The 57,671-nt window shown below is 69.2% G+C and carries 39 protein-coding genes and 3 pseudogenes (1 of these 42 running past the window's edge); 7 read left to right on the forward strand and 35 right to left on the reverse strand.

Annotated features, from left to right (window positions below; genetic code table 11):
• The 9 genes from AB8Z75_RS00005 to eccD form a co-directional block, all read right to left on the reverse strand.
• Positions 1-2,688: hypothetical protein (locus AB8Z75_RS00005; RefSeq protein ID WP_369199210.1), on the reverse strand; the 2,688-nt coding region annotated here is incomplete at its 3' end.
• Positions 2,689-2,838: 150 nt separating this feature from the next.
• Positions 2,839-3,207, reverse strand: coding sequence for a hypothetical protein (locus AB8Z75_RS00010; protein WP_369199211.1), 369 nt, complete (start codon positions 3,205-3,207; stop codon positions 2,839-2,841).
• Positions 3,208-3,226: 19 nt separating this feature from the next.
• A complete protein-coding gene (locus tag AB8Z75_RS00015; protein WP_369199212.1) occupies positions 3,227-3,682 on the reverse strand; it encodes a YbaB/EbfC family nucleoid-associated protein in 456 nt (151 codons plus the stop codon).
• Between the two features lie 131 nt (positions 3,683-3,813).
• Positions 3,814-7,035 carry an AAWKG family protein gene (locus AB8Z75_RS00020; protein WP_369199213.1) on the reverse strand — a complete coding sequence of 1,074 codons (3,222 nt, stop codon included), beginning with the start codon at positions 7,033-7,035 and terminating at the stop codon, positions 3,814-3,816.
• Positions 7,036-7,139: 104 nt separating this feature from the next.
• Positions 7,140-7,652, reverse strand: coding sequence for a type VII secretion system-associated protein (locus AB8Z75_RS00025; protein WP_369199214.1), 513 nt, complete (start codon positions 7,650-7,652; stop codon positions 7,140-7,142).
• A 96-nt stretch (positions 7,653-7,748) separates the two neighbouring features.
• The gene (locus tag AB8Z75_RS00030) at positions 7,749-8,069 is read right to left on the reverse strand and encodes a WXG100 family type VII secretion target (protein WP_369199215.1); all 321 of its coding nucleotides are present in this window, start codon (positions 8,067-8,069) and stop codon (positions 7,749-7,751) included.
• Between the two features lie 91 nt (positions 8,070-8,160).
• Entirely contained in the window at positions 8,161-8,511 is a 351-nt protein-coding gene (locus tag AB8Z75_RS00035) for a hypothetical protein (protein WP_369199216.1), read from the reverse strand.
• A gap of 274 nt (positions 8,512-8,785) precedes the next feature.
• The gene (gene eccB, locus AB8Z75_RS00040; protein ID WP_369199217.1) at positions 8,786-10,255 is read right to left on the reverse strand and encodes a type VII secretion protein EccB; all 1,470 of its coding nucleotides are present in this window, start codon (positions 10,253-10,255) and stop codon (positions 8,786-8,788) included.
• Between the two features lie 24 nt (positions 10,256-10,279).
• The gene (eccD, locus tag AB8Z75_RS00045; protein WP_369199218.1) at positions 10,280-11,680 is read right to left on the reverse strand and encodes a type VII secretion integral membrane protein EccD; all 1,401 of its coding nucleotides are present in this window, start codon (positions 11,678-11,680) and stop codon (positions 10,280-10,282) included.
• A gap of 295 nt (positions 11,681-11,975) precedes the next feature.
• On the opposite strand from eccD, the gene eccCa reads away from it, so the two are divergent.
• Positions 11,976-15,956, forward strand: coding sequence for a type VII secretion protein EccCa (gene eccCa / locus AB8Z75_RS00050; RefSeq protein ID WP_369199282.1), 3,981 nt, complete (start codon positions 11,976-11,978; stop codon positions 15,954-15,956).
• Between the two features lie 221 nt (positions 15,957-16,177).
• Here eccCa and AB8Z75_RS00055 read toward each other — a convergent pair whose 3' ends face one another.
• The gene (locus AB8Z75_RS00055; protein ID WP_369199219.1) at positions 16,178-17,392 is read right to left on the reverse strand and encodes a S8 family serine peptidase; all 1,215 of its coding nucleotides are present in this window, start codon (positions 17,390-17,392) and stop codon (positions 16,178-16,180) included.
• Between the two features lie 296 nt (positions 17,393-17,688).
• Between AB8Z75_RS00055 and AB8Z75_RS00060 the strand changes: the two genes are divergently transcribed.
• Positions 17,689-21,003, forward strand: a complete 3,315-nt coding sequence (locus AB8Z75_RS00060) for a right-handed parallel beta-helix repeat-containing protein (protein ID WP_369199220.1) — start codon at positions 17,689-17,691, stop codon at positions 21,001-21,003.
• A gap of 226 nt (positions 21,004-21,229) precedes the next feature.
• Here AB8Z75_RS00060 and AB8Z75_RS00065 read toward each other — a convergent pair whose 3' ends face one another.
• From AB8Z75_RS00065 to AB8Z75_RS00145, 17 genes are all read right to left on the reverse strand, one after another.
• Positions 21,230-21,943: a YkgJ family cysteine cluster protein gene (locus AB8Z75_RS00065; RefSeq protein WP_369199221.1), complete on the reverse strand. Its 714-nt coding sequence runs from the start codon at positions 21,941-21,943 to the stop codon at positions 21,230-21,232.
• A complete protein-coding gene (locus tag AB8Z75_RS00070) occupies positions 21,940-22,626 on the reverse strand; it encodes a hypothetical protein (RefSeq protein ID WP_369199222.1) in 687 nt (228 codons plus the stop codon). Before AB8Z75_RS00070 ends, AB8Z75_RS00065 begins: the two co-directional genes overlap by 4 nt.
• A gap of 346 nt (positions 22,627-22,972) precedes the next feature.
• Positions 22,973-23,344 (reverse strand): SDR family oxidoreductase, encoded by a 372-nt coding sequence (locus tag AB8Z75_RS00075; protein WP_369199223.1) that lies wholly within the window; start codon positions 23,342-23,344, stop codon positions 22,973-22,975.
• A gap of 699 nt (positions 23,345-24,043) precedes the next feature.
• Positions 24,044-24,856 carry a hypothetical protein gene (locus AB8Z75_RS00080; RefSeq protein WP_369199285.1) on the reverse strand — a complete coding sequence of 271 codons (813 nt, stop codon included), beginning with the start codon at positions 24,854-24,856 and terminating at the stop codon, positions 24,044-24,046.
• On the reverse strand, positions 24,853-26,097 hold the full coding sequence (locus AB8Z75_RS00085) for a glycosyltransferase family 4 protein (RefSeq protein WP_369199224.1): 1,245 nt from the start codon (positions 26,095-26,097) through the stop codon (positions 24,853-24,855). The genes AB8Z75_RS00080 and AB8Z75_RS00085 overlap by 4 nt, the downstream gene beginning before the upstream one ends.
• Positions 26,090-26,815 carry an HAD family hydrolase gene (locus tag AB8Z75_RS00090; protein WP_369199225.1) on the reverse strand — a complete coding sequence of 242 codons (726 nt, stop codon included), beginning with the start codon at positions 26,813-26,815 and terminating at the stop codon, positions 26,090-26,092. The genes AB8Z75_RS00085 and AB8Z75_RS00090 overlap by 8 nt, the downstream gene beginning before the upstream one ends.
• On the reverse strand, positions 26,812-27,696 hold the full coding sequence (locus AB8Z75_RS00095) for a glycosyltransferase family 2 protein (protein WP_369199226.1): 885 nt from the start codon (positions 27,694-27,696) through the stop codon (positions 26,812-26,814). Before AB8Z75_RS00095 ends, AB8Z75_RS00090 begins: the two co-directional genes overlap by 4 nt.
• A gap of 26 nt (positions 27,697-27,722) precedes the next feature.
• Entirely contained in the window at positions 27,723-28,460 is a 738-nt protein-coding gene (locus AB8Z75_RS00100; RefSeq protein WP_369199227.1) for an SDR family NAD(P)-dependent oxidoreductase, read from the reverse strand.
• Positions 28,457-29,602, reverse strand: coding sequence for a hypothetical protein (locus AB8Z75_RS00105; protein ID WP_369199228.1), 1,146 nt, complete (start codon positions 29,600-29,602; stop codon positions 28,457-28,459). Before AB8Z75_RS00105 ends, AB8Z75_RS00100 begins: the two co-directional genes overlap by 4 nt.
• 104 nt (positions 29,603-29,706) lie before the next feature.
• Complete coding sequence (locus tag AB8Z75_RS00110; protein ID WP_369199229.1) at positions 29,707-30,018, reverse strand: hypothetical protein; 312 nt, start codon at positions 30,016-30,018, stop codon at positions 29,707-29,709.
• Positions 30,019-30,028: 10 nt separating this feature from the next.
• Entirely contained in the window at positions 30,029-31,144 is a 1,116-nt protein-coding gene (locus AB8Z75_RS00115) for a hypothetical protein (protein WP_369199230.1), read from the reverse strand.
• Positions 31,145-31,272: 128 nt separating this feature from the next.
• Positions 31,273-32,721, reverse strand: a complete 1,449-nt coding sequence (locus AB8Z75_RS00120; protein WP_369199231.1) for an alkaline phosphatase family protein — start codon at positions 32,719-32,721, stop codon at positions 31,273-31,275.
• Positions 32,718-35,411, reverse strand: coding sequence for a pyridoxal-phosphate dependent enzyme (locus AB8Z75_RS00125; protein ID WP_369199283.1), 2,694 nt, complete (start codon positions 35,409-35,411; stop codon positions 32,718-32,720). Before AB8Z75_RS00125 ends, AB8Z75_RS00120 begins: the two co-directional genes overlap by 4 nt.
• 20 nt (positions 35,412-35,431) lie before the next feature.
• On the reverse strand, positions 35,432-36,304 hold the full coding sequence (locus AB8Z75_RS00130; RefSeq protein ID WP_369199232.1) for a hypothetical protein: 873 nt from the start codon (positions 36,302-36,304) through the stop codon (positions 35,432-35,434).
• A 294-nt stretch (positions 36,305-36,598) separates the two neighbouring features.
• Entirely contained in the window at positions 36,599-37,519 is a 921-nt protein-coding gene (locus tag AB8Z75_RS00135) for a phosphoribosyltransferase (RefSeq protein WP_369199233.1), read from the reverse strand.
• The gene (locus AB8Z75_RS00140) at positions 37,516-38,538 is read right to left on the reverse strand and encodes a GDP-mannose 4,6-dehydratase (protein WP_369199234.1); all 1,023 of its coding nucleotides are present in this window, start codon (positions 38,536-38,538) and stop codon (positions 37,516-37,518) included. Before AB8Z75_RS00140 ends, AB8Z75_RS00135 begins: the two co-directional genes overlap by 4 nt.
• A gap of 50 nt (positions 38,539-38,588) precedes the next feature.
• Positions 38,589-39,563, reverse strand: a complete 975-nt coding sequence (locus AB8Z75_RS00145; protein WP_369199235.1) for a UDP-glucuronic acid decarboxylase family protein — start codon at positions 39,561-39,563, stop codon at positions 38,589-38,591.
• Between the two features lie 167 nt (positions 39,564-39,730).
• Between AB8Z75_RS00145 and AB8Z75_RS00150 the strand changes: the two are divergent.
• Positions 39,731-40,389: pseudogene (locus AB8Z75_RS00150) on the forward strand (transposase family protein); the annotation flags it as partial.
• 114 nt (positions 40,390-40,503) lie between these two features.
• Here AB8Z75_RS00150 and valS read toward each other — a convergent pair.
• Complete coding sequence (gene valS, locus AB8Z75_RS00155) at positions 40,504-43,071, reverse strand: valine--tRNA ligase (protein ID WP_369199236.1); 2,568 nt, start codon at positions 43,069-43,071, stop codon at positions 40,504-40,506.
• 360 nt (positions 43,072-43,431) lie between these two features.
• On the opposite strand from valS, the gene galE reads away from it, so the two are divergent.
• Together galE and AB8Z75_RS00165 are read left to right on the forward strand one after the other, a co-directional pair.
• A complete protein-coding gene (galE, locus tag AB8Z75_RS00160) occupies positions 43,432-44,415 on the forward strand; it encodes a UDP-glucose 4-epimerase GalE (protein WP_369199237.1) in 984 nt (327 codons plus the stop codon).
• Positions 44,416-44,560: 145 nt separating this feature from the next.
• A complete protein-coding gene (locus tag AB8Z75_RS00165; protein WP_369199238.1) occupies positions 44,561-45,598 on the forward strand; it encodes a glycosyltransferase family 4 protein in 1,038 nt (345 codons plus the stop codon).
• Between the two features lie 146 nt (positions 45,599-45,744).
• Here the strand turns inward: AB8Z75_RS00165 and AB8Z75_RS00170 are convergent.
• A pseudogene (locus tag AB8Z75_RS00170) lies at positions 45,745-46,401 on the reverse strand (IS5/IS1182 family transposase); the annotation flags it as partial.
• Between the two features lie 66 nt (positions 46,402-46,467).
• Between AB8Z75_RS00170 and AB8Z75_RS00175 the strand changes: the two are divergent.
• Positions 46,468-46,581 (forward strand): annotated as a pseudogene (locus AB8Z75_RS00175) (transposase); the annotation flags it as partial.
• Here AB8Z75_RS00175 and AB8Z75_RS00180 read toward each other — a convergent pair.
• The 5 genes from AB8Z75_RS00180 to AB8Z75_RS00200 form a co-directional block, all read right to left on the reverse strand.
• Positions 46,557-46,925, reverse strand: a complete 369-nt coding sequence (locus tag AB8Z75_RS00180; RefSeq protein ID WP_369199239.1) for a transposase — start codon at positions 46,923-46,925, stop codon at positions 46,557-46,559. The pseudogene AB8Z75_RS00175 and the gene AB8Z75_RS00180 sit on opposite strands and share 25 nt — an antisense overlap.
• Before the next feature lie 592 nt (positions 46,926-47,517).
• Entirely contained in the window at positions 47,518-50,286 is a 2,769-nt protein-coding gene (locus tag AB8Z75_RS00185) for a DUF3962 domain-containing protein (RefSeq protein ID WP_369199240.1), read from the reverse strand.
• 31 nt (positions 50,287-50,317) lie between these two features.
• Positions 50,318-53,827: a hypothetical protein gene (locus AB8Z75_RS00190; protein WP_369199241.1), complete on the reverse strand. Its 3,510-nt coding sequence runs from the start codon at positions 53,825-53,827 to the stop codon at positions 50,318-50,320.
• Entirely contained in the window at positions 53,820-54,965 is a 1,146-nt protein-coding gene (locus tag AB8Z75_RS00195; protein ID WP_369199242.1) for a hypothetical protein, read from the reverse strand. Before AB8Z75_RS00195 ends, AB8Z75_RS00190 begins: the two co-directional genes overlap by 8 nt.
• Positions 54,962-56,233: a PD-(D/E)XK nuclease family protein gene (locus tag AB8Z75_RS00200; protein ID WP_369199243.1), complete on the reverse strand. Its 1,272-nt coding sequence runs from the start codon at positions 56,231-56,233 to the stop codon at positions 54,962-54,964. Before AB8Z75_RS00200 ends, AB8Z75_RS00195 begins: the two co-directional genes overlap by 4 nt.
• A 330-nt stretch (positions 56,234-56,563) precedes the next feature.
• Between AB8Z75_RS00200 and AB8Z75_RS00205 the strand changes: the two genes are divergently transcribed.
• Complete coding sequence (locus AB8Z75_RS00205) at positions 56,564-57,466, forward strand: serine/threonine protein kinase (RefSeq protein ID WP_369199244.1); 903 nt, start codon at positions 56,564-56,566, stop codon at positions 57,464-57,466.
• A gap of 30 nt (positions 57,467-57,496) precedes the next feature.
• On the opposite strand, the gene AB8Z75_RS00210 is transcribed toward AB8Z75_RS00205, so the two are convergent.
• Positions 57,497-57,671, reverse strand: partial view of a tetratricopeptide repeat protein gene (locus AB8Z75_RS00210; protein ID WP_369199245.1) — the 3' end only. It continues 2,585 nt past the right edge of the window; 175 of the gene's 2,760 nt are visible here — the last part of the coding sequence; its start codon lies beyond the right edge, outside the window; it ends in the stop codon at positions 57,497-57,499.

A 57,671-nucleotide genomic window follows, 5' to 3' on the forward strand; every position in this document is an offset into this window, starting at 1 on the left:
GGCCGGAACCGGCGGGGTGGCCGGGGCCGGCGGCTCGGTGGCCGTCGTGGCACGGACGGGAGCGACAGGGCGGAGGCCGAGCGAGGCGCGGAGCGTGTTGGCGAGCGTGACGCCCGAGGACGTGTCCGGCGCGTGCGCCAGCAGGTGGTCGGCGACCTGCCGGACGGCGTCCCGGTAGGGGGCCTCGGCATGCCGGGAGTCGGCCAGGACGGGTGCCGGCGCCGGCGGCAGCACCAGGGCGACGGCCGTGTCCCAGGCGCGGTCCACGTCGGCCTGGGTGGGCTGCGGCGGCGCGCCCTCGGGCGCGGTCTCGTCCGCCGTGGTGGGCCGCGGCGCCGTCGCCGGGCGGGGATCGGCGTCCAGGGCCGCGGCCCTGAAGTCCGCGTACGCCGCGTCCCACAGCCGCAGCGACGCGTTGGCCGCCACGGTCTCCAGCGCCGTCGGCCAAGGGCTGGGCTGCGCCATCAGCAGGCGCGCCTGGTCGACCGGGTCCAGCGCGGCGACGGACAGGAGAGCCCCGTCGCGCGCCGCCGCGCGCTGCTCGGGGCTCAGTGTCAGGCCCGCGTCGCGCACGGCGGCCGGGGTGATGACGGCGTCCGGGCCGTGCAGCTCGGCCAGGTCCTGGGCCAGGGTGCCCGGCAGGTCCGCTGCGGTGAGCTGGCGGGCGATCCACTCGCGCTGGATGCCGTCCCGGTGGACCGGGGGCGGAGTGTGGCCGGGAGCGTGCGGGTCCGCGGCGTGCGGGCTGACGCCGAGGTCGCGCAGCCGGGCCGTGGCGTCGAGCAGGTTGCCGTGCGCCTGCTGGGCCCGGGCCTGGGCCTCGGCGAGCACGGTGGTGGTGCCGGTGGTGCCCGTGTCGTCCGCCAGCTCGTCGACGGTGCGGGTGGCATCGGCGTACGTGGTGAGTGCGTCCTCGTACGCGGTGCGGGCCTGGCCGATGTCCGTCTGACGCTGGTCGCCAGGGGTGTTGGCCACGGGGGCGTGCGGCGTGCCCTGGGTGGCGTCGTCTTCCGGCGATTCCGGCGCGCCGTTGTGCTGTGCGGCATCGGACTGCTCGGTGTCGGACTGCTCGGTGTCGGTGAGTTCCGCGTCCTCCTGCGAGACGGTCGGCACCGAGGAAGGGCTCTGCCCGCCCGGGTTGTTGAGGCCGCCCGGGTTGTTGAGGCCGCCGGGGTTGTTGAGGCCGCCGGGGTGGGGCAGGGACCCCGGGGACTTCAGGCCGTCCGTCCCGGTGCCCGAGACCGCGGGGGGCACCGTCTTCGGCGTCAGCGGGAGATCACCGGCCGACTCGTCCGGCAGCGTGAGGTCCGCTTCGTTCAGGTCCCACGCGTCGTCCTGCGTCCCGGGCGCGTTCAGGGAGTCCGCGTCCTTGAGGTAGTCCGGGGACTTGAGGTGGGTGGCCCCGCCGCCGGGCAGGGACGTGGCGTTCGGCGGCGTCGACGCGGACACGTCGGAGTCGTTGGAGAACAGGGAGCTGGTATCCGAGAGCGACTCGGTGTCGGAGCCGTCGAAGATACTCGGCGGCCGGGACGAGGTGTCCGAACCGTCCGCGTCGTAGGCGCTGTTGGCACCGCCCCCGTCGTAGACGCTGTCGGCACTGTCCGCGTCGTAGACGCTGTCGGCCGTGGAGCCGGGACCGCTGCTGGTGACGGGTGTCGGGGTGGGCGGCGGAGGAGAGACGGTCGGCGGAGGAGGAGAGAGGGACGGCGGCGGCACGGGCGAGTTGACCGCCGTCGGGGTCGGCGTGGCGGACGGCCCCGAGCCGCCCCCGGGGCCGTTGCCGGACTCCCTGTTGAGCCGATCGATCAGGATCTTGGTCGAGTTCACCTGGAACTCGGTGAAGATGTTGCCGTCGGGGAAGATCTTGGCGTGCAGGGCGATGGAAGCCTGCCCCGCGGGCGTGTGCATGAAGATCTCGGACACCCCGCTGAGGCCGGCTCCAGCCAGGTCCGTCCAGTCCCATTTCTGCAGCACGATCGCCACGGCGATGGTCTCACCGAAGCCCTCGGTCACGAACGCCGTGGGGACGTCGAACAGGGCGTTGTTCCGGTTCTGCTTGGTGAACGGCTTGTCGAAGCGGATCTCGAACTTGCCGAACACGTCCTTGCCGAAATTGTTCCTGAAGACGTTCGACAGGCTGTTCTTGAGGTTGAACGCCCATGTTCGGAAGTGTCCGATGAGGAAGCCGGCCAGCCCGCCGACCGCCGCCGAGATGCCGACCTGCCCCCAGTCGATGCCGCCGTCGGGCTGCTGCGTGGGCGGATTGATGGTCATCGACAGAAGCTGGGCGGCCAGGTTCTGCAGGGCCTCCTCCAACGCCTCGGAGAGCGACGGGAAAGCCTGGACATACCGCAGCAGCCGGTCGACCGCCATGAGGATCGCGAGCCTGGCCCGCATCCGGGCCAGGATCATCTCCGAGACCGAGGCCCCACCCGTGAAGGCGGCGACCGCAGCCAGGATCGCCAACTCCGCGATCAGGAAGAGCACTTCCATGATGATCTCGAAGTGGGACTGCTGGATCTGGATGGCGGCCTGGCCCCGGTCCTGGGCGTACCTGTCCAGCTGGTCGATGAACTTCTGCAGGGTGTCGTTGCCCTGGCGGTGCACCAGTCCGGACAGGGCCTGCTCGTAGGCGTCGGCGACGTTCGGCGGAAGGTACTGCTTGCCCTGCTGGATCGCGTCGAGCATCTCCTGGCGGAGGTCGCGCAGTCCTGCGGCGAGGTCGATGTAAGCATCACGACTATCCCACCCAAGACCCGCCTTCGCCTGCAGCGGCTTGGAGCCGAGCAGGACGAAGAGCATCTGGCTGACCTCTTCGGAATACTCGATGTCGAACATTCAGCGCTTCCCGCCACCACCGGTGCCGTAGTCGCCGGCGTTCTGCTGGGCGTCGTGGATCTGGTCCTGGACTTCGCTGTGGACACCTTCGATGCTGCCCATGCTCTTGCGCACCGCCGACTGGAGTCCGACCGTGAACATCTCCAGGGAGTCGACGAACTTCCTGCAACTCTCGATCTGCCGCTGGTCCTGGTCCTCGGTCTGGTCGTGGAAATCGTCATCGGTGCCGTTCCACCACCTGGTGGCCTCCACCGTGCGATCAAAATCGGCACGCAACCGCTTCGGCGCACCCGCCATCCCGTCGAGCTGCTGGAACGTCTGCTCCAGGCCGACGAGGTCCGCCTGGTAGTTGTTGTGGTAACCGCTCACTGTCCCTCCCCTTCCACGCTCAACCCGCGCTCTCGTCGTCCTCGGCGATCTCGTCACGCAAACGGTTCCGGCCCGGCCTGCTGGAGCCGGCCCGGCTCTCGCCGCTCAGCGCCGATCCGAAGATACGGTTCCAGTCGACGTCCACTCCCCGGCGGGCCGACCCCGCGGGGCCGGGCTGGGTGAAGGGCGCGAAGGTGTCCATCACCCGGTGCGCCATCTGCGCCCGCCCCTGTTGCACCGCCTCCATGATCGAGGCGGCCAGCTGGGGGCCCGTCATGCTCTGGTGCTTGTTGTCGAGGAGCTTCAGCCCGGTCAACTCGCCCTGCGCACCGACGGTGGCCTCCACCACACGGTCCTTGGACCGCACCGTCGCGGAGGCATGGCTGAGGTCCGCCTGCGCTCGCGCGACGGCGGCCTGTGTGGCCTCCAAGTCGGCCATGGCCTGGGCGATGCGCTCCTGCAATGGCTCGGACAACGTAACTCCTGTTCAGAGACGAATGACGATCATTCTGTCGTACAACGGGACGGGAAAGCCATTCCCGACCGGTCCTGACGCGGAAGAACACCTCCCGCTGCGGGAGCGGTTCGGCGGCGGGCCAGGCTGGCCTAGCGGCCGATCACCGCCGGCGACCCGCCCTCGTCGGTGCCCCAGACGTCGTCGTCCTCCGGCTCCCATACCTCGCGGTCACGGTCGCCGCTCTCGGTCTCCGTCTGTCCCGGCGCGCCTCCGCCGCCGCCCATCGGCGGCAGGTACGGGTTGGCGCCGCTGGTACTGACGGCCTGCCGCTCCTCGTACGAGCCCTTGCCGCGCGGGGCCGCGCCGGGGCGGCGGTTGCTGACCACGTCGCCGGTGTCGATGACGTTGCGGACGCGCTCCGAGGGGCCGTCGTTCCCCTTGCCGCCGCCCATACCGCCCATGCCGCCCATGCCACCCATCGGCATGCCGCCCATCGGCATGCCGCCGGAGCCCGTGCCCGGCATCGGACCGCTGTTCAGCGGCGTGCCGCGGCCCGAGCTCGCCTCGTCGCCCGAGCCACCGGACGCGCCGGCCAACGACGGCTCCTTGTACGGCGAGTCGTCGTACAACTCCTCCTCGTAGGAGGGGTCGCCGTAGTCGTAGGAGGGGGTGTTCAGGGAGCCGTTGGGGCCGCCGCCGTTCAGCTGGTGGGAGCCCGGATAGTCGGGGGAGGCGCTGTTGGGGTCGTTGAGGTAGCCCGTGGTCGTCGTGCCGTCCGGGTTGGTGATCGAGGTGGCGCCGGTGTCCGGGTCCACCCGCGAAATGCTGCCGTCGGGGTATTCGGTGACGACCTGGCCCTGCTGGTCCAGGTGGGTGGTGCTGCCGTCGGGGTTGGTCAGCGAGTCGCCCGCGTTGAGCGGGCCGGAGTACGAGCTGCCGTCCGGCCTGGTGACCGTGGACATCTGGGTGTGCGGGTCCACCACGGACGTGCTGCCGTCCGGGAACTCCGTCACGACCCGGCCTTGAGAGTCCAGGTGGGAGACGCTACCGCCGGGGTTGGTCAGCGAGTCGTTGCCGTTGACCGGCCCGGAGATGTCGGGGGATCCCTGCCCCAGATCGCCGCCGTTCAGCTGGTGGCTGAGCTGCCGCTGTTGTTTCTGGTACTCCTCCTGCTTCTGCTGGGCCTCCTCCTGCCTCTTCTCCTGCTCGGCGCGGATCTCCTCCTGCTTCTTCTCCTGCTCCTCGCGGATCTCCTCCTGCTTCTTCTCCGCCTCGTCCCGTTCGGCCTCCTGCTCGGCGCGGATCTGCTCCTGCTTCTTCTCCTGCTCCTCGCGGTACTCCTCCTGCTTGGCCTCCTGCTGGGCCCGCTCGGCCTTGGCCTCCTGCTCCTTCTGCTCCTGCTTGGCCTCCTGCTCCTTGCGGATCTCCTCCTGCTTCTTCTCCGCCTCGTCCCGTTCGGCCTTCTGCTCGGCGCGGATCTGCTCCTGCTTGGCTTCCTGATCCTTGCGGATCTGCTCCTGCTTGGCCTCGGCCTGCGCCTGCTTCTTCTCCTGCTCCTTCTCCCGCCTGTCCCGCTCGGCCTTCTGCTGATTCGCCTGCTGGATCTGGAAAGCGCGGGCCTCTTTCTGCGCCTGCTCCTGCTTCTGCTGGGCCTCCTCCTGTTTGGCCTCCTGGTCCTTGCGGATCTGCTCCTGTTTGGCCTCCTGATCCTTGCGGATCTGCTCCTGCTTGGCCTCCTGCTTGGCCTGCTCGGCCTCGGCCTCCTTCTTCTCCGCCTCGGCCTTGGCCTCCTGCTTGTCGCGGTACTCCTCGGCTTCCTTCTTCTCCGCCGCGGCCTTGGCCTCCGCCTCCGCCTTCTCCTTGGCCGCCTTGGCCTCGGCCTCCTTCTTCTCCTTCTCGTACTTGGCCTCCGCCTCGGCCTTCTCCTTGGCTGCCTTCTCCTCGGCCTCTTTCTTGTCCTTCTCGTACTTGGCGTCCGCCGCCGCCTTGTCCGCGGCTGCTTTCGCCTCGGCCTCCTTCTTGTCCTTCTCGTACTTGGCGTCCGCCGCCGCCTTGTCCGCAGCCGCCTTGTCCTCGGCGTCCTTCTTCTCCTTGGCGGCCTGGTCCTCCTTGAAGGACTCCTCGATCCCCCCGTCCCCCTTGGTGCTGATGGAACCGAGGTCGAAGTTCGACGCACCCCACTTGCTGGAGAGGTTCCTCAGCGCGGTCTGGGCGGGGATCTCCAGCTTTTGCTCGACGGAACGCTCCCACCGTGCGATCGCCTTCTCACTCACCTTTTTCCAGGTGGAGTACTCGGACAGATCGCCGTACGTTTCGCCGCTCGCGTCCGTGGCCTCCGAGGTGAAGAAACCGTTCGGGGTGTAGTCCCAGTGGCCCATGGCGTAGGGGCCGTAACCGGGGACGTAGTCGGCGTCGACCTGCGTGAGGTTGTTGTCCCAGGCCTTCGAGGCTATTTCCGACAGAAGGTCGACGAGCCACCGCAGCGGATTGCCCTCGTAGACGTTCCAGTACTCCCACTCGTGGTAGAGGTTCGTGGCCTCTGTCCGCAGAGCGGTGCCCGCTGCCCGGAGCTCCTTGCCGGGCTTCGACAAGCCGCCGTTCTCGACCCCCATGTCCTCGGCGTAGTTGTCGTACCGCCGCCGGAGTTCGTGGATGAGGTCCCAAAAGACACCGGCCGCCTGCCCCAGCCACGCGTCGTTCTGCTCGGTGCCCACGCGGTTCTGCCACTCGTCCATGGTGACTTTGCTGTCATGCACGAACTTGCCCACCCGGTCGAAGGCGTCGGCCACCATGTCGAACGACTGCAGGCGGACCGCATTTTTGATGTCGATGACATCCTCGCCGCCCCAGCTGAATCCGATGGTCCCGTTCTTGTTCTCCAACAGGGCTTTCAGCGCCCGTCCCGTCCCGTAGGAGTACTTGGTCAGTTTGAAGTTGTTCCAGACCACTCCGTTGTCGGTCGGCTTGAAGTGGCCGTCGTCCAGCTCTTGGCCGTAAGCGCTCTTGATCTCACCTCCCACGTGCTCGCCGCCCGCCGGCATGTCACCCGTGGAACCGATCAGGGTGATGCGCGCCTTGTAGTAGGTGACCCCCTCGCTCCCTCCCGAGGTGTAGAAGGGGATGACGAAGTCGGTGTTCTGGATGTCCCAGCCCGCGTTCTCCGACATCCAGTTGAAGTCGGAGGCGTCGATGGATTCGACGCTGGACTGCTTGGAGACCTCGACCCGCATCAGCTTGATGCCGTCGTTGCCGACGAGTTCTTCGAAGAGAGTGCCCCGCGGGTCCGCCTTGTACCCCGTGAACAGCTCGACGGCCTGCAACCAGTAGTCCGCGCCCGTGGTGTCCTTGTTCTCGGGTGTGTCTTCGGCCATGGCGGAACTCCATCAACGGGCGGGATCAGCGGGCAGGAAAGGTGGGCGAAGCGGGGTCAGCGGGCTGGGCGACGTCGCCCGTGTAACGGCAGGGACTGCGGGGGCTAGTCGTCGTCCTCGTCGCCGTCCTCGCCCCCGCCGCCGCCGTCGCCCTCGCTCGGCGTGGTGGTGAGGTCGGTTTCGACGTCCTCGTCCTCGAAGATGTCGTAGAGCTTCTGGCCCTCGATGGAGTCCAGGCTCTCGCCCTGGGTCTTGAACAGGGTGTCGATGGTCTCCTGCAGGGCGGAGTCGATGTCCTTGAAGAGCTCGGTGTGGCTGGTGATGATCCCCTGAAGGGTGTTCACCATGTCCACCACGGCCTTGTTCAACCGATCCCCGTTGCTGTCCGCGTCATCCGCGAGTTTGCCGATCGCGAGCGGGACCGGGGTACCGTAGGGAAGGCCGCCGATTGCCCCGTTGTCGCCTGTCAGGGACAACATGCTGGGAATCACCGGGTCTCCCGTGCTGTCCCCGGATATCGTCTTGAGGGCAGCCTGGAAGCCCGCTATGTCGTGGTTCTTGAAGTTCTGGAGCCACTCCTTGTTGAGCTGCGTCGGCGGCTGGTTGCCTTCGGCCATATCTTTGCCTCTTCCTCCGTCACGGTCCGGACGACGACAACAGGCGGCCGCCCCACGTGGTCCTCGCCGTGGAACGGCCGCCCGGGCAACGCCAGATCAGCCGATCTTGACGTCCTGCCAGCTCTGGGTCTGCTGGCGCTCGTTGTGTGTGTAGAGGTCGCGGATGTGGTTCAGCGTGCCCGCGTTGTCGTTGAGCCACTTGGCCATGTTGGTCACGGCCTGGTTCCACGCCGCCTGCTTCTCGTCGTAGACCTGGCGGTCGTCACCTTCCCAGGAATTCTTCAGCGCCTGGAGTTCGTCGTTCAGGCTGTTGATGATCTTCTCGATCTCGCGCGTCTGAAGGCGCATGTCCTCGACGGCGTTGTCGACGTGGGCATAGCTGACGTAGATATATCCGTCAGTGAGGTTGTCCGGCATCTGTGACCTCGTCTCGCTGCGTGGCTATCGGATGAAGGGCGTTTCGGTTCAAACAGCCGACGGCGGGCCGGAGCGGAGCCGGCCCGGGCGGTCACTGTCCGGCGGTGCTGCCCATGAGGCCGTCGAAGATGGTCTGCGACTGGGAGTACGCCTGGTTGATGGCCTCGTTCGAGGAACCCTGGGTCATGCCCTGAGCACGTAGCGTCTCGTTGAGCTGGTTGATCATGTCCTGGAGGTTCTTCGAGATGATTTCGGCGTGCTCGTCCCAGGAGTCCAACAGCTTCTGGAAAGCGCCACCGTCGCTGCCCTGGAGCGCCGAGATCATGGCGTGCTTGGTGTTCTCGACGTCCTGACGGCGACTCTGGACACCGGAGAAGGCCATCTCAAGGGCCTGGATGCCGTTCCGTGTCGCCTGTTCTTCTGCCCGCTGCATGCCCGCCATGGGCTTGCCCCTTTCCGGTGGATTCTCACCGCCAGGCCCGAGGCTCTGGCGCGGGTTGCTGCAACCGGATGCGGAAGCACCCTCATCCAGTTGGTTGGTCCTGACAAGGATGGTAGAAGGGCCGCAAAGAGTGAGCAACGCTCACCGGCGAGAAATGCCGTTATGCGCCCGAGTCTCCATCTCCACCTGCGTCTGCGCCACTTGACGTGCGGTGACACATTCTCAGGCTTTCCTCAAATGTCGATATACCGATGGTGAAGACGAGTTGGCGGCCTCATGGGTTGCCCGCCTTCTTGTTGTCCGTGTCACACGGCGGAGTCGTCGCCTGGGACCGGCCCGATGTCGCCGCCGAAGCCGTCAGGTCCGGCCCGGTGGGCAGCATCGACAACAGCGACGAAGGAAGCCGCTGCGCCTGGCTCGTGGTGTACCCCAGCGCCTTCAGCGCGTCGGCCGTCGGCACCCGGTACTTCACCCCGTTGTCCGTCACCAGGTACACCGTGCTGCCCACGTTGGAGCCGTCCGCGCCGAGGGCGTGGACCAGGGCGCCGCCGCCCGGCGGCACCACGATCCGGTCGGCCTTCACACAGGCCGGAGTCAGCCCTTCCGGGGCGGCCTGCGCGGCCCGGCCGATGTTTTCGACGTCCGCCAGGGACACGCTCACCCGGGTGCCGTCCTCGCCCGACCGGACACCGACGCACGGAGCCTCACCGGTGCCCGGATCGACCGCCTTCGGCGGACTCTCGGGCAGGTCCGTGCGCGTGTCCCCGCCCTCGGCGCCCGGCGCCAAGTGCCCGATCACCGCGTCGGCACCCAGCGGGACGGCGTTGACCCCGCCGCCTCCGTACGCCTTCTCCTTGGTCTCCGGGTTGCCGAGGAGCAGCGCGGCCACGGTGGCGTTGACCGGCGTCAGCCCCTCCTTGCGCAGCACGTAGTAGCGGGCTTCGCCGCCGGGCGCGGATGCCTGGAAGACCTGACCGATCCGGGTTTCGCCACCGCCCAGGGACGGTCCTGGGCTGCCGCGCCGCGGGATGTCGGGGGCGACGAGGTCGGGGCCTGAGGGCAGCGAGTTGAGCAGCGCCGCCGACACCCGCAGCGAGCTGCGGGAGCCGTAGCCGAGCGCTTCGCGGGCCCCGCTGTCCACATCCAGGCGCAACTTGCTGCCCTGCCACACCAGGTACTGGGCCTTGCCCGACCCGGTGACCAGCAGCCCCTCGGAGCCGCCGAGGCCCCTGCCCCCGATGTCCTTGCCGACGGCCAGCGCCGTGGCGGTTCGGCCGTCGCCCTGCGTCGAGCACACCTGCCACGGGTCGGAGGACAACGAGCCGCTGTCCGGCACGTTGTCAGGGGCCCCGACGATGCCCACGGGCGCGCCGTGCGCGGTGCCGCTGAGCGAGTTGCTGCCGACGGACGCGGTCTTCAGGTCGGCGCCGAGGAGCAGCCGCGCCGAGGTGTAGTTGCGCACCGGGCGCAGCCGTCCGCCGAGGTAGAGGTAGCGACCGCCGGTGTCCTTGTTGACCACCAGCGTGTTCTGCTCCCGCCAGGAGTCCTTCGTGCCCGGCTTGATCAGCCCGAAGACGAAGGCGCCCGCGCAGATCAGGAGGGCGATGACGATGCTGATGACGACCCCGCGGTTGGTTCTGCCCTGGGGGCTCTCGGGAGCGTCGGGGTCGGCACGCAGCATTCCCGAGGTGAGCCGCCCCATGACGAACATGTGCGCCTGGACCTGGTCGCGCTTGGACTGCACTGTGCGTTCCTCCGGTTCGGGCCGTCAGCCGTTCAGGCCGCGCAGGGCGCTGTAGACCCCGAGCACCCACAGGACCAGCGGCAGCAGGGCGAGCGCGGTCGCGGAGTGCAGGATCTCCGCCGCCCGGCCCCAGTACGGGACGAGGCGCCGGCCAGGCACGGTCCACGAGGCGATGGCGATGCCCGCTGTGGCCGCCAGCAGGCTCGCGACCAGCACCAGCCGGCTGTCCGGCCCATAGGCCACGGCCTGGAAGAGGACCAGCATCAGCAGGCCGCCCGCCCCGGGGGCGAAGAGCGAAAGCCGCTGCCAGACGTTCCCCAGTCCGCGTCCGTGCAGCAACAGCAGCAGCGCGAGCACGACGGCCGTGATGACCTCGGCGAGCCCCCCGTCGTGGGTGAGCAGCGCCAGGCAGACCGTGCACACGGCGCCCACCGCCCCGTACAGCGAGCTCATCCAGCCGTCGGCGAGCACCGCGCGGGCCGAGACCACGGAGGTGGGGTGCGGCTCGATGCCTTCCTGGAGCAGGTCGGCGTTGGTCGGCAGCGGAGGCATGCGCATCCCGGACATCCGGAAGGCCAGCGAGGGGACGAAGGCGCCGAGGAGGACGGCCAGCAGGGCGAGGATGCCCGCCACGTTGGACGGCCCCAGGTCGGTGAGGACCATCAGGGCCCCGGCGAGGGTCCCGAAGACCATGACCACGGCGAGACCGAGGAAGAGCGCCGCGAAGGACGCCACTGCGGCGAGGGCGACGATCGCGCCGCCCGCACCCGCTGCGCAGGCGGCCAGCAGTCGGGCGCCCAGCACCTCGTGGCTGTGCGGGCCGCCGAGGTCGCCGCCGGGCAGCAGCCAGCCGGCGAGGGCGAGATACGGGCCCACCATGACGCCGAGGGCCGCGCCGGCCCCGGCGTCGCCCACCGCGCGGCTGGCCGAGCCGGCCCCGGCGATCAGCAGCAGCCCGGCCGCGGCGGCACCGAGGGCACGCAGGCCGGTGGACCCGCCGGGCAGGGCGAGGACGACCGCTCCGGCCAGCAGCGCGGTGACGGCGAAGCCGATCAGCAGCCGGGCGCTGGCCCGCGGGCTCCAGCCGTGCGGTCGGTCTTGCATGGTGGTGGATATGCCGTCCACCAGGTCGTCGAGGTGAACCTCGGGGAGGGCGTCGATGCGCGGCCGGAGGTAGAGCGTCTCGCCGTCGCGCAGGTCGTAGGAGTCGAGGGTCCGCTCCTCGTCCATCGGCTCACCGCCGAGGCGTTGCAGTACCCAGCCGCCGTGGTCGATGCCCTCTTCCGCGAGGTTGTCGGCGCCGTAGCTGAGGACGGCGGGCAGCAGGTCGACCACCGGGACGTCGGAGGGGACCGCGAGGTCGATGGACTTGGCAGGCGCGCATATGGTCAGGCGGCACAGCCCTGCCACCTGGTTGTCAGTCATCGGGCTGGCTCACGCTTCTTCCGGGGGTCTGCGAGGGGGCTTCCCGGGGCTCCGTTGTGCCCGCACGGGTGCGGGTGGCGCTGGTGAGACGTCATCATAGAGGTGTGTCGTCACCGTCACCGAGGAGGGTGCACATGACGGGCTGACTCCGAGAACTGGTATACCAAGTATGCAGAGTTCACTCTGGTCGTCAGTGCGGACGCTGGTCGTCAGTGCCGACGCGCCGGAGCGCCCACGGACCGAGGGCGTTCTCCCACCGACGTTGTCCCGCCTGTGAGGAGACCTGGCGTTGAGCGTGGTCCTGTTTCGCCGTCCGGCGCGTCGGCGCGGCCCCGAGATGCCGGACGGCGAACTGCAGCTGCAGGAGCCGCCGACACTGCCCGAGGTGGTGCCGGACAGCTCCGCGATCTGGACCTACCTGCCCATGGCGCTGATGTCGGTGTCCATGATGCTGATGCTGATGAGACCGGGCATGGGCGGTGGCCGCGGCAGCCACTACATGTACCTGGCCATGGGCCTGATGGTGCTGTCCGCCGCGGCCATGATGCTGGGCCAGATGATGCGCAAGGCCAGCGAGCGCAAACAGCGGCTGAAGGGTGAGCGCCGCGACTACCTGCGCTACCTGACCCAGATCCGGCGCAAGGTCCGCGGCGCGGTGGTCGACCAGCAGAAGGCGCTGGCGTGGCGGCACCCGCCGCCCTCGGCCCTGTGGCAGCTCGCGGGCACCACGCGGCTGTGGGAACGCCGGCCCCAGGACACGGACTTCGGCGAGATACGGGTGGCCGTCGGGGAACAGAAACTGGGCCTGCGGCTGACACCCACGGCCACCACCCCGGTCGAGGACCTGGAACCGCTGTCGGCCCACGCCCTGCGCAGCTTCATCCGCGCCTACTCCACCGTGCCCGAACAGCCCATAGCCATCTACCTGCGGGCCTGGGCGCGGGTGCTCTTCCGGGGCGACGAGGACCGGATCCGCTCCCTGGCCCGCGCGATCGTGGCGCAACTCGTGACCTTCCACGCCCCCGACGACGTGTGGGTGGCGCTGTGCGTGTCCGACGAGCGGCGGGCCGACTGGGAGTGGGTGAAGTGGCTGCCGCACAACCTGCACCCGCAGGAGAACGACGGCGCCGGCCCTGCCCGGATGTTCGTCTCGGCCTTCAACGAGCTGGAGGACCTGCTCGGCGCCGAGTTCCTGGAGCGGCCGTCGTTCGATCCGGACGCCCCGCCCGGACGTGACGAGCCGTACACCGTCATCGTGCTCGACGGGGGCTCCGTGCCCGCCCGCCACCGGCTGGACGGGGCGGGCTTCCGCAACGCCGTCGTACTGGACCTCACCGGCGGGCTGAGCTGGCGTCCTGGACGGGTCACGCTCCGGTTCGACGTCAGCGAGGACTCCTTCGAACTGGTCCGTACCGACCGCGAGCGCAAGGAGCAGACCACCCACCTCGGCCGCCCCGACCCCATGGGGACGATCAGCGCTACGGCGCTGGCCAAGCGGCTGGCCCCCTACCGGATGGGCACGGGCGGCGGCGACTCCGCCGAACCGCTCTCCTCGGACGTCGAGCTGACCACCCTGCTGGGCATCACCGACCTGTACCGGCACGACCCGCAGAGCCTGTGGCAGCAGAGCACCGGGTCCAACCGGCTCAAGGTGCCGATCGCGGTCGGCCCCGACGGCACCCCGGTGGAGCTGGACATCAAGGAGTCCGCGCAGGGCGGCACCGGCCCGCACGGCATGCTCATCGGGGCGACCGGCTCCGGCAAGAGCGAGCTGCTGCGCACCCTGGTGCTGGCGCTCGCGCTGTCGAACTCCTCGGAGACACTCAACTTCGTCCTGGTGGACTTCAAGGGCGGCGCCACCTTCCTCGGCCTGGACGAGCTGCCCCACGTCTCCGCGGTGATCACCAACCTCGCCGGTGAGGCCGCGCTGGTCGGCCGCATGCAGGACGCCCTGCACGGTGAGCTGGTCAGGCGCCAGGAGCTGCTGCGCGCCGCCGGAAACTACACCTCCGCGCTGGAGTACGAGAAGGCGCGCGCCTCGGGCACCCCGCTGGAGCCGCTGCCCAGCCTGTTCGTCATCGTCGACGAGTTCAGCGAACTGCTCTCCGCACACCGCGAGTTCATGGAGCTGTTCGTGATGATCGGGCGGCTCGGGCGCAGCCTCGGGGTCCATCTGCTGCTCGCCTCGCAGCGGCTGGACGAGGGGCGGATGCACCAGCTGGAGAGCCACCTGTCGTACCGCATCGGACTGCGCACCTTCTCCGCCATGGAGAGCCGCGGTGTGCTGGGCGTCCCGGACGCCTACCAGCTCCCGCCGCAGCCCGGCAGCGGCTTTTTGAAGTCCGGTGTGGAGGCGCTGACCCGCTTCCGCGCCGCCTACGTCTCCGGCCCCTACCAGCAGCGGCACAGCCGGGTGAACCAGGCCAGGGTGGCGAGCCAGACGGTGCCGTGGACGGCGGGCTACGTGGTGCCCCGCCAGCTCCCGGATCTCCCCGATCCGGAGCCGGAGCCCGAGCCGGAGCCGGAGGAGGAGTCCGGCGACACCTTGCTGTCCGTCGCCGTGGACCGGCTGCTCGGCGCCGGTCCGTCCGCCCACCAGGTGTGGCTGCCGCCGCTGAGCGTGCCCGCGACCCTCGACCAGGTGCTGCCGCCGCTGACCCCCGACCCCGAGCTGGGCCTGACCACCGTCGGCTGGCCGCTGCGCGGACGGCTGACGGTGCCGGTCGGCATCGTGGACAAGCCCTTCGAGCAGCTCCGCGACCTGCTGACCGTCGATCTGTCGGGCGTCGGCGGCCATGTGGCCATCGCGGGCGGGCCGCAGAGCGGCAAGAGCACCATGGTGCGCACGATCCTCACCGCGCTGGCCCTCACCCACACCCCGCGCGAGGTGCAGTTCTACTGCCTGGACTTCGGCGGCGGCACCCTGGCACCGCTGGCCGACCTGCCGCACACCGCCGGGGTCGCGGCGCGGCTGGAGACCGAGCGGGTGGGCCGGGTGATCGCCGAGGTCACCAACCTGCTGGCGGACCGCGAGCGGTTCTTCCTGGACAACGGCATCGACTCCATGGCGACCTACCGCCGCCGCCGGGCGGCCGGCGAGTTCGCGGACCAGCCGCAGGGCGACGTCTTCCTCGTCATCGACGGCTGGTCCACGGTCCGCCAGGACTTCGACCGCAACGTCCAGACGTTCGCCTCCATCGCGGCCCGCGGCCTCAACTACGGCATCCACCTCATCGTGACCGCCGCCCGCTGGGTGGAGCTCACCGCGGCCGTGCGCGACCAGGCGGGCACCCACGTGGAGCTGCGGATGGGTGATCCGATGGACTCCGAGATCGACACCCGCCGCGCCGCCACCGTGCCGCGCAACCCGGGCCGGGGCCTGACCCGGGAGGGCAAGCTGCACTACCTCGCCGCGCTCCCCCGCATCGACGGTACGGAGTCCGCCGACGACCTCTCCGACGGGCTCGCGGGCCTGGTGGCCGCGGTCAAGGAGAGCTGGCCCGGCCCGGCCGCCCCGAAGGTGCGGGTGCTGCCGACGAAGCTGCCCGCAGCGCAGCTGCCCCCGGCCGGGGGCGACTTCCGGGTGCCGATCGGCCTGGAGGAGGAGCGGCTGTCGGTCGTCTGGCACGACTTCAGCGAGAGCCCGCACATGGTCGTCGTGGGCGACACGGAGAGCGGCAAGACCAACCTGCTGCGGCTGATGGCGAAGTCCATCATGGACCGGTACACGCCCGCCGAGGCGCGGATCATGCTCGTGGACTACCGCCGCGACCTCGTGGAAGCAGTGCCGGAGGAATACCGGCTGGGCCACGCGGTGTCGATGGACGCGCTCAGGGACCTCGTCGACGGTGCCGCCCGCGCCGTGCAGACCCGGGTGCCGGGCCCGGACATCGCCCCCGGCCGGATGAAGCAGGCCGACTGGTGGGCCGGGCCGCGGCTGTTCATCCTGGTCGACGACTACGACATGCTGGGCGCCGGCATCGGCAACGCGCCGTTCGACCCGCTGCTCAACCACCTGGCCCTGGGCTGGGAGGTCGGCTTGCACATCATCGTCACCCGGGGCGCAGCGGGCGCCGGGCGCGGTCTCAACGAGATGCTCATGCGGCGGCTGCTGGAGGTCAACACCCCGGCTCTGCTGCTGTCCTGCCCGCCCTCGGAGGGCTACCTGCTGGGCAACGTCAAGGGCCGGGCCATGAACCCGGGGCGGGCCGTGCGGATCGCCCGCCGCAAGACGACGCAGGTGCAGACGGCGATGATGGACGAGCCGGACGCGTGATCCGGCCGGGCCCGTGATCCGGCCGGGCCGAGTACAGCCCGTCCACCGCTCCGCCCCCGGTGTGCTCACCGGGGGCGGCTCCCCCTTTTCCCCCCGCGTCCCTCGTTCGCACCGAGCCGACGCGTCCCTCGTTCCCAGCGAGCCGACGCGTCCCTCGTTCCCAGCGAGCCGGCGCGCCATGGCTCCTCCGGCCGCAGCCGGCCGCCCCGTCCGGACAGCGGTCACACGGCCGCGCCGCGCTCCTCCTCCTGGCCTGCGGGTCGCCAGCGCCGGGCCCGGCCGCGCGGGATCACCACCGCCGCGCCCGCGATCAGTACCACCAGTGTGCCGCCCGCGCCCGCGATCAACAGCGCGCGGTGGAGCGGCTGGGAGGACGCCTCCGGAGGAATCTTCGCCGGAGGCGGCGAGGCCACGGTGCCCTGCTCGTCCGGGAGAACGGCGGTCAGCGCCGCATACGGGTCCACCCGCGGCGGAACCGCCGGGTACGCCGCCGTGACGAGCTGCCGGGACACCTCGGCCGCCGTCATCCGCGGGTGCCGCGAGCGGACCAGCGCCGCCGCCCCGGCCACGTTCGCCGCCGCGAGCGAGGAACCGGAGCCGATGTAGTGTCCCGAGCCGCTCGGACCGACGCTGACCACCGCGTCCCCCGGTGCCGCCAGGTTCGCCCCCTTCGTCTGCGGTGCGTTCTTCGGGCGGGTGCCGTCGGGGCCGTAGTCCATGACCGACAGCACCCCGGGCGCCGCCGCGGGCCAGTACGCGGGCGCGGGTTTAGCCGTCTTGCCGGTGCCGGGGTCCTTCGGCAGCGCGTCAGGGGCGAACGGGGCGACGACCAGGGCGTCGCGCTTCGTGGCGTGCTCCACGGCGGCGGTCAGCTCCTCCTTGCCGCCGGGGACCGCGCGGCCCACGTAGACGACCGTCGCCCCGCCGTCGACCGCGGCCCGGATGCCCTGCGCGAGCTCCTTCGCCGTGGGCTTGCCGCGCTTGTCGGTGCCGCGCACCGCCAGGATGCGCGCCGCCGGCGCGGCCCCGGCCACCCCCACGCCCTTCTCGGGTGCGGCGGCGATCAGTCCGGCGGCGAAACTGCCGTGCCCCACACAGTCGGTGCCCGCGTCGTCGATCGCCTCGACCCGGCCCTTCAGCGCGGGGATGTCCGTGCCGACCCCGGTGTCCACCACGCCGACGGTCACGCCGTGGCCGTCCGCCAGCGACCAGGAGCGGTTGAGATTCAGGGCCTGCCGGGTCCACGTCTTCTCGCGCGCCGTCTCGCTCGACGCCCCCGTGCACGGTTCGTCGGGCGCCAAGGCGGTGGGGAGGGCGGGCAGTTCGACGGAGTCCGCGGCAGCGGGCGGCGTCTGGACGGCCAGCGGCGCCGCGGCCAGCAGGGCGGCGGCCACCACGCGCCTCACCGGACGGTGATGGGAACGAGCACGTCGCATGGCGCGCACGATACGCTCCGGCCGCCGGCACGCGGTAACGCGCCCTCACGGCCCCCGCCCGCAGGATACCGCCACAGGGTAACGTGGACTCGGGAACGAACTGCCGCGCTCGACCCCGGACATGGGTCCACCCGTATCGGACGTGAGTCCGCCACCGGTGCCAAAGACACCTGGCTGCCGGTGCCGCGGTTCCCGTAGCCTTCATCGTGCCTGTTCCTCTCCCCCGGCCTCCCGGCAGCCCGGGCTCGGGGCCACCGAGAGGGCCGGCAGCGGCATCACAACGAGGAGGTCCCAGCGTGTCACGGCAGTTGCTCACGGTCGGTCCGGACCAGCCGGAGGGCTTCCGGACGATCGGCGAGGCCCTGGAGAAGGCCCGCGCAGGAGCGGTGATACGCGTCCGGCCCGGCCGCTACCGCGAGAACCTCACGGTCCGCACGCGCATCACCATCGCCGGCGACGGGGACCGCGGCAGCGTCGAGATCTGCCCGCCCCGCGGCACCGCCGTGGTGCTCGTCGCGGACGCCGTGATGCTCACCGACCTGACCCTGCGCGGCGGCAACGAGGACCTCCCCGTGGTGGACGCGCCCCGCGGCCAGGTCGCCATGGACGGCTGCACGGTCGTGGGGTCGGGCTGGACGGCCGTCCTGGCGCGCGAGAACGGCTCGGTAGCCATCCGGGACTGCCGGATCTCCAACCCCGAGGGAGCCGGCGTGGTGGACACCGCGCCCACCGGGAGCGTCGTCGCCGACTCCGTCTTCGAGCACCTGGGCACCTCGGCCATCGTCCTCGGCGAACAGGCCCGCACCACCGTGCGCGGCTGCCGGGTGCGCGACGCCCAGGGCAACGGCATCCTCGCCAACGGCGAGGCGCAGGGCCACGTGGAGGACTGCGAGGTGACCGCCACCGAGAAGCCCGCCATCGCGCTGGAGGGCAAGTGCTCCACCCACGTGCTGCGGACCCGGGTGCACGACACCTCGGTCGGCGTGTACATCACCAGCAGTTCCCGGCCCGCCCTCGAAGAGGTCACGGTCACCGACACCTCGGGACCCGGCATCGTCCTCTCCTCCGGTGCCGACCCTGAGGTGCTGCGCTGCGTCACCTCCCGCACCAAGGGCAACGGACTCGCCGTCACCGAGCGCTCCCGCGGCACCTTCCAGGACTGCGACTTCGACTCCGCCGCCGATCCCGCGATCCGCGTCATCGGCTCCAGCGCACCGCTGCTGACCGGCACCACCGTGCGCGAGTGCGCCGACAAGACCGCCTCCGTGCTGCTGGCGGAGGGCTCCTCGGCGGAGTTCGAACGGCTGGAGGTGACCGACGCCGCCGGCGCCGGCGTCTCCATCCGCACCAACGCCGATCCGCTGCTGAGCCGGACACGGATCGCCGACGCCCGCGGCCACGGCGTGGAGGTTGCCGAGGACGGCCGCGGACGGCTGGAGGGGTGCACCGTCGAGGGCACCGAGGGCGCCGGTATCCGCGTCGCGGACGGCGGCGCCCCGGAGGTCCGCGACACCGCGGTGCGCCGGACGACCCTGGCCGGCGTCTCGGTCGGCACCGACGGCCGCTGCACCCTCTTCGACTGCGAGATACGTCACAGCGCCACCGCCGGCCTGCACGTGGAAAGCGGCGGCGAGGTCACCGGGCAGCGCCTTCGCCTGTCCGACGCCGGCGCCCACGGCGTGCTGATCGCGGAGGGCGCCAAGGCCACCCTGGAGGTGTGCCAGGTCACCGCCAGCACCGGCGACGGCATCCGGGTGGACAGCGCCGAGAAGGTCGTCCTCAACCAGTGCACGGTGCGCGACAACCGCGGGGCGGGCCTCAAGCAGTCACGCGGCAGCGACCGCCTCACCGTGGAGGGGCTGGAGAGCAGCGGCAACGCGTCCTCCGACACCTGGGGCGAGGCCGTCGGCCCCGGCGGCGCCGAGGCCGGTCCCGCGGGCGGCGGAGCGAAGAAGCCCGAAGGCCCGCTGGAGGAGCTGGAGTCGCTGATCGGCCTGGCCGACGTCAAGCACCAGGTGCACACCCTGATCAACCTCAACCAGCTCGCCCAGCGCCGCGCCAGCCTCGGCATGCCGGCTCCGCCGATGAGCCGCCACCTGGTGTTCGCCGGCCCGCCCGGCACCGGTAAGACCAGCGTCGCCCGGCTCTACGGCGGCATCCTCGCCGACCTCGGCGTGCTGCGCTCCGGCCACCTGGTCGAGGTCTCCCGGGCCGACCTGGTCGCCCAGATCATCGGTGGCACGGCCATCAAGACCACCGAGGCGTTCAACGAGGCCCTCGGCGGTGTGCTGTTCATCGACGAGGCCTACACCCTGCTGTCCGACAGCAAGGGATCGGGAACCGACTTCGGGCAGGAGGCCATTGACACCCTCCTGAAGCTGATGGAGGACCACCGCGACGACGTGGTGGTCATCGCCGCCGGCTACACCGACCAGATGGACACCTTCCTCGGCTCCAACCCCGGCCTGGCCTCCCGCTTCACCCGCAGCATCGAGTTCGCCAACTACTCCGTGGAAGAGCTCGTCACCATCACCGAGTCCATGTGCGAGGCCCACCGGTACGAACTGGACCCGAGCACCCTGGACGCTCTCACGCGGCTCTACGAGCGGATGCCGCGCGACGCCACGTTCGGCAACGGCCGCGCGGCCCGCCGCGTCTTCGAGGAGATGGTGGACCGGCAGGCGTTCCGGCTCGGCTCGATGGCCAACCCGGCCGAGGCGGACCTGTCGCTGCTGCTCCCGGCCGACGTCGCCGACGACGAGACGATCAGCGGCGGCGACACCACACGCAGCTCCCAGGACCTGCTGGCCGAACTCGACTCCATGGTCGGCCTCGCCGCCGTCAAGCACGAGGTGACGGACCTGGTGAACCTGCTGGAGGCCACGCGCAAACGCAAGGCCGCGGGGCTGCCCATTCCGCGGATCAGCCACCACCTGATCTTCTCCGGCCCGCCCGGCACAGGTAAGACCACCGTCGCCCGCCTCTACGCTGATCTGCTGCACTCCCTGGGCGTGCTGAACACCGGTCAGCTCGTGGAGGTGGCGCGCGCCGACCTGGTGGGGCGGTACGTGGGACACACCGCGCAGCTCACCAAGGAGGTCTTCGAACGGGCCTTCGGCGGTGTGCTCTTCATCGACGAGGCATACACCCTCACCCCCGAGGGCTCCGGCTCCGACTTCGGACAGGAGGCCGTGGACACGCTGCTGAAGCTGATGGAGGACCACCGCGACGAGGTCGTCGTCATCGCCGCGGGCTACACCGACGAGATGCGGCGCTTCCTGGGCTCCAACCCGGGCCTGGCTTCCCGCTTCAGCCGCACCGTGGAGTTCGAGCACTACTCCTCGGAAGAGCTGGTCACCATCATGAACCTGTACGCGTCCAAGTCCGGCTACGACTGTCCGGAGGAGACCCTGGAGGCGCTGCGCGGCTACGTGGAGCTGATCCCGCGCGACCGCTCCTTCGGCAACGCGCGCGCCGCCCGCCAGCTCTTGGAGTCGATGATGACGCGACAGGCCCGGCGCATCGGCACGATCGCCACACCGGGCCTGGAGGACCTGCGCCTGCTGCTCCCTGACGACATCCCGGCGTCCTCCCCCCAGCCCACCGGCTGACCCGGCGCATCTGCGCGCCCTGCGCGCCTGCGCGTCCGCGTATCCGCGCATATGTGCGCCCGCCGACGGGTTCGGGCCGGGTCGGGGGCCCGGGCCGTGTCGGCGAGCCCGGGCCGTGTCGGCGAGCCCGGGCCGTGTCGGCGAGCCCGGGCCGTGTCGGCGAGCCCGGGCCGCGTCGGGGGGGCAGCCGCGGTCAGGCGGAGGCGTGCGCCGGATCATCGACGTCCTAGACGTCGGTGTCACGGACGTCGGCGTCACGGACGTCCGCATCGTGGACGTCGGCGTCCTGGCCGACGGTCGTGGCCACGCCCTCGTCCACACCCTTGCCCGCGCCGGAACCGGCCTTCTCCTCCGGCTGTTCCGGCCGCTCCGGCCGCTCCGGCTCATCCAACTGTTCCGGTGCCAGGACGAAGTCGTAGAACGCGTCCTCCGACAGCGTCCGGTGTCCTCGGTCGACCCAGGCGTTCCACTGCTCGGCCCGCCGCAGGTGCTCGCCCCAGGCCTCCCGGTTGCGCATGATGTTCGCCCGCAGCGCCGGCAGGTCCATCGCCGTGAGGTTCCACGAGTCCGAGTCGCCGCACAGGGTGTTGTCGCGGATGGACAACGTGTTCCCCGTCAGGGCGGCCGGGAAGTTGGCGCACACCCTCGGGCGGTGGACGTACGCGCCACAGCGCGCGTGGCCGGGGGCGATCTCCATCAGGAAGACGCACCCCTGGGTGACCGGCCGGTGGCGGAGCCGGAGGTCATACAGCGGGCCGCCCGGCCGGAACCGGAAGTCGCCGTCCTCCTTCTCCTTGAGGGTGACGAACTCCCGCGGGTGGAGGGCCATTCCGGCGGCCAGCCTGCGCACGTCGGCGAGGGTCACATTCACGGTGTACTCCCGGCAGCAGCGCCCCTTGCAGGAGGCACAGCCGGCCAGGTTGGCTCCCGAGCCGCTCACGCGACCACCTCTTCGGGCCAGGGGCCACCGGCCTCGCGGGCCGCGTGCGCCTCCAGCAGATAGCGTTGGAAGTCCTCGATACCGAGCGGGTCGTCGGTTTTTCCCGCCAGGGCGTTCCAGTGCGAGACGATCTCGAACCACTGGTCGCGGTCGGCGGCCCACCGCCGCTCCGCCCGCGCCAGACCCTCCGCGCCGAGCGGGCGCCCGGCCATCCCGAGCACACTGTCGTCCCCGCCCTCCTCACCGTCCCCGATCTCCCCCTTTTCCCTGGCGGCGTCCTGTACGGCGTCCGTGCCCCCGGACGTCTCCTCTTCCCCCTCCGGCACGCCGTCGCGGTCGGTGCGGCCGGGGACGGTGGGGAACATCCGGCAGGAGAGCGGCGCCAGTTCGCCCAGTCCGCAGCGTCCGGTGCCCTCAAGGGTGACGACGTGGAAGACGCAGCCGTGGGCGGCGTTGGCGAGCCGCACGTTCACCCGGCGTCGCGCGTTGTCCAGCACGACCCCGGTCGGGTCGTTGGCGGCGGCCGGTGCGGCCTGGGTGAAATGCCACGGCTCCAAGGCGATGGTCCGTGAGATGCGGACGATGTCCGCGCCGGTGACCAGGCGCGGGCCCCGATAACAGAGGTTCTTCGCGCGGGTGGACTGCCACTCGCCGTCGGCACTCGGAGTGTTGTCCGCTATCAAACCATGCTCCCCTAACCTCCGTTTACCTCCGCACCCGGGGCGACCGGTTCCACCGGTGTCGCCAGGCCACTACCGGCCCGGCTCAGCTCAGGTGGCCGCCAGCGAGCGTAGTCGATCGGCTGCCCGGAGAGCGGCCCGGCCGAGTCCCCGCGCACCCGCGGCCGGTTCTCAGGAGAGGGCCGGGCGTATGAGGGGCGGGAGCGGGGAGCATGGCGCGGCGGCCCGGCGCGGCGGAGGACACCATGGTCACCTCTCCGTCGGCGAGGAGGAGGCGTGGAGGACTGGGTGCCGAGGGACTGGGCGAGGTTGACCACCGCAGGCTTGACCGTCCCGCAGTCGGTCTGTGTCACGTCACCGACACGTGCCGCCGTGCAGGCGGTGCTGATGTCAGGGCAGCAGCCGGCGCGAATCGTGTTGGGCCGGGTGGCGGGGAGCCAAGGAGCGTGCTGCGCATGTTGAGTGCGACGGCGCGGTCGGACTCGTCCATGTCCATGCGGAGCAAGTCGAGGTCGGCGCGAGAGCTGCAGCCGCCGACGTGCTTGCACAGGACGTGCACAGCCCCGTACTCGCTGACGTTGGCGGTGATCACGTCGGCGATGGAGTCCTCTTCCAGGACGTTCACCGCGAGGGGAAGAGTCTGGCCGCCTGCCGCAGTGACGATGTCCGCAGTCTCGTGGACGACCTGGGGATCGTAGTCGGTGACGGCGCGGGCGCTCATTGCAGGAGTTCCGCGGCGGCGCGGCCGATGTGATCCGGGCTGAGGTGAGCGTATGTCCAACCTCGACGCGCTCTGTACCGGTGCTGGACTCAGTCCCCGCGACCGTCGTCCACGTTTGGTTCCGGCGCATCCGGGTCTTGCAGGGGGCCTCAAGACGCCGTTAGCCGGGGCGAAGGCCGTGCAGCTGTAGCGCACCGAAAGATCTGTGCCCGCCATGGTTGAGACAAGGCCAGCTGCCCTGAGAGCACAGCATTCGCCCGCGTCCGTCGCGCGACGGACTCCGTATGAACCGCTCCCCCACACCGGCGGGACCCTGGCACTGGGAGCAACGTAGGCGTACACGGATGCGCAGACCAAGGATTTATCCGGCAACGCCTTCGGGCCGACTACGTGAACGAACCGCAGGCCCTCAAGGAGGATCTTCAGCGGAGTCGCGCCGACCTTGGTCCTTTCTCGAAGGCATCACAGATCCAACGCGAGGGTTTCCCCGAGGTGATCCGCATCCGGACGATATCGCTCGCCGAGTGGGAGGAGACCACGAGGGGAGCGCTCTCCCACTTGACGAGGACGATCTGTACGCATACCTGGAGAAGGCGTACGACCATGTCTTCGGCTGCGCGTCGGAACTGCCATAGCACCCCGGGGACTGAGAGCGCACGGCGGGCGCCCCGGTTCGCCGCCCGTCGGCGCTCCGGGCGTCTACAGCTCGTAGCCGAATTCGGCTGCTTCGGTGGCCAGCACCTTTCGAATCTCCCGCTCGTCGTCGGACGTGAGGAAGACACGCGAGGGGTGCCCCGCCAGACCGCGGGCCGGGTCGACGCATTCCCGGAAGGATCGCAGTTCCTCGGCATTCCTTTCATAGCCCGAGAAGGACGGGAGTTGGGTACCCACCAGCTCCCCGAGCTGCGCTCCACCCGTATCCGGGTCGCTGATCAGGTCCTCCCAGCGCAGGACGAGCACGTTCTTGCCCAGATCGGTGAGCTCTCTGATCATGTCGAACGCGCTCAGCCAGTAGCCGCAGTGTTCCTCGGCGGTCAGCGGACGCCAGTTGCTTGTCCTTGCCTCACGGCGCCGGCCGGACGCCACCACGTCGAAGGGGTGCCGCACCGTGAACACACACGACTGACAGTGATCACGGAGGGCTTCCCCCAGCGGTCGAGGGGCCGCCGGGATTCCGCCACGCCCCCACGTGATCGGCTCCTTCCAGCCCAGTACCCGCGGATCGGCCTTCTCCAGGCCACCGTCGGGCCAGGAGAGAAATTCGTGCTGCAGGGCCTTGCCATGCCGGTCCTGCCCGGTCCGGGCATAGTCCAGAAGTGCCGGCATAACGTCCTGCTCGGGGCAGTCCTTGAGGTCCGCGAGAACTTCATGGACGCAGTACGTGTCCGGGAGTTGTGTCAGCCAGTCGCTGATATAGGTGGTGCCGCTCCGTGGAGCGCCGCTGACGAAAACGAATTGATCGAGCACTGACGCCTCATCCTTCTTTTCTGCCGCCGAAGACGTGCTGTTCACTCAGTCCGCTGCGCTGGAGCTGCCGCCATTTCCCTGTAGAGCGACTCGGTCCGCTCCACAAAGCGCTCCATTCCGTAGCGCTCCGCTGTCAGTTCCCGCAGGCCCTGACCGGTCAGCGGTGCTCCGGCCGCTGACCGCAAGGTGTCGTGCAGCGCATCGGCGTAGGCGCGCGCGTCCCACGGCGTCACCAGCCTCGCTCCCGGACCGGCGACCTCTCTTCCAAAAGCGGTGTTCCACGCGACCACGGGCAGACCGTGAGAGTTGGCCTCCAGGAACACCAGGCCGAAAGACTCGTAGCGTGAGGGCACCGCACACACGTCCGATGTCCAGTAGAGCTCCTCCAGCTCCGCGTCGCTCACCTCGCCACGCCACGCGACTCGCTCGCCGTAACGGCGGCTGAGCGGTTCTCCGTGCTTCTCCCACATGCTGCCCGTGTCGTCGATGTGGTCCTTGCCCGCGATGACGATTCGTGCCGAAGCGTCCTCGGCAAGCAGGAGGGAGGCGGCGGACGCGAAGAGGTCGAACCCTTTGCGGCCGCTCAGCCGTCCGACGTAGAGCACGGTGTCACCGGACCGGCGGGGCTCCCCAACCGGTGCCGGGATACCGAAGGGCATGACGCCACCGGTGGAGCGGATGCGGGGCGGAAGCGACTGCAGATGGCTCTCGGTCGGGGCGATCACCCGTTCGCTGCGTGCCAGGCATACACGCTCCGAGGCATCCAGTACCCGGCGCCCGGCCAGGTCGCGGAGCCGATCCGTCCATCCGCCGCTCTCCTTGGGCACCTGAGCGATGGCCGTGGTGGCCCGCAGCAGCTGCGGCGCGGACTTCCGCAGGGAGTGCGCCGCTCCCAAAGCCCGCCAGCTGGCGCACTCCACCACGTCGAAAGGCCGCTCGGCGTGCAACGAACGGATTTCGCGCGCCACCTGGAGGCTGCGCCGCAGATCGGTCCCGCCCGGTACGGTACGCAGCAGACGAGCCGTCGGCGTCGTGTCTACGAGCCATCGGACCCGCGGCCCGCCCGCGCCGTCCGCGGCGGACTCGGGCCGCTTCCCCGCCGCGACCAGAACGACCACGTCGTGCCCGCGGCCCGTCAGCCCCTGCGCGAGGTCCCAGGTATACCGCGCGATTCCGCCGACCATCGGCGGATAGGCCGGGGTCACCAGGCAGATTCGCAGGGGCCGGGCAGCAACACCAGTACTGCGCCGCTGCCGGCCGGGCGACTCCTGAGCGGTTTCAGGCATGCAAGTCCTCCAGAAGATGCAGTACTTCGTCCCCCGCCCGCTCGGCCCTTCCGAGGAGGCCGGGCGGAGCGGGAACGGCGCCGCGGTCGGGTCCGATGTGCACGGCTCCCGCCAGTCCCGCACGCAAACCTCCCAGAACATCGTTCTCCCACGAATCCCCGACGACGACCGCGGCACCCGGCCGGACGCCGAGCCGCCGCAGCGCCTCGTGGAAGACCTCGCCGTCGGGTTTCGTACGCCCGACGTCCTGGGACGTCACGAGTGTGTCGACAGCGTCGGTCAGCCCCAGGCGCGTGCACTTGGCCGTCTGAATGCCCAAGGGGCCGTTGGTGACGATCCCGACGCGCACACCATCGTCCCGCAGCGCTGCGAGTACGGCCGCAGCTCCCGCGGCGAGGCCCACCGATGCCGCGGTGGCATCCGCGCACGCCGCCACTCTCCGGCACAGAGCCGAATCCGGGCTGTGCCAGGGTCGCATCGCGTGCCGCAGGCGCCGGTCGCGGAATTCCGCGACCGGCACGCGCCCGGTGTCGACCTCGGCATGATGGCGGAACAGGTACGCGTCGAACCTGTCGAGAAAACCTGCCACGGCCCCTGTGGGGAGATGGTCCCGGACCGCCTCGGTCACCGCTTCCCTTTCGCGCGCGGCAGCGGGGGCGTACTCGATCAGGGTGTCGTCCAGGTCGAACAGGACCGCCTGTGGCCTCCCGGGCGTCATGCTGGCCCGGTGGCACCGCTGCGCGATGCTGCTCGGGGTTCCGTTTCCGGTTGCGGGGCGGTGACGGCAGCCACGAAGTCTTCGAGTGACATCCCGGCTTCACCGCAGGCATTGGCGCGTAGGAAGGACCACTTCGCGTAGAAGTGCCGCCAGGAGCTGATCACGTTCTCCGGTGTCCGGAAGCCGGGAGCGTCCACTTCGCCGTGAGCGCGGTGCTGGATGACGGCGCCGGTGGCGATGGCGATCTCGTGCCCGCCGAGCTTCCGCAGCTCAAGGCTGTAGTCCAGGTCCTCGCCACCGATGCGGTAGGTGTCGTCGTGGCGCAGCTTCGTGGCGACCTCGCCCAGCACCGCCATCGCCCGGTGCCCGGCGAACTCCACCGGCACCGTGCCCGAAATGGAACCGACCCGCTGCCACTCCCAGTCCCAGATCTGCCGCGGCCGCCCCGCCATATGCTGCTCGGTAAACCGGAGCTCTCGCTGACCGCTGTAGACCAATTCTCCCTCCCACGGCTCCACGGAGCCGCAGGCGGCGTACCGGCCCGCGCGCAGCACGGCGGTGACCTCCTCCTGCCAGTCCTCGCTCAGCACCACGTCGTCGTCGAGGTGCACCGCGACGTCCGGCACCGGCCCCTCGTCGAAGACGTGGTCTTCGAGTACGCGCTTGCCGCGCATGAAGACGTTCTTCTCACTCCGGAGGTAACGGGCTCCGTATTCCTGGCACGTCCGCTTCAGCACCGTGCCCGTCTCCGCTCGAGAGGCGTTGTCGAGCACGGTGATGTCCGCGGCGGGGGCGTCCGCGCGCTGGGCGCGGATGCTGGCCAGCAGACTCTTCAGGCCCTCGGGCCGTTCGTACGCCAGCACCAGGAAATGAGTACGCATCTACCGAACACCTGCGCTTTCCGCGATCAGGCCGCTGCCCCGCCGTCGACGCGAAGTACTTCCGCGGTGACGGCCGAGGCGGCGGGAGAGAGCAAGAAGTCGACGACGGAGGCCACGTCTGCCGATGTCGTCTCGTGCGGGAGCATGCCCCGCCGGAGAATGCGCTGTCGGGTCGTTTCGTCGATCCCGGAGCTCATGTGCGTGTCTACGAATCCCGGGGCCACGCAGTTCACGGTGATTCCCCACGCCCCCGCCTCGGTGGCGAGTACCCGAGTGAACCCTTCGAGGGCCGCCTTGGTCGCCGTGTACACACCGAGGCCGCGGTACGGCCGCTGAGCGCAGATGGAGGATATGTTGACGACCCGCCCCGACTTCCTGCGGGACATCGCCTTGATGGCAGCCTGGCTTAGCACCATCGGAGCCATGAGGTTCACGGTGATCATGGAGTCCATGTCGTCCTGCGGCAATCCGGCGTGCAGCCCGCCAACAGCCACTCCGGCGTTGTTGACCAGTCCGTAGAGGTCGGCGCAGGCACGTATCCGCTTGGCCACCGCATGGGTTCCCGCACGCGAGCCGAGGTCGGCCTCCAGGAATCCGGCGCGGCCCCCGTGCGACTCCTGGAGCCGCGCGTAGTCGTCCGTCAGCTTCCGGGCCACTCCGACGACCTGGAATCCTGATGTCAGCAGCGCGGAACTGATCTCGAACCCGATACCGCGCGAGGCGCCGGTGACGAACACCGTCCGGCCGACTTTGATGTGGCTCACAATTGCACCTTTCCGGACTCGGCAACAGCCAGGTCGTCGACCACGTTGATGCGCTGCGGCCGCTCGTGAGCTTCCAGCACGGTGCCGGTGTACCGTTTCAGAGCGGCTACCAGTTGGCGGGGCTCGGGCGCACCGCGCGGTACGACGTCCGCCGCGACTACCTGCCCCAGTACAGGGCTGCGCATCCCGTAGGCGCGCGCCGCGAGGACCTCCTCGTGCTGCTGCAGGACCTGCGTCACGCGGTAGGGATTGGCCTTCATGCCGCCGACATTCACATACACGCCGACCCGCCCGGTCACGTGCACGCGACCGTCAGCCAGTCGCACGAGGTCACCGGTGGGGGCATACGGTTCACCCGGAGCCGTCGAGACGAGCAGCTTCTCGCCGTCCACCTCGAAGGCGGCACCGTTGGACAGCCGGTGCCCGCGCCGCTCCTCGGGCAGCCCCGGCAACTCGTCGTCGACTAGGATCGCGGTGCCGAGTTCCGTCGTGCCGAAGATCTGGGTGATCCGGCGCGGGGCCACTGACTCGCGCACGAGGTCGAGCAGGGACTGATCCACGGACTCCCCGCCCATCGTCAGACTGCCGATCCGGCGGAACCCGCTTTCCTCCCGTGTCGCGATAGCCGCCATACGCCAGAAGGACGGTGTGCCCGCCGCCACGGTCAGCTCTGGGGCCCCAGGCTCCGGAGCCGACAGGTCGGTGGGCCTGACGAACTCCAGGGAGGCCGCGCGACCCAGTGCCTGGCAGGTGGCGGACACCCCGGCGAAGCTGTGGGCCGCGTAGCCGATGGCCCAGCGCTCGCTTCCGCCGCCGTCCCATGCGCGGCCGTGCGTCAGCAGGCGCCATGGCCATCGCGTGGCCCGGGGCGCGCCCGTGGTGCCGGAGGAAAGTAGCCGGAGCCCGGCTTCCTCTCCGTCCGCTGCCCCGCGCTCCGCCCCGGGCAGCGGACGGACGTCGAAGCCTCCGGCGGCGTCCGATACGGCAACGGTGTCCGCGCCCAGTGCTGCCGCCGACGCGTCGTCGGTGGACGGTCCGGCGATGATCACATCCACGTCGAGCCCGCGGGCCGCGAGAAGCACGGTTACCAGCGGCACTCCGGCCGATACCCGTGCCAGCACCACCGTGGAGCCCGCGTCCACGAGAAGTTTCCGCAGGCCGGCGGAACACTCGAAGGCCTGCTGCCAGCTGACCGCGCGCCCTGGGTCCCGTATCCCCGACGGGGCGGAGAGTCGATCCTGCTCCGTCACGACTCGCCTGTCGGGCGCAGTGCGGAGCGGAGTTCTCCGAAGGTCTCCAGGTCGGTGCCGGAGGTGATTTCCAACAGCGTGTCCAACCGCTCCTCCAGGCCGACCACGATCTCCGCGATCAGCAGGCTGTCGACACCGAAGTCGGCCATCCGGCAGGTGTCCAGCCGTTCCAGGCCGACGGCCTCAGGAGCGCCGTTCCCGGAGCCCTCCCCGTTTTGGGCCCGCAGTTCGAGCACGGACCTGACGGCCTCGCGCATGGCGTCCTCGGGTATCTCCGGCCCGGTGGCGGCCGCTTCCTGACGCGGCATTGCCTTCTCCTCAGTCACGGTTACTGCCTTCCCGTTCCCAGACGCGCATGAGCGTGCGGTAGCTGTCAGCGAGCGACTTCTCGACCTCGTCGAGCGGACCGCCGCCGAGGTAGTACGGAGGCGCCGGCGGAGCCTCGGAGTTGGGGCGGCAGAATCCGCCCCGGAGCGGGATTCTGACCGCCTGGCCGTCCGACCCGGCCGGGTAGACGATCTTCGGCGGACTGATGTAGGTCAGCCGGAAGCCGCGGGCGAGCAAGGTCGCCTGCACCTCCGGCGAGCCCTCGGCCTCCAGGTCGCACATCGCGACGGTGCAGGCCTCTCCGCGCGCGGCCACCGCATCGTCCAGGCCCCGTTGGAGGCTGTGGAGGTCGATGAACACCACGCGCGGACCGTGCGGGTCCCCCGGCGCCCCGCCGGCAGGCGCCGCGTCGCTGACCTCCGCGGCCGCGATCGGACCGTCGGAGGCGACGTGCACCCGTGGATCGAAGCCGTTGAGCCTGCACAGCCCCCGCACCAGGGCGGCCGACTCCTCGTCAGCCAGGTACACGGCCGACTGCTCGCCGAACCCGCGGCGCACGGCCTCGCTGTCGGCGCTCAGCTCACGATAGTCGAGCAGTTCCATGAAGCGCCCGGCCATAATGTAGAAGGGGGCCACCCCCCAGTGTGCGGAGCCGACCTGCCGGGTGTGAATCCGGTGGATGGCGGTGCCACCGGGAATCCGGCCGGAGGATCGCCGGTTGCGCGGCACGCACGAAATCGTGTGGAACGGCGTCCGGCCGGCCCCGCCGAGGACTCGGCCGAGGTCCCACATGATCGCTTCGCTCGCCCCCGAGACTCTCGCCTGGGTGCTTCCCGTACGGGCGACTTCGAGGTGCCCCGGGCCGTAGAGCCCTGCGCCGGAAAGCGTGGTGTGGGTGCCCAGCCGCAGACCGTCGAGGACCTCCTGCTCCGGTTCCGCCCGGGTCCGGACCAGCTCGGCGACGGTACGCACCTCCGCGGCGTCGCCCCAGAAGAGGATGCGTTCACTCCCGTCGGCGACGCGCCCCGCCAACCGCTCCTGGTCGAACACGTCCGTGTGGTAGTCCCCGTGGTAACAGCGCATCAGGACGCTGGTACGAAGTCGCACGGCCAGGTCGGGATGCCCGGCCCACACCGCTGGGTCCAGCCAGGTATCGCCCGGCGGGCGTGACCCGTGCGAGCGCAGTGCATCGGCACGGTCGCCCCGGGAAATGTGCCGAATGACGCCACCCGGCATTACAGGTACCCCATCTCGGCGAGCCGTCGGAGCATGTCGGGTGAGTCGGCCTGCCGCTGCGGCTCACCGTCCACCTGCTCCTGCCAGTTCACCGTCTCATCGACTGTGTGGGAGATCCCGAGTTCACCGAGCAGCGGGCTCAGCGGAATGCCCGACGGCACCGGGAGGCCCTGTGCCGCACACAGCAGCGAGAACATCTCCGCCATCTCAAGGGGCCTGTGTGCAGTACGGTCCGGGGACGCGGGGAAGTCGGTGCCCTGGGCCAGGAAGATCCCGTTGATCCGGTGGCCGCTGACCAGCCCGCCCGGAGTTCCGAACAGCCCGCCCGGCAGCCCCGGGCGGGGGTGCACGCCCTCGGCGGGGACCAGGATGACGTCCGGCCCCAGGTCACGCATCGGACCAGCGGAGAGTTCCTCAGCGAGGATCACCCGCTGAAAGGCGGGTTCTCCGGTCTCTGGTACGCGGACATCGAGCAACCCGTCCCGCAGCTCCCGGAGGCATTCCGGGTATTTCTCCGCCGGAACCCCGAATCCCTCCCGATCGGCCCGGTTCACGTAGACGGCGACCTCCGGCTCCTCACCCGCATACGCCCAGGAGCTTTCGACGTCCAATCCCCCGTCCGTTTTGCGGGTAGCCCAGCCGCGCTCCACGAGCCATTCGTCGGTGTGGAAGACCTGCCGAGACAGCCCGGCCCCGTGGTCGCTCACGACCACGACGTTATCCCACTCCTGCGCGGCAAGCAGGTCGGCCAGGGCCCGGTCGGCGAAGGCATACGCCTCCATGACGGACTCGCCGGGTGACTCGGGGTCCTCCCAGAAAAAGTGCTGCATGCGATCAGTGATGGTTACGACATGAATGGCGAGGTCGGCTACGCCGAGACTGCCGAACTCCGTGGCAGCCTGGAGGTGGCGGGCTCCGACATTCAGGATGTGCTCGCGCAGTTCGGCGGGGCGGTTGACCAGTGACAGGCCCTTCTCGATCTCGTAGCGGTAATCGGGGATGCGCTCCTTGAGCTGCTCGGCGAGGTGCGGCGGCCAGGTCTGGCCGGGTGCCTCCTCCAAGGACAGCGTCCCGCAGACGAAGACGCCTTCAGTCGGGGGCGCGGGGTAAGCCATCGGGAAGTTTGTCACCGAGACCTGGCCACCGTGCTGCTGGACGTGCCACCAGATGCTTGCCTCGTCCAGGTGCCGCGTCGAGACCAGCGGTCGGCTGCCGCGGTCGGGGTCGTGCCGGCCCCGCCAGTGGTAGACACCGTGCTGGTCGGGCCGCAACCCGGTCATGAATGTCGTCCACGCGGGTCCCGTGAAGAACGGCAGCGTCGACTCAAGAGTCCGGACTGTGCCCGAGTGGTACAGGCGCCCCAGCGCCCCTTCCCGATGCCGTCTGGCATACCTGTCGAGCACCGTGAACGTCGCCCCGTCTAGACCGACGACCAACAACTTCTTCATCGTGGCCCACCCCCATTTTCCGCACTTGTGTGTCCGACATCAGCGATCTCCGGCCGCGGCGCTGCCCCTGGCCCTGACCCGGCACCAGCCTCGGCCGATCCGAAGGTCGCCAGGTACTCGACGACGGATTCCGCGACGACCTCGGCCAACCGTCGGATGTCGGCGGGCTCTTCTATTCCCACGGAGAAGCGCAGGAACGGGTCCGACCCCTCGGCCATGGCCGAGGCAGCGGAGACGCGCGTGGTGGCGAAGCCGAAACTGAGCCCCTTTACCAGAGGCGTCCCGTGCTTGCGCGCGCCGACCAGCATGCGTTCGATGACGGCCTCCAGGCCGTCCCGGTTGTTGAGTCCGGCCTGCTGGAACTCGATGGTCAGCACGGCGCCGCCGTGGGCCCAGCCGCGCGTGCTCCAGTCGTCCACGCTGCCGACCGTGACGGCGGACGAGATCCGCGGGTCCTCTCGCAGACACCGGGCCATGAGTGTCGCGTTTGCCGACATCTGCCGCATGCGTTCGAGGTAGGCGGACCGGTCGGCCCGGGGGAAGCGGGCCACCGCGTCCGGGTAGAGAACCGTTCCGGTATTGCGCCTGATCGTGCGGGCCCGCGCGGCGAGCCGCCGGGGTACCACGCAGATTCCGGCCATCTGGAGATCCAGACCGAACTGGGCGTACTTGCTGGCGCTCTCGTAGTAGAGGATCTGCGGGTGTCCGGGCTCGCCGAACAGAGCGAAGACGTCGAGGCCGCCTGAGACCATCGTGCCGTCCACGACCAGCCAACGGTCGGCCCAGCCCTCCCGGGAGGCGGTGAGCTCCGCCAACCGCTCCAGGTCCACGATGGGCAGCCCGGCCACGTTGTTGACCGCATCGGCGAACAGCACGCGGGCGTCGTTCTCCTCGACGACACGCACCAGGTCCTCCGCGTCATAGCCGGACGCCCGGACGTGCCGTAGGAAGCGCAGGCTCTCCAACTGCTCCGCCGCCTCGAAGTAGATGTACGGCGCGTAGGCGACTGTGTCACCGGGCTCCACGACATGTCGCAGCAGCAGGCTCTCGATCACCTGGAATGCCGCCATACCGCTCGACGTGGCGATGGTGTCCACGTCGTCGCGGTCGAGACCCAGCATTCCGGCGAGGTCGAGTTCCAGGGTGCGCAGATCCGCGGTTCCGTAGCGGGCATAGTTCACGCCTCCCGCGGCCTGTGCTGAAGTGTCGTAGAAGTTCACCCGGCCGCTTTGATCGTAGGCCGGACTCGACCATTCCAGAGCGTTGGTGAGCGTCTCCCGGACGCGCAGCAGTACGCGCATCGCGTCCTCCTGCGCACCGGGGAGGATCTCCGGCGCGGTGCTCTTGGCGAGGGTCTCCGCCAACTCCCCTGCCAGTTCCTGGAGCCGGCCCACAGCCCGGTGGGCGATCCCCTCCCGGGGAAGACCGACTGCTTCCAGGTAGCTGCGGTGGTCCGCGGCTCGAGCCGTGAGCTCCGCCAGGTCCAGCGTGCGGCCGGCCCACCCCTCGGCCACGGAGTTGCCACGTGCGGGGTGCTCCCCCGCGGTGGTGTGGGCGTCGGCCGCGTGGGAGTCGGGCTCGCCCCCCACACGCAGCTCGGGTGCGGATCCCGTGGCTTCTTCCGGCTCCGCGTCGCTCTTCTCCAGCGTCGGCAGGTGGTGCCGCAGCCCCAGCGCGATACGCAGCCGCTCGTCGTCGACGTTGGTGACCACCGCTCGGGCAAGTGCGGAGGAGGAGATGTTGCCGCCGGACAGAATCAGCAGCGTCCTACCAGTCTCCGCCGGTACCCCGCCGCTGAGCAGCGCGGCTACGGAGGTCGCTCCCGCGCCCTCGACGAGGAGGCTGTGTTCGTGCAGCAGTGCATAGATGCCGAGCACGATGTCGCTCTCGGTCACCGCGCAGAGGTCATGGGGCAACTCATCGAGCACACCGGCGAGCGGATTCGCGAACGTGTGCTGGACCGCCAGGCCGTCCGCGTACGTCGGCGGGGTCGCCATCCGCAGGCAGTAGTCCAGCGGCTGACTGTCGAAAGGCCGGTTGAAGACCGCCGGATGGGTGGCTATCAGGCGGGCCCGGGGAGAGTGGATGGCCGCGTGCGCGCCGATTCCGCTCAGCAGCCCCCCGCCGCCCAGCGGCACCACCACGGTGTCGAACGCACCGGTGTCCTGCTCGGACTCGACCAGGCACGTCCCTTGGCCGGCGGCCACGTTCCAGTCGGCGTAGGGCGACACGAACGGCACACCGTGCTGTTCCGCGTACTGAACGGCATGGTCGGTGGCCTCCCGCAGGTCCCGGCCCACCACCGTGATCTCCGCGCCGGCCGCCGTGATCCTGCGTACCTTGAGCTCGGAGGCGGAGGTGGGGACGAAGACCCTGGCACGCTGTCCCAGGGCTGAAGCGGCGGTCGCGAGCGCGAGACCGTGGTTGCCGGCCGAGGCGGTGACGGTAACTTGCCCAGGCTCGAAGTGGGCCAGCGCGTTGAAGGCGCCCCGGGCCTTGAAGCTGCCGGAGACTTGCCAGCACTCCAGCTTGGCCCAGACCTCCCGGTACGCCGTATCCAACCAGGGCAGCCTGACGGTGGGCGTGCGGACGACATACCGCGCGAGACGTTCGTGTGCTGCGGAGACGTCCTGGGCGAGCTGCGCCATCGGCGCTCCGACGGCGGCCGGGCGCGAGGACGGGGAGGTCATATGCACGGGTGCTGCGGTACTCACTGAAGTACCCCCATCGCCAGAGGGATCTCGAACAAATCAGGGTGCTGGAAGGGTCCGTGGCCGAACATGCCATCCTCGCCGAAAAGTTCGCCATGGTCGGCCGTAACGACGAGCGCGAGCGGCCCGGGCAGGGATTCCAGCGCGGCACCGATCCTGCGATCGGCCACCTCCAACGCTCTGATCTGGGCCGACTTCATCTCAAGGTAGTCATCGTCGGAGAAGGTGAGCCGATAGTCCTGATCGGAACCGACCGACCCGCACGAAAGGTCGCGTTCGGCGACGCCGTGTGCCCCGGGAAGTCGCGGTAGCCGGGATTTGGGGAGCATATAAGGGTAGTGGGTCTCCGCCGCGTTGATGAACAGAAAATTGGGCCTGTTCCCCGCGAGCCGGATGCTGGATATTTGCGCGCCCAGGCCCCCGCCCTGCGGGGAGAGTTCATAGTCCGTGAAGCCGTGCCGCAGCCCGGCTTCCGGGCGCAGGACAGGCATGGAGACCCGCGCGTGCGAGGACCATCCGCAGCGCTCGGCCATGGCAGCCACACTCATGTCCGGGTGGATGGTCCCCGCCTGCCCAGGGTTTCCGGTGAAGGCCTGCGACCAGAAGAGGAAATCCTCTCGATAGGTCGCCGCCGCAGCGACACCCGGCCGGCTCCGATAGGGCAGGAGCCCGGAGAACAGGCAGGCGTGGCTGGGAAGAGTCCACGTCGCATAGCTCATGCGCTTCTCGGCCAGGGAGCAGACCTCGTCGATGACCGGAGTCCGGGCGACGTGGAAGGAATCCCAGCGCAGGCTGTCGAGGACGACTACGAGAACGGTACGCGGGGCCTCCGCGTCAGCGAGGACGCTCCTCGGTTGCGTATAGCCCGTCACCGCAGGGCTCCGATGCCACCCGTACACAGCCGGGCCCGGCCCCGTGCCCCGTATCCGCTCTGCCGGAGACTGGGCCAAAGGCTCGGCATGCACAGGGATGGCAGTCCGTTCGGACCACCGATCGCGGCCGCATGGCAATACTCTGACCACATGTGTGATCGTCCCCCTTATCACTCAGATCGCTGATGGTTTGGGCCTGAGTAGGCACGCAGGAGCTACTCGGCGTTCGATAGCACGAAGCGTCCGGACCTCATGCGTCGCGGACCGTAACGGGGCCCGGACTCCCGTCGCACGTCAGGTACTCGAAGGGGCTTCGATCACCGTGCGCAGCGGTGTGTCCGGCCGCACTTCCACAGGGCCGGGCAGAGGCACCGCGACGGAGGGGCCGAACAATGTGACGTCGGAGGCGACCGGCTCCCGCCCGAGGAACGAGCGGAGGCGGTCCACCACCGACACCGCCAGCTCCCTCAGCAACCGATCCCGCATCAGGGCCGGATGCGACAGCCACCGCCCTCCGTTGTACAGGAGCGGTGCGATGCGCGCGGACAGTGGAGCAGTCGACAAGGTGTCCGCGGCGCGTCCTGAGAAGGGAAGCCACGGATAGGCATCCCGCGCATGGATGACATCGCCACGCACGGGACGGCCCAGAAACGCGCTGGTGCGCATGCCCATTTCCCGCGACAGTCGCTGCTCCGCCCGGCTGCTGGATACGGCCACCAGCACGCGTTCGACTTGCGCACCCGCCCCGGCCAGCAGCTTCAGCACCGCGCACAGGGTATCGCCGGTGTACGCGGCGTCGTCCACGACACTCACCCTGGCGCCGACGGCCGTCTCTGCGAAATCCTGCGGCAGGCCGACGAGTTCCAGCCGCAGACCGCCGTCCGGCCGCAGGTGCCGGTGCGTACCGACCGGCACGCACCGAGCCGGCATCCGCGAGGAGTGCTGAGCAAGCTTGTCGAGTACGACCGCGACATCCCGCGGCCCCAGCTCGGCTTCGGTCCACGCAGTGAAATCGTCGTGCCCCACGAGGGTCCAGCCGTTCTCCTCCGCGAGTGCCGCCAGCCGCGCGGCGAACCGGTCGATGTCCCCGCCCAGCAGCCGACGGCCCAGGGGACTGAGTCGTGCGGCCGCCGCGCGGATGTCATCGATGACTGTGATCGGCTCTAGAGGCCCGACAGCAGGAGGCGTTCGGGGTGCATCTTCCGGGGACGTCAAGCGATCTCCAGGTACTCGCGGCTGCAGCTGCCCGAGAGCCGAGCCAGATCCGCGTCGACCATCGAACCGATCAGCTCCTCGAACGTGGTCTCCGCCCTCCAGCCCAGGACCTCCTGGGCCCTGGCCGGATCGGCGCGGAGCGTGTCCACCTCAGCCGGCCGGAAGAACTGCGGATCGACCTCCACATACTTCTCCCAGTCCAGACCAACCCGCTCGAACGCGACCCGGACGAGGTCGCGCACCGAGTGCGTGACTCCAGTCCCGATGACGTAGTCCTTCGGAGCATCGGCCTGCAGCATCATGTGCATCGCCTTGACATAGTCCCCGGCGAAACCCCAGTCGCGCTGCGCGTCCAGATTGCCCAGCCGCAGCTTCTGCTCCATGCCGAGTGCGATTCTTGCCACGTTCATTGTCACCTTGCGGGTGACGAATTCGATGCCGCGCCGGGGTGATTCATGGTTGAACAGAATGCCTGATACCGCGAAGAGCCCATAGGACTCACGGTAGTTCTGGGTAATGTAGTGCGCGTACGCCTTGGCTACGCCGTACGGACTCCGGGGGTGAAACGGGGTCTGCTCGTTCTGCGGGCTGCCGTTGACCAGTCCGAACATCTCCGAGGTGGAGGCTTGGTAGAACGAGACGCCGGGCCTCGGCGACCTGCTTCCCTCGCCGATTCCGCAGACGATCCGGATCGCTTCGAGCATCCGCAGCGGCCCGAGTCCGGTCGTCTCGGTGGTCAGCGCTGGCTGTTGCCACGACAGCGGCACGAACGAGACCGCGCCGAGATTATAAACCTCGTCAGGCTGCACCGACTCCAGCGCCGCGATCAGACTCCCCTGGTCCAGCAAATCTCCCTGGACCAGCTGCACATCGGGGAGCAACGCTCTCACCAGGGGAGCCTTCGGATTCTGCTGGCCCCGCATCAGGCCAACGACCTCGTAACCTTGTTCCAGCAGATGCTCCGCTAGGTACGTCCCGTCCTGACCGGCTATCCCCGTGATCAGCGCGCGCTTACCCAATTCGTGCTACCCCGCTTTCGTGACGAACCCTGGTCACAGGGCGGCAAGCTCTAGCTGTGTCCGCCGCCAGCTATGGAAGCTGCTTTCGGCCCGGCGGAAGTGTCACCCTGCTGGCACTCGCGGAACCACTGTATGGTGCGCAGCAGTCCGCCCTCGATCGACTCCTTGGGCTCCCAGCCCAATGCACGCTGGGCGAAGGAAATGTCCGGGCGCCTCATGGCGGGGTCGTCGACCGGCCTCGGGACAAACTCTACTGTCGAGGACGAGCCCGTCAACACCTTCACTAGCTCGGCCAGTTGCAGCACCGATAGCTCGTGGGGGTTGCCAATATTCATTGGCCCGGTTTCGTCCGATTCCACCAGCCGGAAGATACCTTCGACCAGATCGTCCACGTAGCACACCGATCGGGTCTGACTGCCGTCGCCCGCAACCGTTATGGGTTCACCGGCAAGGCCCTGCCGGATGAAGGTGGGAATCGCGCGGCCGTCCTGCGCGCGCATCCTGGGCCCGAAGGTATTGAAGATGCGGACAATGGCAGTGTCGGTCTCGTGATGAGTGCGATACGCCGTGGTCAGCGCCTCGGAGAACCGTTTCGCCTCGTCATAGACCCCCCGCGGGCCCACCGGGTTCGCATGCCCCCAGTAGCTCTCCGGCTGCGGGTGCACCTGCGGATCTCCGTACACCTCGGAGGTGGACGCAAGGAGGAAGCGGGCACCCTTCTCCTTTGCCAGACCGAGGGCGTGCAGGGTGCCGATCGACCCAACCTTCATAGTTTCTATGGGCAGTTGGAGGTAATCGATCGGCGAGGCCGGGGAGGCGAAATGCAGGACCACATCGACCGGGCCCGGGACATGTATGTAGTCGGTGACGTCGGCACGCACTAGCCGGAACGATTCGTCTGGCATCAAGTGCGACACGTTGTCCGGAACCCCGGTGAGGAAGTTGTCCAGACACAGCACGTTATAGCCCGATTTGAGAAGCCGCCCGCACAGGTGTGACCCGAGGAAACCGGCACCGCCCGTCACTACCGCTCTTCTCACCCTGAAACCCCGTAAGTTGATCGGCCGTCAAGTGTCAGTGATCATACCCTAAGGTCTTTGGCCGAGCGGGTCATCAGCGAGCATCTACCAACCCGCCCTGCCCCGCGGGTGGTTGGGGTCACAGACAAGCGAAGTCCCCGCTAGGCAGGGACCGTCGAGCTCTCCTGACCCTCGCGTACCTGCAAGAGGGAACGTTGTATATCCAACTCGCGGCCGGCTTCCGGTCGGCACGAGCACCACCTCCCGCTACATCCGCGGAGCCGTCGACGTGCTGGCTGCACTCGCGCCGACCCTTACCGAGGCCGTTCGCACCCCATCGCGCAAGGCGTACGTCTTCCTCGACGGAAGCCCACTGCCGATCAACTGCATAGCCACCGCCCGCCCCTTCCACTCGGGGAAATACAAGAAGCACGGGGTGAACGTGCAGGTCATCGCCGACCCGTTCGGGCGGCTGTTGTGGGCCTCTCCTCCCGCGCTTCCCGGCGCCGTCTACGATGTCTACGCTGCCCGAGAGCACGGCATCTTCGGACGCACTCTCCCAAGCCGTGACCGACTGCTGAGCGGAGATAAGGGGCTACCGGGGCGTCGGCGGCACCACACAGGCCCCTACTGGGGGCGCGGGGAGACACTTTCTGCAGGTCAGCAGGCTGCGAACCGGCCCCGCGCCAAGATCCGTGCACTCGTCGAACAAGGCATGGCCACCCTCAAGACCTTGCGATTCCTCCGCAAGCTGTGATGCTCGACCACCCGCATCACCGCCCTCGTCCAGGCTGTCCTCACCCTCCACCGGGCCAGTTCAGACGCAGGATGAGAAAGCCTCAGTAAACGGGAATCAGGCTCCGGCGGATACCCAAAAAGCACCAAAGAGCCCCGCGTGACGATGGCACGCGGGGCTCCGATGGCTTGCGACTTCTGCGGCGAAGGGCTACAGCTCCACCGAGACCGCCAACTCTCCCTGGTCAACCGTCGTGTAGACCAGCTCGGCGACCTTACCGGCCGCCTGGAGGTCGGCACCTACGCTCTGCGTCAGCTTCAGCACGTCGGCCGGACCTTCGACGACCACGCGGGCCACCTCGGCCCGCATGGACACCTTGGCCGTCGACTTGGCCTTGCGGATCGCGGCGATGGCCGAGGAAGCGACGTCGACAAGTTCGGGCCGACCATCCCGGACGGCTGAGGCGACCTCATCGGCGTCCGGCCAGGCGGCGGTGTGCACCGACGCGTCGTGCAGCCAGGACCAGGTCTCCTCCGCCGTGTATGGCAGCACAGGAGCGAGCAGTCGGATGACCACGTCAAGGATGTTCCGCAGCGTCCACCGGGCGGACTCACCGGCGGCTTCGCCCTCGTGTCCGTAGGCACGCTGCTTCACCAGCTCCAGGTAATCGTCGCAGAAGAGCCAGAAGAAACGCTCGACCCGCTCCAGAGCCGTGGTGTAGTCGAAGCGCTCCAGCGCATCGGTCGCCTCGCGGACGGTCGTCGCCAGACGGACGACCAGCGCCTTGTCGAGATCCTCGGTCACCCGGGCGCCCTCGGAGGGGGTCGGCAGCGACAGGACGAACTTGCTCGCGTTCAGGAGCTTCATCGCGAGCCGTCGGCCGATCTTCATCTGCTGCGGGTCGAAGGCGGTATCGGTGCCGGGCCGACCGCTTGCCGCCCAGTACCGGACCGCGTCGGCGCCGTATTCGTCCAGCAGGTTCTCGGGCGTGACCACGTTGCCCTGCGACTTGGACATCTTCTTGCGGTCGGGATCGAGAATCCAGCCGGAGAGAGTCGTGTGCTTCCACGGCAGCGCCTGGTGCTCCAGCTCGGACCGTACGATGGTCGTGAACAGCCAGGTGCGGATGATGTCGTGTCCCTGCGGACGCAGATCCATCGGAAACGTCTGCGCGAAGAGCTCGGGGTCGTCCATCCAGCCGCAGGCGAGCTGCGGGCTGAGTGACGAGGTCGCCCAGGTGTCCATGATGTCGGGCTCGCCGATGAAGCCGCCGGCTTGTCCTCGCTGGTCGTTCGTGTATCCCGGAGGGCAGTCGATCGACGGGTCGATCGGCAGCGCCGCCTCGTCCGGGAGGACCGGGTTGTCGTAGTCGGGCTGCGCCTCCCCGTCGAGGAGATACCACACAGGGAAAGGAACACCGAAGAACCGCTGTCGGCTGATGAGCCAGTCGGCGTTGAGTCCGGAGACCCAGTCGTCGTAGCGGGACTTCATGTGCGCCGGGTGCCAGTCCAGCTCGGCGCCGCGCTCCAGCAGCTTCTCGCGCAGCTCGACGGTCTTGACGAACCATTGCCGGCTGCTGACGATCTCCAGGGGCCGGTCGCCCTTTTCGTAGAATTTCACCGCACGGGTCGTCGGCTTGGGCTCGCCGATCATGCTGCCGCTCCGGCGGAGCTCCTCGACGATGATCTCCCGCGCGGTATGCACCGTCTTGCCGACGAGCTTGCTGTAGAGCTCGCCCGCCAGCTCCGGGTCTGCGCAGGGGATCGTGGCGAAATCGAGCGGCAGAAGCCTCCCGTTGCGGCCCACGACGGTACGGATGGGCAGCTGGAACTCACGCCACCACATGACGTCGTTCATGTCACCGAAGGTGCACACCATCGCGATACCGCTGCCCTTTTCCGGCTCGGCCGCCGTGTGTGCCATGACCGGGACACTGACGCCGAACAGCGGAGAGGTGACCGTCTTGCCGAACAGCGGCTGGTAGCGGGTGTCATCGGGGTGGGCGACGAGAGCCACGCAGGCGGGCAGGAGCTCGGGACGTGTGGTCTCGATCCGGACGACGTCCTCACCCGAGGTGAAGGCAAGGGCATGGTATGCCCCGGTGACCTCCCGGTCGACCACCTCGGCATTGGCCACCGCAGTCTGGAACGTGACGTCCCACATGGTGGGGGCCTCGGACTGATATGCCTCACTGCGCTTGGCCATGCGGAGAAAGGCCGCCTGCGACAGTCGCTGTGCGGACGTACCGATCGTGGTGTACGTCGTGGACCAGTCGACGGACAGCCCGAGTTTGCGCCACAGGTCCTCGAAGACACCCTCGTCCTCAGCGGTGAGCTTCTCGCATAGGTCCACGAAATTGCGCCGTGAAATGTTGACCGCCGGCGCTTTCTTGTCCTTGCCCTTGCGCTCGGAGACCGGAACCGGCGGCGCGAAATCGGGATCGTAGGGCAGCGAGGGGTCGCAGCGCACGCCGTAGTAGTTTTGGACGCGGCGCTCGGTGGGCAGACCGTTGTCGTCCCAGCCCATCGGATAGAAGACCTGCTTTCCCCGCATCCGCTGATAGCGCGCGACGATATCGGTATGCGTATAGCTGAAGACATGGCCGACGTGCAGTGATCCACTGACTGTCGGCGGCGGTGTGTCGATGGAGAAGACCGCTGCGCGGGAGCCTGGCCGGACGAAGCGGTATACGTCGGCCTCGGACCAGAACGCGGACCATTTCGTCTCCAGTCCCTCCAGGGAGGGCTTCTCCGGCAAAGGAGACCCGTAGCGCGCCATACCGACACACCCTTCCTAAATCAGTAAACGCAGTGTTGCCGACGCTATACGTGGCCCGGTCCGACGGCGGTCCCGCAGTCAGGCGTCCAACTCGTGCTCTTGAGTACGGGCCCGCCGTTCGGCTACCCAGTGTAGAGGGACCGGGCTGCCCTCCCCCACTCGCCTTTGCAACCGTTCGGGGGCTGGGCGGGTAGGAGCCGGCCCACCGGGCGCGGGGAACCGGCACCCTCCGCGGGGCCCTCCCGCACCAACACCGCAGAGCGCGGGCCCCGGGGCCTGAACCTCTGCCATGATGCCAAGACATGATCGACGCCTGATAGGACCTGACAGGAGAGGCGGACCGGTGTGCGGAGCGAGGAGATGAAGGTACTAGTCACGGGGGGTGCCGGGTACATAGGTTCGGTCGTTGCCGCGCGGCTCCTCGAAGAGGGGCACCGGGTAACGGTTCTCGATGACCTGTCGACCGGATTCCGGGACGCCGTGCCGACCGGAGCCGGGTTCGTCGAGGAGCGCATCCAGCATGCGGGGCGGGTGTTGGATCCCTCCTACGACGCGGTTCTGCACTTCGCCGCGTTCGCGGAGGTCGGAGAGTCCGTCCGGGCGCCGGAGAAGTACTGGGAGAACAACGTCGCCGGCTCAATGGCCCTGCTGGACGCCATGCGGGAGGCTGGCGTGCGCACTCTGGTCTTCTCCTCGACGTGCGCCGTCTACGGGGAGCCGGAGTCCCTCCCGATCACGGAAGACACCCCCACGGTGCCGATCAATCCCTACGGTGCCTCGAAACTCGCTGTCGACCACATGATCAGCGGAGCCTGCCGCGCACACGGCCTCGGAGCCGTTTCGCTTCGCTACTTCAACGTCGCTGGCTCGGTCGGCGGCCGGGGCGAGCGGCACGCGCCCGAGTCCCATCTGATACCGATCGCTCTCCAGGTCGCCCAAGGACGCAGGCCGTCGCTCTCAGTCAACGGGGACGATTACCCCACCCCCGATGGCACATGCGTGCGCGACTACATCCACGTGGCGGATCTCGTCGAAGCGCATCTACTCGCTCTGCGCGCTGCCACCCCGGCGGCTCACCTGATCTGCAACCTGGGCAACGGCAGGGGCTTCTCCGTACGCGAGGTCACGGAGGCTGTCCGCCGGGTGACGGGCCACCCGCTTCCCGAGGTCATCGGCCCCCGCCGGGGAGGCGACCCGGCCACACTCGTCGCCTCGGCCGACCGCGCCCGCGAGCGGCTCGGCTGGGCCCCCATCCGCACGGATCTCACGAAGATCGTCGCCGACGCCTGGGCTTTTGCCGAAGCGCAGGCGGGCGAGGCGGACCCGGCCGAGAACCCCGCGTGACGCCATCGGCGTACGGGCCCACGACGACGGGTCCCGCCTACGCATCGCCTCCGCACCTGCTGGCAGCGGCCGCTTACGCCCCGGAGACAGGGCGCGCCGACTCTTCATCCAGCACCGGACCGACCCCGAGGAAAGCAGCAAGAAAATGCGTATCGCGCACGTGGCTCCACTGGGCTTCCGCGTTCCCCCGACCCATTACGGAGCTGCCCAGCGCTTCATTTCCTACCTCGTTGAGCAGCAGGTCAGGGACGGCCACGAAGTCACCCTTTTCGCATGCAGCGGATCGTCCACGTCCGCAAATTTGGTGGAGTGCGCGGACGGTGAGGTGCCGGTAACAAATTGGCAGCGCCACATGGTCGAGCATATACGAATGTACGAGGAGGTCTACCGACGCGAGGACCAATTCGACATCATCCACAACAACACGCAGATGTTCATCGGACCGCTGGCACGTAGGTCCAGGACCCCAACCGTTACCACCATCCACCACGCGCCCGAGATTCCCGGGATTAACGTCTGGCCGACCAAGCTCCTGGAGCACTACGCGGAGCTCCCTCTGGTGGCGGTTTCCACGTCCCAACGCCGACTGCGCCCAGATCTGAACTGGCAAGCGGTCATCCACCACGGCCTGCCGCAGAACGCCTACGACTTCTGCCCCGAACCGGAAGAGTACCTTGTCCACATAGGCCGGGCCGATTCGGAGAAGGGCCTGCCCGACGCGGTCCGCATCGCCAAAGCCTCGGGACTCAAACTGAAAGTGGCAGCGTACGCCAACCCGAAATCCCCTGAATATTGGGACAGCTTGCAGCAGTACCTCAAGGACCCGGGCGTCGAGTTCGTAGGAGAAGTAGGGGACCGGGAAAAGCAGGATCTCATCGGACACGCAAAGGCGCTTCTTTTTCCCATCCAGTGGGAGGAACCCTTCGGGATCGTGCTGATCGAAGCCCTCGCCTGCGGAACGCCGGTGATCGCCTATCGACGAGGCGCCGTCCCGGAAATCATCAAGGACGGCGTGAACGGCTGGTTGGTTTCGAACATCGACGAAGCAGCGGCGGCCGTCGGAACCATCGATTCCGTAGACCGCATCAACTGTCGGCGTTCCTTCGAAGAGCGTTTCACCGCCCAGCGAATGGCGAGTGACTACGAGCACGCGTATGAGCAGATACTGAAGCAGAGCTCATAGTGCGCCGGTGAAGGCAGTGGCCGAGACCCCCGGCCCCGTCCGGCGCACCGGCCGGTACCCGGTCTCCAGCGCCCACCTGCCCAACGACACCCCCCTGCGGAGGGAGGTATACACGGCCTCCGGACCTGCGGGACTCCGGCCCGATCTCAGCCCGTGTCCGGTGTGGTGAGGCGGATGAGTCGCTTGTAGTGGCACAGGATGGCGGCGAAGGCCGAGAACGGCCAGGTGTTGCGGGGATTGCGTTCGTATCGATGGTTGAGCCTGCAGTAGTCGGTCAGCCAGGACAGGGTGCGTTGGATGTCCCGTCTGCGTCGGCCGAGTCTTTGCTGGAGTCGACGCACTTGCGGGCGATCCGGACGCCGATGCGCTTGCCTCGTGATCATCCGAGCGGATGAGGAATGTCGTATGCCTTGTCGTCAAGAGGCGCTGGGGTTTGAAATAACGGCCGCGGTGGGGGTCGTGTCTCGTTCGGTGGCCGGTGACCATGGGCTTCAGCGAGACGCTGTCGTGGAAGTTTGGCACCGGAGACGCCGACGACCAGGGGCAGTCCGTTCGTGTCCGAGAGGAGGTGCACCTTGGAACACGGCTTGCCCCGGTTCATCGGGCTCGGGACTGTGTGTTCGCCCCCCTTTTTTAGCCCGCACGTGGGCGAAGTCGAGAACGACACGGGAGAGGTCGAGCAGATCCAAATCGTCGAGTCGGCGTAAGACGGCTTCGTGCAGACGACCCTACACGTCCGCCCTGGACCAGATCGCGAACTTGCGGTGGACGGTCGACTTCGATACCCCTAAGCACGGCGACAGCGTGCCCTAATAGGCCCTGTCCGGTGGATCATGTGACTGTCGGTTTGCTGGCTCGTTGTTGTCGGCATGGGGCGGGGTGACCTGACCAATGCGGAGTGGGCCCGGCTGGACCCGCACCTGCCGTCGACAGGAGGGCGTGGTGGCCGGTGGAGCGATCACCGGAAGGTGGGCAACGGGATCTGTTCCGCGTGCGCCCGCACGTGCGAGCCGTCGATCGCTGCGTCGTCCACGTCCAACGGACCTGCCTTGCGCAGCTCGGCCAGGAGGATTTCGTGCAGGCGGGGCCAGACGCCGGCCTCGGTCCAATCCCGCAGACGCCACGAGTCCGTCACCCCATTGCACCGGGTCCACTCGGCAGCAACATCCCAGCAGCTCATTTTCTGCGAAGCACGTACCAATGCCCGCAGGGCCTCACGGTCGTCCGCCGGCAGACGTCCGGGATATCGATGACGCCGCGGAGACCGAGGTGGCAGCAGCGGAGAAATGCGTTCCCACAGGTCACCACGCACAAGATCATCCGACACCCGCAATACTCCGCTGCCGACAGACCCGATCGCCAAGCCCTCACGCCGAACTCATTCTGAAATGATCAGTGGGAGGTCACCCTTCAGGCCCCCCGCACCGCGCACCGGCGCGGCTGACACCCCAGCACTGCAGGCTCAACGAGTCGCACGGTCTACAATTCCAGCCCAAGCAGGCAACTCTTCTGCTCGCAGACTGATTCAGGCCATGATCAACGAGCATCACATGAGCGTCAGAAGCGTCAGGATATCGCCCATACACGCATAACGCACTCACGCAAAATTACAGCTCAGGAGCCCTTCTCGGCAGGCTCCAGGATCGCCACGCACTCCACGTGCTGGGTCATCGGAAGCATGTCACCCGGGTGAACTCAGAGAAAACCGCAGGTCAGGCCCGTCCCTCGTCTCCGTCTTGGGGCCACCAGGTGCGAAGAGCATCAAACGAGCGTCACGGCGGACGCCCAGTGATCCCAGCAAGGAATGCACCAGACGCCGTCCCCGTGGTCAGGTTCAGGCTTCGGCGCTCACACGAGGGGAGCACTGTTCCTTATCAGCGTCGATCGTTTGGGGCGCCCCCATTCAGGCGGCACCGCGCTCAGGAAGCGGATGACGTACTCCCCGCTGACTTCGTTCCGGCCACCGGAAGCACGTACTCACCGGCGAGACGCGCCCAGTGCAGCGGGAGAGGCCGGGCGAGCGGCGGGTAGTCGTCGTGGTAACGCAGCTGGTGCGTGAGCGTCGCCCACTCCGCCGGCCGGTCGGGCGGGTCACCCGCACGCCCCGAGTCCGTCAGCGCCTTCTCCGACAGACAGCCGAGCACGGTGATCTCCAGTTGCCCGGGGTTCCACGCGGTCTTCCCGGGCGCTGTCCGGCCCTGTGCCGTGGGCACCAGCTTCATGAGCCCCTTCGGCAGTTTCGCCACCGTGTGCGGCTTCGAGGCCGTACTCGCGAAGACACGGCCCTCCGTATCCGCCGTCCCCCACACACCCTCGGCGAAGCCGACCCCGTCCTCGGTGTCGTGGGCGTACCACTCCGCCACTTCACCCCGCGCGTTGGCGTCCCGTACGAGCAGCACCCGCAGATCGTGGCCGTAGAGCGTGTGCCGCTGGGCGGGTTCGGCCCCGAAGCCGAGCTTGTCGCGGTCCAGTGCACCGTTGCGCAAGCCAGGCCAGCACTGGCGCAGATTGCCGGCGTCCGCCAGCAGCAGCGTCGGGCGGTCGCGGAGCTGGAAGAGCAGTGCCCGGATCTGCCGCTCGGTCTCCCGCTGCCTGTCCTGCTCCACGCCCGGGCGGGCAGCGGGCCGGGATCCTCCCGGGGCTGCCGAGTCATCGACGAGCTTCCCCGTGCCGGTCGCCTTTCCGCCGCTCGCCGCCGGTTCCCGTGCCTGGGAGAGCAGCAGCAACAGCTTCGGATACGGCACCCATTCGGCTCGTTCTGCGTCCCACCCCTCGATGACGCCCGGTCCGTCCCCGGGGCGCACCCGCACCGCCACCAGCCGGTGGACGGGGCATCGCGTGGGCCCCTTCCTGGTGTGGCGTACGAGCCAGAGCGCCGCGTACTGAAGGTCGCCCGGAATGCCGGCTCCCACCCGATGGGCGGGCTGGCTGATCGCGCCCAGCTGCCGGAAGGCGTCCAGCCAGGTCCACCTGGCCCGGTGTTCCAGAGCGCTGTCGGTGTCGTCGGGCGAGTTCACGAACTGAGTCAGCCGTCCCTGCCGTGCCCAGGCGATGCGCAGCGCGTGCTTGGGGTCGGAGTCCGGGACGGCGGCGAAGCGCTCCTTGCCGGCGATCTCCGTGATCACGACTCCGGCCCCGCCGAGGAGCGGGTCCGCCCGGTCCGCCACGAGCCCGCAGCGCCCTTCGATGGCCTCGGCCAGCCGGACGGCCCTGAGGCGCCCGCGGGCTCGGGTGGTCGGCAGGGCGTCGGCCAAGGGTCCCGCGGGCCGGACCCGGACGCGGATGTCGACCCCCTCGCACTGCCACTGCCAGGTCTCCCCGTCGGCCGACGGCACTTGCTGCCCGGCGGGAAGACCAACGAGCTTGGGCAGCTCGGCGAGCAGCGCCGCACAGGTTTCCGCGGACTGCCAGAAGACGTCGATCTCCAGGGGGCGGCCGTTCAGTGCGCGTGTCAGCGCCGCCCGCCGTTGCAGAGCCAGCTGGGCGTTGCGGACGCCCTGGACGCGTCCGGCGCCGGTACGGGGCAGCAGGGAGGGTGTGTTGCTCCGGGAGACGCGCGTGAGGTCGGGGACCCGGGTCAGCAGGGGGCGCAGCCCTTCCTCGACCCAGGCGTCCAGATCCGCCCGCTCCCGTGGCATCAGCCCGGGTCCGACCTCGTGCGGGCCGATCGACGGGTGGTAGACGATGCCGGCGGCCACGTCCCCGGAACCGTTGATCCAGCGTTCGGGGTCGGAGAAGAGCACTTCGGGCCGAGGATAGTTTCGCACGATGTCCAGCTCGGGCACGAGCGGTGCGGGGCTGTGCCGGCGCCAGGCAAGTTTCTTCGACCGCCGGTCGTAGCCCAGCGTGTTCACCATCAGCCGGTGGCCCCGGTCCGGCCCTTCCGGCCACGGCAGTGGAGCGTCGAGCAGGACGGTCGTACCGCCGAGCTGGTGGGGGCGTACGTCGAATCGGGTGGCCCACCGGCGTACCTGGGTGGACACATGGACGCGGAACCGCGGGGCGAACGGCACGGTATGGACGGTGATGGTGAGGCAGGCCGAGTAGTACCAGATCTGCCGTCGGCGCTCATATCGCTGAGGCGGCCAGGAGACAAGTCGCGCGCCGTCACCCGAGCTCTCGACGCGGAAGTGGAGTGTGGTGCCGCCCGTGCGGAACGTCCGGGCGGCCAGCCGGAAGGCGATCCACTCGGGCAGCAGGCTGTAGAGCCGCGCGGCGGGTTCGGCGGTTCCGCCCGCCGAGAGCACGCTCTCGGCGAGGTCGACCGGTTCCGTCTCCCAGTGGGGCAGACGTACCGTCTCGGCCGGGTCACCGGAGCGGAGCCTCTCCTCGAGATCGGCGCCCTCCGAGTCGTCGTCCTCCCGGTGCATGCCCGCCGCCCAAGCTCCTACCACCGGGGCCAGCACGTCCGGCGGGACGGCTTCCCGCGCGTAGAGCCACGGCAGACGGCCATCCGTCCCGGCGTTGCGGCCGGTCGCGATGACGCCTGGCGCCATCGCCTGGAGCAGGGAGTTGAGCCTGCGCACGGGGAGCCGGTGGGGGTGGACGGAGTTCTTGTCCGCCTCGGCATGCATCCCGGTGAGCTCGGCGTGCAGGTCCTCGCCGAGCCGCAGCACTTTCATCTCCTCCCGCCAGGGTCCGTGGAGCGGGTCGGGTTCGTAGGCCGCGACGCGAATGTGGTGGTACACGGAATTACCTCCTGGGACAGGGGTTCGGCGCTTACGGGTGGGCGGGTACGGCGGCGAGCAGGCGGGTGAGCATGCTGCGCAGTGGCGCGTACAGGGCGCGGACGATGAACTGCTCCTCCCCGGTCGTCGTGCCGCCGTCGAAATACGGGTCCAGGACGGCGAGGGCGCTGTGCAGCAGACTGGATTCGGGGGTGTCGGGCCGCGCCGGTACGGCGCCGCGGTTGGGGGCGAAGGCGGCGTCGACGAAGACCACCCGGGCTGGTACGCCACCGCGTACCAGTCGCCCGATCACCTGCCACAACAGGACCAGCATGTCCCAGGTGACCTGTTCCCGTACATCGTCGTCGAGACGGCTCCACGCCATCGAACGGGCGAGTACCTGGTACCAGTACGAACGGGCGACGCGGCGGAACTCCTCCGCTCCTTCCTCGACGGTGGGTTTTCCCTGTACCAGGGTGGCGAAGTCACCGCCGGTGACGGCGCGGACGACCCAGTCGTTGACGGCGTTGACGGCCAAGTGGAGGTCCTCTGGGTGCGGATGGGGCCGTGCCAGGAAGTAGACCGTGCCGATGGCCGCCTCGTCGTCCTTGTTGAGGATGTTGTGGCCGCGTTCCAGCGCGAGCAGGGGCGCCACCAGGATGTCCGCCTTGAGGTCCTTCAGGTGCTCGACGTCGCCCCGGCGCAGTGATCGGGCGTGGTAGGCGGACGGCGCCTCGTCCTCCGCGGTGATCTTCTCGTCGTCCGACACCAGGCACAGCACCTTGTTGCGCCAGCGGACGTTGAGGTTGTGCAGTGTGTCGGCCACCACACGTGCCTCGGCATAGCTGCCGACCAACAGAAGAATCTGGTCGCGCCCTGGAGGAAGAGAGAGCAACTCCTGCTGGAGCGGACCACCTTCAGTGACCTCGTACTCGTCTCCGCCCTCACCTAGATGGCACGCGATGCGGCGCAACTTCTCCGGGCGGTCGTCCGGATGGGTTCCCGACATGCGCAGTTTCTCGTCGCCGTCGTCGATGAACTCGAAGCGCATGGAACTCTCGTTGGCGATGCGTTCGGTCACCTCGGCCGGCGGTTCGATGACCACACCGACCGGCACGCAGACGTGGTAGCGATTGGACGCGCCAGCCCAGCTGCTGCCCGACATGAGCAGCAAGTGGGCACCGGGTCTGCCGTCGACGGAGGTGAGATCGGGGATGGCGCGCAGCAGCTCACGTCCGACGCCGCTGCACCGGAAGAAGGTCAGTTCGCCACTGCGGACTCCGCCCTTGTCCTCACCCGGGACCCGGAACTGGAAGCCGAGCACATTGCCCATCGGGGCCTCGGGCACCATCGGGCCGTAGTCGAGCGGCCGGCGGTACATCGTGTTGAAACCCAGGCTGAGGGCGGCCTCGACGCGGGGCCACATGGCGTTGATCATGGCGAGCCGTGGTTCCAGGGCGCTGAGCAACAGTGTGAACTCGAAGCGCTCCGCGAGTTGCTTCCGCCATTCCTCGGGAGTCTGGGGCGGAGGCTTGGGCTTCCTGCGGCGTCCGCGCTTCTTCTCCTGTTCCTCCTCCTCGCGCCGCCACTCGTCGTACGCCTCTTGGTACTTCCGCTGCCGGGCAGCCATGTACTTCGGGTCGATGGCGAAGACCTCGTCCATGACCTCGGTGAGGCGGCGCCGGGTGTTCTCCGGGTTGCCGGTGTGGAGCAGTTCGTTGAGGACGGCGGTCAGCCGGCTGAAGTCCTCCTCCGTCCTACGGTGACGGTCACCGAAGGGGTTGTCCCGGAACGCGTCGAGCAGTTTCCCGAGAGTCTCGCGGGGGGCGTGGTGAGGGTGGTCCGGACCGCTGTCGTCGGGGAGTTCGTAGCGCTCGTCGAGGAGCCCCAGCTGGAGCGTCCAGGCGCTGAAGTAGCCCGTCCGCACCCACTTGCGCAGCTCATACCCGGCGACGAGCATCGCGTACAGCCGGTCGGTGGCCGCGCCTGCGGTGTTGAGGGCGGCGGCGAAGGTCTCGACGTCCCGTTCGGAGAGCTGGGTGCGTCCGCCGGCCGCGAGTTCCCGAATCTTGTGCCGGCTCAGCTGGTCGATGAGGCCCTTGTCCTCATCGCTGGCGAGGAGCACGGCGGGTGCGAAAGTCCGGTCGAGCTGCATCTGGACACGGTCGGCCTCGTCGATGATCACGAGGTCACTACGGCGGCAGGCGACTTCGAGAAAGCGGATGCGCTCGCCGTTCTGAGGGCGGGGCGGCGAGGCGTCGATCAGCCCGGCCGGCGTGGCCACCCAGATCAGGGCGCCGACCAGGGTGCGAGCTCCGTGGTGACGGGGGCAGGCGGACCAGTACGGGCAGCTCGTCACCCTCTTCTGCCACGCGGAGTGTCGTCCGTCGCTCGGGTCACGCCGCAGGGCCGAGGGGGGCCGGAGCTGGGAGCAGGGTGCCTCGCCGTAGGCGAGTGGTTCGGTCGTCGACGTGGCGCCCTGCCGTCTGACGTTGAGCAGGCAGGACGTGCCGAGGTAGGCGAAGGCAGGGTCGTCGTGGGCGAGCAGTCGGTGCTCGCCCCGGCCCGCCAGCCGGCGGTGCAGCCGCTGGGCGTGCCGCTCACGGCCGGAGGAGCCGAGCACGGGTGCGGCGGCGCCGTCGGTGTAGAGGTCGTAGAGCCGGACGAGCTTCAGCACCTCCGCGACATCAGTGACGACGATGGTGGTGCGCTTGCCCAGCTTGGCGAGATGGACGGCGATGATGTCGCGCAGTGTGCTCTTGCCGGCGCCGACGATGCCGAGCAGGTGCTGGATGCCGTCGACCGTGAAGGCGAAGTCCTCGTCTTTCCTCGCCTTGTGGAAGGTTCCGTTCTCCTTGGTAGACAGGTCGAACGACCGTAACCGCTCCAGCCACCGTGGTGCCCGGCCCTTGCCGGAGCGAGCGTGCTGGGCGTCCATCTCCGCCGCCGTGCGCTCCAGGTTCTCCCTGGTGAAGATCAGGGGCTCGCCGCCGCCGGCCGGTTCCAGGTCCATGTCGTGGGCGACGAGGGGGGTGCGGGGGACCGGCGGCAGGTCGACGACGGCCATGGTGCGACTAACGGGGAAGGCGTGTGGGCCCTGACCCGCGACCTGCACGCGCCTGCCCGCCAGCGGCGGTGCGGCACGCAGCAGTCGTTCGTAGACGGAGAAGCGGTCGCCGGCGACGGAGAGGTCGCGGCGGGCAGCGGGTGTCTCGGCGTCCGGTACGTCGTAGGCGCGCACCCTGGGGTCGAACCTCTGGTAGGTGTCCAGCGCCTCGAGCCAGGTACGGCTCCGGCGGAGCGTCCACAGCGAGTACCTGGCGATACGCAGGGTCTTCGCCGCATCGGATGGCAGCGGTGCCCGGTGCGCCTCGGCGAACCCGTACCCGCTGAACAGCACCCAGGCGCTGCCCGCGGGGCTGCCCGGCATCATCTTCTGCTGGAGGTACAGGCCGAGTTCGACCTGGCAGAGGGCTTCCAGCGCGGGCTGGGGCACGGGGGACCCCAGAAATGCTTTGAGCGCGTTGAACACGTCGGTCAAGGGCGGGGTGATGCTACGCATCGTCCTTCTCCTCTCGCCGGGCCTGTCCCAGGTCGGGCACGAGGTCCATGGGGGTGGTGAGCACCAGCCGGTCCCGCAGGAGCGCGGGAAGGGCGTCGGTGAAGGCCTGCCGGTAGCCGTCCCGTCCGGCGAGCGCGTCGGGGACCACGACGAGGGTGCGGTCCGCGAGGGGCGTGTTGTCGGTGAGATGGGCTGCGAGGAGCGCCGGCTGCAGGCGGTCGTACACCTGAATGTCCACGATGCGGGGGCCGGTGTCCCTGAGCCGGTAGGCGGGCAGAAGACCGGGCAGGGTCTCGCACGCGACTCCGGCGCGCTCCAGTGCCTCCCGGGCGGCTTCGTCGGTGCGGTGCGGCAGTACGAGGTACCACCGCAGCGAGCGCTGCAGGATCCACGCCTGGTCCGGCTCGCGGATGAGCCGCGGAGGGGCGTCGCGCGGGCAGTCCTCCCCCTCGCACCAGACTTCCGCGCCGGTGCCGGACGGTCCGGGTAAGGGCACGGCACTGTCCCGGGGCAGCGCGGGGAGCGTGCACGAGGGGCAGTACAGGAAGTCTCCGTCGACGAGCAGGCACTCGGGCAACGGACCGTAGAGGTTCTTGACCCGGCTCCAGACCGCCCTGTTCCAACCCGGCGCGAAGCGGTCCTGCTGGTGGACGACCGGGTGACGCGCCAGGAACGCCCTGCACTGCCGGTAGCGCTCCTCCGTTCCACTCCGCGCGTGCAGGTCCCCGAGGAGCGCGCGGGCGTGTCCCGCCACGCCTCCGTCCGGTCCGTGCGAGGCCACCTCGAGACACGACCGGGTCGGCATCCGGCCGACCCGGTGCACCAGCGTGGTGCCCGGCGAGACCAGGGCGGAGGGGACCGCGAAGAGTGGGTCGTCGGACGGCCTGGTCCGGCACCACTCCCACAGTTCCGGAAGACTCCTCGGCGGCGCCTCCCCCGCATCGAGGCAGCGCATCACCGTGTGATCCAGCGCCCGCTGGGCGAGGCCGGGATAGGGCAGGGTGAAGGAGCGGAGCCCTTGGACCTCGGAGAGAGCCGCCACCACGCGGGAGAGTTCGCCGAAGAGGTCGCTGCCCACGCCCTCGGGCGCCTCGCCGGCGTCCGGCCGATCGGCCCGGCCGGCCGACCCCGCCCTCATGCCGCGGCCTCGCTGACGGACGACGCCGTGCACCAGCGGGCCACTTCGCACCGCTCGCAGGCGCGTCCGGGCCGGGCCGCGTACTGGTCGTCCCCGTGCCAGTCGGCCACCATCGCCCGCAGTACCTTCTCGGCGGTGACCCGATTGGCCGGGGCGAAAGGATCGATGATCTCCAGGTCTGCGCCGCCGGGGCGCAGCACCTCCAGCTCGACCCGCGCGCGGAACGGATCACCGCCCAGGTCACCGCGGGCGATCAGCACGACGGCCAGGGCCAACTGCGGATAACGCTCCAGCAGGGGGCGGTCGGACCACCGATCGGTGACGGAGGTCTTGGTCTCGCGCCACACCCATGACCCGGCATCCCGGTAGAGCAGATCGGGCGCGGCCAGGACCACCACGTCGGCGGCTGTGTCGTGCCGCACCACCCGGGGCTCGGTCCGCACATCCGTACCGTCCTCGACGTACCGCAGCGGACAGACCGCGGCGTGCCGCCGCAACAGCAGGGCGCCGAGTGCGCGTTCGTGTGCGGGCAGGTCGAATCCCTCCGGTACCCACTCCTCGGGGACCTCGACCGTGCAGGGCCGAGGCGATCCGTGGGCGTGCCGTTCGGCGAGGTAGGCGTGCAGCGCCCGGCCGCGCTCGGCTGTCACCTCGCGTTCGACGGAATCCGCCGTGGGCAAGTGCAGCCGGCGCATATGGTCACGCGCCGGGCAGGCTCGGTAGGCCCGCCCGTTGGTGACCGACCAGGTGCGGCGGGGTCGGTCGTGCGCCTCGATGCCCAGCAGTCCGGGCGCTGTGCGCAGGGCCGGGCACACCGACAGGTAGGGGCATCCGCCACAGGCGGACCCCGGGCGGTATTCCCGTCCGTCCAGTACGTCGGCCAGGGCAGCGGGGCCGTGTTCGCGGTACCGGGCGCGCGCCTCTTCCCGGCTTCCAGCGAAGAGTTCTCGCGTACGGCCGTCGAAGAGCGCGAACTCCACGATCCGTACGTGCTCCGGCGGTGGTCCGGGGGCGCCCTCGGCCAGCACCAGGGCGACGGCCGCGGTGAACCCGTCGGGCGGCAGGTCCCGCAGGCGGTGCACGGGCAGACGAAGCTCGCGGTAGGCACCGTCGGGGGAGGCCAGGCAGCGGCCCCACACGGTGAGGCGGTACTCCTGGGCGTCGCGCGGGTCGGGACCGGACGGCCGGTAGCGGTACGTCCACGGCTCGGGCACCTCATGCAGGGGGCGTTCCGGGTCGAGGGGGAAGGCCGCCTCGTATAACGTCACGCCGTGCTCCGACCAGGTCCGCAGACCGTCGTGCAGGGGCCCGGTACGTGTCCGGGGCGGGTGGCCGGCAGGCCCTGAACGGATGTCGCAGGCAGCCATGAAGGGGCCCAGAGCGAAGTGCTCCAACCGCTCACGGCGCCGCGGTACTCGGTCGGTGGTGTGGTAACCGCGGGTCTTGAGAGCGTCAGCGGCGGGGCATCGGAAGTCTCCCCCCTTGAACATTCCGGCGGATACCGCGATGACGTCGGACGTGCGGGTCACCCCGTCGGGGGGCAGCCATGGCTGTGACATTTCGTGCTCCATTTCCGTACGGAGGAAAGGTGGATGGCCGTGAGGGAGATCGAGGAGGTCGGCGATGTGGAGAGGCGCTACGAAGTGCTGGACATGGTCGGCGACGGCGGCCAAGGCGACCTTTTCCTCGGGCGTGACCGCAGCAGCGGGCAGAAAGTGGCGTTGAAGCTGCAGAAGGCCCGGGACCTCGGACCCGAGAGCGACTTCCACTGGGCCGGCGATGAACTCCTCGAAGAGGGGTCACGCATGATGATGCTGACGGGAATCCAGGCGATTCCCGAAGTCATCGCCACGGGGGCACACCGGCGACGCCGTTGCCTGGTCATGGAATTTGTCGAAGGGCACCAACTGCAGAAGGTCCTGTCGGCGGCCCTGCCCATTAAGGATCCTGGGACCGTTGCGGCCGTCATCGGCCAACTGTGCGAAATTCTGGCAGAAGTCCACGACCGGAATCTGGTGCACTGCGATCTCAAGCCCGAGAACGTCATCGTGCAGCCGGACGGCCGTCTCCGGCTCATTGACATGGGCCACGCGGTCGTGGCGGATCAGGAGACGGAATACGCACGCGGCACGCGCGGCTGGGCCTCCCCCGAGCAGTCCGACGCGTGCCCGTCAGGTCTGACGCGGCAAGCGGACATCTTCGCACTCGGCTGCATCCTGCTGGAGATGACCGTGATGCGCCTGCCCTACGGCGGACAGGACGAGCGGGCGGAAGAGGGCACCCCGGTGCTGCCGGCCGACCGGCTCGCCAAACTACCCCCGGAGTTCGCCTCCCTGGCGCTGCGGATGGTCCGGTGGAAGGCGGCGGAGCGCCCCGCGGATGTCCGTGAAGTGTTCGATCGGCTCCGCTGCTACCTACCCCAGCTCGGCTCGCAACGGCCATCGAAGCCCCTGCGCCCGGACCCGACCGAGTACTACCGCACGCATCCGCCCCGGCTTTGACGGTGAGCCGACGGCCGCCGACCGGGCGGGTCACCTCAGCCCTTCCAGCCGCTCTCGGACCTCCCGCACCTCCTCACCGTCCATCAGCTCACGCAGCACGATGACTCTCTCCAGCTCCCGCACCGCCGCGTCGGTGTCGCCGGCGGACACCAGGACATCAGCGAAGAGCATCCGTACCTTCTCCTCGTTGGGCCAGTTCTCCTGT

The sequence above is a fragment of the Streptomyces sp. PU-14G genome (genome assembly GCF_041028275.1).
In the GTDB taxonomy this organism is placed as follows: domain Bacteria; phylum Actinomycetota; class Actinomycetes; order Streptomycetales; family Streptomycetaceae; genus Streptomyces.

Coding starts and splice junctions, on each gene's coding strand:
- AB8Z75_RS00035 (WP_369199216.1), bottom strand. CDS start 8,511: ATGGCGGGCATGCAGCGGGCAGAAGAACAGGCGACACGGAACGGCATC.
- AB8Z75_RS00090 (WP_369199225.1), bottom strand. CDS start 26,815: ATGACGCCCGGGAGGCCACAGGCGGTCCTGTTCGACCTGGACGACACC.
- AB8Z75_RS00125 (WP_369199283.1), bottom strand. CDS start 35,411: ATGACCTCCCCGTCCTCGCGCCCGGCCGCCGTCGGAGCGCCGATGGCG.
- AB8Z75_RS00025 (WP_369199214.1), bottom strand. CDS start 7,652: ATGGCCGAAGGCAACCAGCCGCCGACGCAGCTCAACAAGGAGTGGCTC.
- AB8Z75_RS00020 (WP_369199213.1), bottom strand. CDS start 7,035: ATGGCCGAAGACACACCCGAGAACAAGGACACCACGGGCGCGGACTAC.
- AB8Z75_RS00190 (WP_369199241.1), bottom strand. CDS start 53,827: ATGCGTAGCATCACCCCGCCCTTGACCGACGTGTTCAACGCGCTCAAA.
- AB8Z75_RS00165 (WP_369199238.1), top strand. CDS start 44,561: ATGCGTATCGCGCACGTGGCTCCACTGGGCTTCCGCGTTCCCCCGACC.
- eccD (WP_369199218.1), bottom strand. CDS start 11,680: ATGACTGACAACCAGGTGGCAGGGCTGTGCCGCCTGACCATATGCGCG.
- AB8Z75_RS00095 (WP_369199226.1), bottom strand. CDS start 27,696: ATGCGTACTCATTTCCTGGTGCTGGCGTACGAACGGCCCGAGGGCCTG.
- AB8Z75_RS00120 (WP_369199231.1), bottom strand. CDS start 32,721: ATGAAGAAGTTGTTGGTCGTCGGTCTAGACGGGGCGACGTTCACGGTG.
- AB8Z75_RS00055 (WP_369199219.1), bottom strand. CDS start 17,392: ATGCGACGTGCTCGTTCCCATCACCGTCCGGTGAGGCGCGTGGTGGCC.
- valS (WP_369199236.1), bottom strand. CDS start 43,071: ATGGCGCGCTACGGGTCTCCTTTGCCGGAGAAGCCCTCCCTGGAGGGA.
- AB8Z75_RS00195 (WP_369199242.1), bottom strand. CDS start 54,965: ATGAGGGCGGGGTCGGCCGGCCGGGCCGATCGGCCGGACGCCGGCGAG.
- AB8Z75_RS00110 (WP_369199229.1), bottom strand. CDS start 30,018: ATGCCGCGTCAGGAAGCGGCCGCCACCGGGCCGGAGATACCCGAGGAC.
- galE (WP_369199237.1), top strand. CDS start 43,432: ATGAAGGTACTAGTCACGGGGGGTGCCGGGTACATAGGTTCGGTCGTT.
- AB8Z75_RS00030 (WP_369199215.1), bottom strand. CDS start 8,069: ATGCCGGACAACCTCACTGACGGATATATCTACGTCAGCTATGCCCAC.
- AB8Z75_RS00075 (WP_369199223.1), bottom strand. CDS start 23,344: ATGAGCGCCCGCGCCGTCACCGACTACGATCCCCAGGTCGTCCACGAG.
- AB8Z75_RS00085 (WP_369199224.1), bottom strand. CDS start 26,097: ATGCCTGAAACCGCTCAGGAGTCGCCCGGCCGGCAGCGGCGCAGTACT.